Genomic DNA, 55,180 nt, shown 5'->3' on the forward strand with positions numbered 1-55,180 from the left:
TCGGGGCGGTCCCCTGGCCCGCGCCCCCCCGCCCCCGTGCGCCCCGGCCCCCGCGCCCCCCCCCCGCCCCCCCCCCCCCCCCCCCCCCCCCCCCCCCCCCCCCCCGCGCCAGGTTGAAGGGCTCCAGGATCAATAGATCTTGGAGAACTTTTCGATGTTCGACTTGTCGAACTGGAAGGGCGGAGCCATCGCAGCCGAGTTGGTGTCGTCGAGCGTGACCTTGCCAACACGGCCGATCGACAGCGTCGCGCCCGGCTTGGCTTCTTCCTTCTTCACCGCCAGATCATGGGCGAGGTAGACGGCGGAATAGCCGAGATCGATCGGGTTCCACAGCGCAACCGCCTGCGAAGCGCCATTGTCGATGAACTTCTTGAACTCCGACGGCAGCGCTAGGCCGGTGACGTTGACCTTGCCGATCAGGCCTTCGTCGGTCACCACCTGAGCGGCGGCAACGACGCCGACCGTGGTCGGTGCGATGATCGCCTTGAGGTTCGGATAGGACTTCAGCAGGCCCTTGGCCTCGTCCGTGCTCTTGGCCGAGTCGTCGTCGCCATAGACGGTGGCGACGAGCTTGATCTTGGGGAATTTCTCCGGCAGCACCTTCTTGGCCGCATCGATCCAGGCGTTCTGGTTGGTCGCGGTGGACGAAGCCGACAGGATGGCGACGTCGCCGCCTTCCGGCAGGTAGTCGGCGGCAAGCTTGATGATGGTCTCGCCGATCAGGTTGGTGTCGGAGGGGTTGAGGTGAAGCTGGCGGCCTTCCGGCGCGACGCCTGAATCCCACGAGATGACGGTGATGCCGCGTTCCATCGCCTTCTTCAGCGCCGGTACTAGCGCGTCGGCGTCATTGGCAGAAATGGCAATGGCATTGACCTTCTGGGCGATCAGCGAATTGACCACTTCGATCTGCGCTTCGGCGGTCGCCTTGGTCGGGCCGGTATAGATGATCTCGACATCGCCGAGTTCCTTGGCCGCCTCTTCGGCGCCCTTGTTGGCGGCGTCGAAGAAGCCGTTGCCGAGCGACTTCACCACCAGCGCAATCTTGACGTTTTCGGCATAGGCAGCATTCACGAACATGGCGGCGGAGAACGCCGCCGTAATCATCAATTTCTTCAGAAAGCTCATCGAATATCCTCCCTTGAGCGTTGCATTCCATCGCCGCTGCGGGCGTGAGTTTTTCTCAGGCCTGCAGCGAAGATTCTTCCTTGTTGCTTGCCGTTGTGCGGGCGACGATCAGCGTCACACCGGCGGTCTCCAGCATCTTGGCCTCGCGATCCTCGATGCCGTCGTCGGTGATCACCGTGGCGATGCGCGACAGGCCGCACAGGATCAGACTCGAGCGTTTGCGGAATTTCGAGGAATCGACCAGCACCACCAGCTCGTCTGCCTGGTCGATCAGCTTCTGCTCGGCCTGGATCAACAGTGGGTCGCCTTCCATCAGACCCAGCGGTCCCAGTCCCTGCGCGCCCATGAACATGCGGCGCGCGTAGAAATTGCGCGTCACGTCATTGTCGAAGGGCGACAGGATGATGTTCTGCTCGCGGTAGATGGTTCCGCCCGACAGCATCACCGTGTTCTTGGAATGCCTGAGCAGGTGCTCAGCAATCGGAAAGGAATTGGTGAAGATCGGCATGCGGCGGCCGGTCAGGAAATGCACCATCTGGAAGGTGGTGGTGCCGCCATTGATGATGATCGGCTCGCCATCCTTGCAGAGTTCCACGGCTTCCCGCGCGATTGCCCGCTTCTGCGAGGCGTTGATGGTCTCGTTGACGGAAAACGGCCGGCCGGCAAGGCCGATGAACTGCGGCGGCGACAGCGCCTCGGCACCGCCGCGCACCCGGCGCAGGCGCTTTTGCACATGCAATGCCGCGATGTCGCGCCGGATCGTCGCCTCGGACGATTCCGTCAGGTCGACCATCTCCTGCACCGTCACCACAGGTTTTTCCTGGACGGCGGACAGAATGATCCTGTGGCGCTCTTTCTCGTGCATGGTTCCTCCCTGCTTGAGCATCTAGGCACCCAAAGCGCGCAGTGTCAATCATTTCCGATCAGATAATTTCATTGTGCAATGCAATATGATTGATATTGATCGTTTGTGATTGACAAGACAGCCGCTTGCGTAGAAATTCGGGCAAAAGGGACCCGCGTCGTTTGCGTGTCCCAAAGGGAGGATACCTATGCTCGACAAGCGCTCCGGCACGCGCCTCGCCAATCTTTGGGATGAGGCGAAAGCCCAGGCAATGAGCGAGCCGGAACGTCTCGTCTATCGCTCGAACGTTCTTGGCTCCGACAAGCGCGTCACCAATTATGGCGGCGGCAACACCTCCTCCAAGATCTGGCAAAAGGATCCGCTCACCGGCGAGAGCGTGGAAGTGCTGTGGGTCAAGGGCTCGGGCGGCGACAGCGCCTCGATCAAGCTCGACGGTTTCGCCACGCTCTACATGGATAAATTGCGCGCGCTGAAGGGTCTCTATCGCGGCCTCGAGCATGAGGACGAGATGGTCGGCTATCTGCCGCATTGTACTTTCAATCTCAACCCACGCGCGGCCTCGATCGACACGCCGCTGCATGCCTTCGTGCCGAAGCCGCATGTCGATCATATGCACCCCGACGCCATCATCGCCATTGCCGCCGCCAAGGATTCGCAGGCGCTGACCAAGGAGATCTTCGGCGACACGATCGGCTGGCTGCCATGGAAACGTCCGGGATTCGAGCTCGGCCTATGGCTGGAGAAATTCTGCCTCGAGAACCCCGACGCCAAGGGTGTTGTGCTGGCAAGCCATGGCCTGTTCAGCTGGGGCGACACACCGAAGGAATGCTACGAGACGACGATTTCGGTGATCAACCAGGCGATTGACTGGTTCGAGCGCAAGAGCCAGGGCAAGCCGATCTTCGGCGGCGAAGTGGTCAAATCGCTCGACGCGCCGGCGCGTCGCGCGGTGGCCGCAAAACTGATGCCGAGTATCCGCGGCCTGATCTCGGAGAAAAGCCACAAGCTCGGCCATTTCGACGATTCGCCCGCCGTGCTCGAATTCGTCAATTCCAAGGATTTGCGGCCACTGGCCGCACTTGGCACGTCCTGCCCGGACCATTTCCTGCGCACCAAGATCCGGCCGCTGGTCATCGAGTTCGATCCCAAGGCGCCCGACGTCGATGCCGTCATTGCCCGTCTTGCCGATGATGTGGCGGAGTATCGCGTCGGCTATCAGGCCTATTATGACCGCTGCAAGCACGCGGATTCGCCATCGGTGCGCGATCCCAATGCCGTGGTCTATCTGATGCCAGGCGTCGGCATGTTCACCTTCGCCGGCGACAAGGCGACGGCGCGCATTTCGGGCGAATTCTACGTCAACGCTATCAATGTCATGCGCGGCGCCTCGACGGTGTCGACCTATGTCGGCCTGCCCGACCAGGAAGCTTTTGATATTGAATACTGGCTGCTCGAAGAGGCAAAGCTGCAGCGCCTGCCGAAACCAAAAGCCCTTGCCGGCCAGATCGCGCTGGTCACCGGCGGCGCCGGCGGCATCGGCCGGGCCACCGCCAACCGGCTGCTGCGCGAGGGCGCCTGCGTCGTGCTGGCCGATATCGACGAGGCAGCCCTTGCCAGCGCCAATGACGAGCTTGCCAAGGCCTATGGCAAGGATTTCGTGCGGCCCGTCGTCATCAACGTCACGTCTGAAGATCAGGTAATCTCCGGCTTTGCCGAGACGGCGGTCGAGTTCGGCGGCATCGACATCCTGGTCTCCAATGCTGGCCTGGCATCCGCTGCGCCGATCGAAGAAACCACGCTGGCGCTGTGGAACAAGAACATGGACATCTTGTCGACCGGCTATTTCCTCGTTTCGCGCGAGGCTTTCCGGCTGTTTCGCGCGCAAAAAATCGGCGGCAACGTGGTCTTCGTCGCCTCCAAGAACGGGCTTTCCGCATCGCCCAACGCCGCCGCCTATTGCACGGCCAAGGCCGCCGAGATCCATCTGGCGCGCTGCCTGGCGCTGGAAGGCGCGGAAGCACAGATCCGGGTCAATGTCGTCAATCCCGACGCCGTGCTGCGCGGCTCGAAGATCTGGACCGGCGAGTGGAAGGAACAGCGCGCCGCCGCATACAAGATGTCGACCGACGATCTCGAAGAGCATTACCGCTCGCGCTCGATGCTGAAGCGGTCGGTATTCCCCGAGGACATCGCCGAGGCGATCTACTTCTTCGCCTCCGACATGTCGGCCAAGTCGACCGGCAACATCGTCAATGTCGACGCTGGCAACGCCCAGAGCTTTACGCGGTAATAGTTTGAAGGCGGCGCTGCCCCTCACCCTTACCCTCTCCCCGTAACGACGGGGAGAGGGGGTCGCCAACGCCGGAGCGCTTCCCTTCTTCCCGTCTCTCTACGGGGAGAAGGTGCCGGCAGGCGGATGAGGGGCAGCGCCAACCGAACGCATTTGGGAGGAAACGCAGTGTCCGAAACCATTATCTCCGCCGATGTTGTCGAGAAAGACAACGCGGCACGCAAGGCCGACCTCGAACGCGATTATGACTCGCTCGGCGAGCGCCTCGACCGCCGCGGCATCGCCATCGACGCCATCCGCGACAGGGTCGAGAAATTTGCCGTGGCCATTCCGTCCTGGGGCGTCGGCACCGGCGGCACCCGCTTTGCCCGCTTTCCCGGCGCCGGCGAGCCGCGCGACATTTTCGACAAGATCGAGGATTGCGCCGTCATCCGGCAGTTGACGCAGGCAACGCCGACCGTCTCGCTGCATATTCCGTGGGACAAGGCCGATCCGAACCGGCTGAAGCAGGCCGCATCGCGCTTTGGACTCGGCTTCGACGCCATCAACTCCAACACCTTTTCCGACGCCAGCGACCAGAAACTTTCCTATAAGTTCGGCTCGCTGTCGCATGCCGATGCCGCGACGCGCCAGCAGGCGGTCGAGCACAATCTCGAATGCATCGAGATCGGCAGCACGCTGGGCTCGAAGGCGTTGACGGTGTGGATCGGCGACGGCTCCAACTTTCCCGGCCAGGTCAATTTCGCCAAGGCGTTCGAGCGTTATCTCGACGCGATGAGGGAGATCTATGCCGGACTGCCGAGCGACTGGAAGCTGTTCACCGAGCACAAGATGTACGAGCCGGCCTTCTATTCGACGGTCGTGCAGGACTGGGGCACCAACTACATCATCGCCAAAGAGCTCGGCGACAAGGCGTTTTGCCTGGTTGACCTCGGCCATCACGCGCCCAACGTCAACATCGAGATGATCGTCTCGCGGCTGATACAGTTCAAAAAACTCGGCGGCTTCCATTTCAACGATTCGAAATATGGCGACGACGACCTCGACGCCGGCTCCATCGATCCCTACCGGCTGTTCCTGGTCTTCAACGAGCTGGTCGATGCCGAACTCTCAGGTGCCGAAGGTTTCGATCCGGCCCACATGCTCGACCAGAGCCACAACGTCACCGATCCGATCGAAAGCCTGATGTTGTCGGCAGTTGAGGTGCAGCGCGCCTATGCGCAGGCGCTGCTGGTCGACCGCGAGGCGCTTCAAGGCTTCCAGGACGCCAATGACGCGCTGATGGCGACGCAGACGCTGAAAGCCGCCTACCGCACCGATGTCGAGCCGATCCTCGCCATGGCGCGGCTGAAGACCGGCGGCGCCATCGATCCGGTCGCCGCCTACCGCGCCGCCGGCTACCGGGCGAAGGTCGCAGCAGAACGGCCGGCGGTGGCGAGCGTCGGCGGCGGGATTGTTTGAAGCTGGGGTGAAAATGGAAAACCCGCCACGAAGGGCGGGTCGTTTGAGCCAATTGGCACCACAGCCAGATTAGTAGCATAGCTGCCGGCACAAAGCAAGAACAAATTGCTGAAACGGGAAAAAATTCTGAGAGCCGCAATGAAGCGTGGCCTTGCTGCCAACGCGGCGGCGCTCAGCGGCATCAGTCAAAGATCGCAACGGTGATTACGCAGCGAACCGGCACCAGCATACGACGCCTTTCTCGCATCATTGTCAGTAGACTCGACCTCCCCAAACGGCTTTCCTAGGCTCACCCCAAGCCTCGGAGAACGGCCATCCATTCCACCCGCCGCACCCTGATAGCCGTCAGCCTTTCCCTCACCCTGACTTTTGTCCCGTTCCTCGCCTTTGCCGCCTCGCCGCAGCCGGCGAAGGGCGAGCACGGCATGGTTGTGACCGCCCAGCATCTTGCGTCTGAGGTCGGCATCGAGGTGCTGAAGAAGGGCGGCAATGCCGTCGATGCCGCGGTCGCCGTCGGCTATGCGCTGGCCGTGGTCTATCCGACCGCCGGCAATATCGGCGGCGGCGGCTTCATGACCATCCGCTTCAAGGACGGCCGTTCGACCTTCCTCGATTTCCGCGAGCGCGCGCCGTTGGCCGCGACCAAAACCATGTATCTCGACAAGGACGGCAAGCCGGTGAAGGGCGCCAGTCTTGACGGCTATCTGGCGGTCGGCGTGCCGGGCTCGGTTGCCGGTTTCGAGATGGCACGGGACCAATACGGCACGCTGACGCGGCAGGATTTGCTGGCGCCGGCCATCCGCTTTGCCGAGGAAGGCTTCGTGCTGGAGCAGGGCGATGCGGCCTCGCTCCAGGGCGGCGCGGAGCGGTTGGCGAGGGATCCAGCGGCGGCGGCCATTTTCCTCAAGCCGGACGGCAAGCCTTATGCCATTGGCGAGCGCCTTGTTCAGCCCGATCTCGCGGCTTCGCTTGCCGCCGTTTCCGAACGCGGTGCGGATGCCTTCTACAAAGGCGCGATCGCCGACGCCATCGTCAAGGCGAGCGGCGCAAAGGGCGGCATCCTGGCCAAGGCGGATTTCGAAAACTATGCGGTGCGCGAGCTCAAGCCGGCGACCTGCAATTATCGCGGCTACGAGATCATTTCCTCGCCGCCGCCGAGCTCCGGCGGCGTCATCATCTGCGAGATACTCAACGTGCTTGAGTTCTATCCACTGTCCTATCTCGGCGCCGGCTCGGCCGAGACGGTTCACGTCATGGTCGAGGCGATGCGCCATGCCTATGTTGACCGCAATTCGGCGCTCGGCGATCCCGGCTTCGTCGACAACCCGGTCGCAAAACTGCTCGACAAGAATTACGCCAGGGAAATCCGCGAAAAGATCGATCCGTTCCGGGCCGGCGTGTCGCAGGAATTGATGCCGAAGGGCTTTGGCGAGAGCAGCGAGACAACGCATTATTCGATCATCGACAATGACGGCAACGCCGTCGCGGTAACCTACACGCTGAACGGCTCTTTCGGCGCCGGCGTCGTCGCCGGCGGCACCGGCATCTTGCTCAACAACGAGATGGACGACTTCACCCAGAAACCCGGCGTGCCCAATCTCTATGGCCTGGTCCAGGGCGAGGCGAACGCGATTGCGCCGAAAAAGACGCCGCTGTCGTCGATGAGCCCGACCATCCTCGCCAAAGACGGCAAGCCGTTCATGGTCATCGGCAGCCCTGGCGGTTCACGCATCATCACCATCACGCTGGAGGCGATCGTCAACGTCATCGACCACGGCATGAACATCCAGGAGGCGATCGATACGCCGCGCATCCATCACCAATGGTTGCCCGACACGGTCTATATCGAACCTTTCGGCCTGTCGCCCGACACCGAAAAGCTGCTTACCGGCATGGGCTACCACCTCGATCTTGCCGACACGACCTGGGGCCAGGCGGCCGGCATCCTGGTCGGCGGCAAGAGCCTGACGGAAATCGAGAAGGGTGGTGGCGCCCGCTACAACGGCGCCATCGACAGCCGCGCCGCATCCGGCGAGGCTATCGGGTATTAGACGATGATCCCAAACCGAAGGTCAGCGCAGCAAAAAGTGCAAACCGTTTTCAGGATCACGGTCAACAGGAAGATTTCGCCTTGAATCAGGTGACCAGCGCGATCGTGGACGCAATCAGCATCAGCGCCGCGACGCCGACGAACAGCGCGTAGATGCGCGGCCGGTCGAGCAGAAGCGCATTGCCGGAGATCCATGCGGCGGTGGCGCCGCCAAGCGCGAAAAAGAAGGTGCTGCGGCGCCCGAAGCTCAAGCCGGCGGCCATCAGGCCGCCGATGATCAGGGCGCCGAACACGATGATCACGGCGACTGCGTATTTTTCGAAATCGTTGCTGCCGGCGCTCGGGCCGATCGCGTTCAACCTCGACAGGTCGTCCGGATCGAACGGGCTGGTCGACCCATATTCGTCTTGACCGACAGGCTCATGCATCATTCGTTCTCCGCAAACTGGCAGCAAATCATCAAGCCTCGCCGAGCGCAACCGCTCGTCGAATGTGATCGGCACGGTGTTCAACACTTTCTGGCGGCGGCTTGCCAGAGTTTTTTGGGTTCGTGCTTGATCGCCCCGCTGCCAGGCCCGGTCAAGTGCTTTGCCGGAGCTGAATCTTCAGGCGGCAGTGGCCATGGGCTGCGTCGCCTGAACGGAAGCTCCAAGCACCGCCTGCGCGGTGTCGGCCTGCTTTTCATCGACATGCGCCAGCACCAGGATCACACCTTGTGCGGCATCCGGCTGGCCCGGCTGCTTGCTGATATCGGACAATGTCCCGAGAAGTCTGCCGATAACGCAGCCCAAGACTGCACCGACGAGGGCCGATGCAAGCCATCCCGCGCCGAGGGGATCGATGCCGGGGAGATCAAAGGCGCCGAGGCCGGCCAACAAACCGGCTGCCGCGCCAAGAGCGGCACCGGTGCCTGGATCGCGCAAGACGGCGCCGATTTCGTCATCGTAGGGTCCGATGACACTGATCTCCTGGCGGCCAATTCCAGCCGCCTGAAGCGCTGCGACGGCACGCGCCGCCTGGTCATTGGAATCAAAAAGTCTGCTGATGGTTCGCATTGAAACTGCCTGTTAGGCCCGGCCTTTCCAGAGTGGGGGCAGGGTTCTTGCTGGCTGACGTTGAAAACTGCCCAACACATACGTCGCCCACCGCTCATTTCTGAGCAGCGGGCGACGGCTGCCCGAGCATTCACGTCAATCGATGATCTTGACGATCTTGCGCGTGCCTGGGTCGACGACGACGGTGCGGTTGTCAACGACGACATATCGATATTTGACGGTGGGGACCTCATGAAGTTCGACAGTGTCGGGGAGCGTTGAGCCGATATTGAGCTCCACCCCAGGGATTTTCACCGAGGCCAGCGGCTGCTTTTTCACATACTCCTTGATGACCGTTTCCTGCTGCGGTTCGATGACAACGTCTTGCGCCGCAGCGGCGCCGACACGTGCCAGAAGCAAAAGTCCCGCTGCCGCGGTGGAAAGATGCATTCTCATGGTCGTCTCCTTTGCGAACTCGGGACGCTCTTCGCGCCAAGGCTCATTCGAACGGAAGGCAGCTGAAAACGTTCCGTCGACGGGGCTTCGGTCCCACCCGAGCGGGACCAATCGACGTGTTGTCGCAGGACCTAAGTCTGATCCTTGCGGGCAAAGGGCGGGGCCGTCGCGCAGCCCGGAACCGCCACGGCTCGTACCCGTTGCTGGTTGCACGTTTCGGGAGGATTCCGTGGAAAAATGTAGACGGCCGCCGGTCGCTCGCACCGATCTTCGCTGTTTCCACTCCGATCGAACCCGGCATCTGCGCAGCCCCGTCCCTTCCTGCGCCGATAGGGTTCGCGCGTCACTTTTATGGCGGCGAACCCGCAAATTGCAGCGTGCTTCCGACCAAAATTGACCCTGAGGCGAGGAGAAATGAAATGGCCGACGACAAGAGCAAGCGAGACTTCAGCGACCGCAACCGCGTTTCGGCGGATGAGTATTATGAGGTCGAATATTTCGCGCGGGAAAATGGTATTTCGCCCAGCCAGGTGAGCAAGCTGATCAAAAGGACCGGTGGCGACCGGATGATCCTCTCGCAGGCGGTGAAAGCATTGCGCGAGCGCAAGTGAGATGCCGGCGAAGCCGACGGCTGGAAAGGCACTGATCGCGATCGGCCGAGATCCCGGCCAGCCATCGACAACGTGCCCAGATGCCGACGCTTCGGCCAAGCGCAATGCCCGTTTACTTCTTCGATTCCGATGAAGACGGAATCGTCTATTCCGACGATCAGGGAACGTTATGTGACGATTTCTCGCTGGTCAGGAAAGAAGCCCTTCGCACATTGGCCGAGATGGCCAGGGATGGCCTTCCTCACCGTAGGATCACAGTCAAAGTCCGGGACGGCCATGACGGTCTGGTCCTTGAAGTGGCCTTGACCTTTGCCGTCGAAACGCGGCGTTTCGGCGAGCAGATTTTCCGAATCAACTTGCGCACGAGCTGACGGCTCGATCGTCATCGCGCCGACTATGCCACGTGCCGCGCCGAAATTTCTGGTGCAGACGGCATCTTCCTCAAGGCGGAACATTAGAAGTTTCTAATAGTTATCTCTGCGCAGCGGGAACCTCCCGGGTTTCTGCTGCAGATCGGGCCGCAACCCGATCGGCCCGCGCCCTCCGCCAGAGGCGCGGGCTTCGTTTGTTTAGCCGATGCGCCACGCCGCGCGGCGGCCGCATATTGGAAACCTGCGGGAGCATTAGTAGCATAAGTCGCTACCGCGGCGCCCTGGCGCCCAGGCAACGGAGCCCGTCGTCCGACAGGGCGGCGGGCTTTTTGACGCGGGTCGATCATCACGCAACCGGTGGAAATCTAGCTGGGAGAGCGGGCCGGCGCCACTTCGTGTGGCGTGGGGTAAGGTGCCTAATGCAGCGCCGGCCAAGCGGAAATCAGGTCCGCCGCAGCCAGATAGTAGCCGCGTTCGCACGGCAGGTAATTGCGTGATCGCGGAAGGTACTGCCCGGGAAGCCAGCCCATTGCAGAGCACTCGCCACGAGCCCGGCCTGTGCAGCGGCCGACCGAGGCATTCATTCATTCTGACGATGCACCCGACGCCCGGACGGCGGAAATTGAGCGCCGCGCTAGCTCTCGACTGCAGCGGCCGGCGGTGTTCCCTGCAGATTTCGGATGAAAGGCTATTCTACCCTGTTGCGCCTAGATTCTTATCAGACCGTGGCAAGGATTGCTTTTCCCGTCGCGTTTGCCGGCGTTCTGCTGTTCGCCCTTTTGCCGGAGCGGGTCTTGCAGGGTCTTGGCCTCGCTTTCACGTTTGATCACGACAAGCTCAATCACGCCGCCGCCTTCGTCGTCCTGGCGGCTCTCGGAAGTCTCGGCTGGCCGGAACACAAGGCAAAGCTGATCGGACTCCTCGTTCTTACGGGCGCAGTGATCGAGGGTCTTCAGGCTGCGCAACTGATAGGGCGCGACCCGGATCTGTTCGACTGGGTGGCCGACTGCGCCGGAATGGCGTGCGGGCTGATAATTGCAGGCTGCACAAGGCGGGTCGCCGGCGGATTGCCATAGCTCGAAAGCGCATAACGGCGCCGGCGTACCCGCGCTCCAATATTGTGAAAATGGCCGGCGTCACTTGGGGGGCGCGTTGGGGTAAGTTGCCTGATGGACGCCGGCCAGGCGGAAAAATCATGTCCGCCGCAAAGCAATGTAGCAGCAATGGCAAGGCGCGACAGTGGCGTGATCGCGGAAGGTCCGCGTTCGCTTTTCTCGCTTTCCCCCGTGTGATGACCCATTATGGGTCATCAAGCCTGGCACCTGAATTGCACCGTAGTCAATGCCGGGGAACACCCCGGCAATCGTCCCCGAATATGGGGCCTCGCCGCTTCGCGAATGGAGCGGCGGGCCTTTTTTGCCGGATGCACGGCCGCCGCGGCGCTTGAAAATTGGATGCCACCAACTTGGTCGCTCATGGTCAGGATCGGGGTGATGAAGACCTTCGTTTGCTCGGGACCAGGAATCCCCCTTTTAGTAACTCCAACGCGTCGAGTGCCTCTTCATCCTGCAAATTTGTCAGAGCCACCCCGTCTGCGAAGACAACCTTATCGTGGTCTATATCGTAGACCTCCCAAAGCCCGTCCTTAATCCTTCGGATGGCGTGCCGACTCTCCATAAGCAGAAGCTAATTGAGTCTCGGAAATGGTGGGTACAAAAAGTCGAGAAACGGCCGACATTAGTAGTGGAAAACTTAGGGAGCGCTCCCGCGGCAACCTGCGCCGCGAAATCGGCGACTTCGCCAAGGAAATCGCGCGGCCAAATGCGAATGCTGCTCAATCTTAAGTGGGATCCTGATACAATCCCCTATGGCCGTCCGAATAGTGGTTGTTCTGGCGCTTCTTTTCGCCTTCGCCTACGGATTCGCAAAACTCGTGGAACGCTATGGCAGCGTTGGCGATCGACCCTCTGCATGTGAGGAATGGCCGCAACCTGATTGCCCAGACCCGAACGCGCCGCCTGCAGAGTAGCGGGTCGTCCATCTGCTCCCAGTCTGCAACATGGCGCGACTTGAAGTGCCGACTTTACCGACCAGACACATGGGGCGATGCATTGGTTTTAATTGGAAAAGTGGTGCCCAGAGGCGGATTCGAACCACCGACACGCGGATTTTCAGTCCGCTGCTCTACCAACTGAGCTATCTGGGCCTGCCCGGCGGGCGGTCTGCACACCGGGTTCATGAAAGCGCCGTCGGCACCCCTTGAAAGCGCGTGGGTTATAGCACGGGAATTCGGCCTGTCCAGCGCTTAGAGCATGATCCCGAAAGTGAATCCGGTTTTCGGAAAAGATCATGCTCAAACAAAAAGCCGGAACCTATTCCATCCGATTCTATCCGGATGGAACAGGCTCTAGACATTGATTTTCAGGCAGAAACGAATGGGGATTTCAGGCAGAAACGAATGGGCCTGCGTCGGGGCCAATTCACCGGCCGCGGTCAGGCCGGGCAAGCCGACCCAAGCTTGCGGAAAACACAGGTGACGGCGCTATTTCTGGTCGTCGCTCTCGTCCTCGTCGTCGCGGCCCGGGATGACATAGACACCCTTCAGCCAGCGGTTGAGGTCGATATCCTTGCAGCGCTTCGAGCAGAACGGATAGGTATCGCGTGCCGAAGGCTTGCCGCATTCCGGGCAGGGCCGCTTGGGCCGCAACGGCGTGACCTTGTCGTCCGAGCTCATATCCGCGCACCCGACAGCCAGTTGGCGTGCACCTTGAAGCCTTCGCCGCTGAGCAGCGCCACCGTCTCGTAGAGCGGCAGGCCGACGACGTTGGTGTAGGAGCCGACAAGCTTGACGACAAAGGCGCCGGCAAGCCCCTGGACGGCATAGCCGCCGGCCTTGCCGCGCCATTCTCCGGACGCGATATAGGCGTCGATCTCCTCGCGCGGCAGCCGTTTGAAGCGCACCCTGGTCTCGACCAGCCGCAGGCGCAGCTTGCCGCCCGGCGTGATCAGGCAGATGCCGGAATAGACCCGGTGCGAACGGCCGGACAGAAGGCCAAGGCAGTTGGCGGCGTCGTCGAGCGTCTCGGCCTTGGGCAGGATGCGCCGCCCGACGGCGACCACCGTGTCGGCCGCCAGCACGAAGCTCGGCGCGTAGTCGGTCTCGCTCTTCAGCGAGGCCAGCGCCTTCTCGGCCTTCTGCGTCGCCAGGCGTTTGGCCAGCGAGCGCGGGTGCTCGGCGCGCAGCGGCATCTCGTCGACATCGGCGGGCAGCACACGATCCGGCTCGATGCCGGCCTGCTGCAACAGCTCGATCCGGCGCGGCGAACCCGAGGCAAGCACGAGCTTCTGCAAAATGCCCATCGCGATCCCGGCCGGGTCCTTGAACTTACTTGAAGCGGTAGGTGATGCGACCCTTGGTCAGGTCGTAGGGCGTCATCTCGACCAGGACCTTGTCGCCGGTCAAAACGCGGATGCGGTTCTTGCGCATGCGGCCGGCCGTATGGGCGATGATTTCATGTTCGTTTTCGAGCTTGACCCTGAACATCGCGTTGGGCAGCAATTCCGTGACGACACCCGGAAATTCGAGGACTTCTTCCTTCGGCATTCGATACCTTTGCTTGGATGGGTACTTCCAGCGCCCCGGCCGGAAAGTTGCGCGGAACCTATATGATAAACGTCCGCTTGTGAACATGCTTAATCCGCGGCGTTTTTAGCCCCGTTGCTGAGGAATCGGCGGCCGATCTGCGCCTTCAGCCGCTCGCGTACGTCGCGATAGGCGGCCATGATCTGTTCGCGCGTTCCGCTGACGCCGGTCGGATCGGGCATCGGCCAATATTCGACCTCGACGGCCAGCGAGCGGGTGAGCTCGAGCGCGGTGTGGTGGGCTTCCGGCGCCAGCGTCACGATCAGGTCGAAATAGTCGTCCTCGAGGTCGTCCATCGTTCTCGGGTGCCGTTCGCCGAGCGACAGTCCGTCCTCGGCCAGCACGGCGTCGACGAACGGATCGCGCTCACCGCCGCGCACCCCGGCCGAGGCGACGAAAGTCGTCGGCGGAAGCACCTTGCGCGCCAGCAGTTCGGCCATCGGCGAGCGCACGGCGTTCATGCCGCAGACAAACAGGATCGAGCGGGGCAGGATCGAGCGGGGCAGCGGGGCGGCCAGTGTCAGCCTCGCCAGTGCAGCACGCAGACCAGCGTGAACAGCCGGCGCGCCGTGTCGAAATCGATGTCGATCTTGCCGGCAAGCCGGTCCATCAGCGTCTGCGAGCCTTCATTGTGCAGGCCGCGCCGGCCCATGTCGATCGCCTCGATATGGCTGGGCGTCGCCGTGCGGATGGCGTCGTAATAGCTCTCGCAGATCATGTAGTAATCCTTGACGATGCGCCGAAGCGGCGTCAGCGACAGGATGTGGGTGACGACGGCCGCGCCGTCCTCGCGCGTCACCGCAAACACCAGGCGGGATTCGGCCAGCGACAGCTTCAGCCGGTAAGGGCCGGCGCCGTCGTCATTGACCGGCTGGAAGCGGTTTTCCTCGATCAGGTCGAAGATCGCCACCGCCCGCTCATGCTCGACATCGGGCGTCGAGCGGCCGATCGTCTCGTCGAGCTCGACATCGATCAGCCTGGCGTTTGTATGGTCGTAGTCCGACATCGCTACATGTTCAGCCGTATGGCGACGGAGCGTCCATGCGCATCGAGCCCTTCCGCCTTGGCCAGCGTGATCGCCGCCGGCGCCAGCGCCCGCAATTGCTCCGGCCCGAGCTTCAGGATCGAGGTGCGCTTGACGAAATCGAGCACCGAAAGCCCGGACGAGAAGCGCGCCGAGCGCGCCGTCGGCAGCACGTGGTTGGAGCCGCCGACATAGTCGCCGATGGCTTCCGGCGTATGGCGGCCGAGAAACACCGCACCGGCATTGCGCATCCGCGCCAGGAAAGCCTCGGAGTCGTCGATGGCAAGCTCGACATGTTCGGCGGCGATGCGGTCGACCAGCGGCAGTGCTGCCTCGATCGTCGGCACCAGGATCACGGCGCCGAAATCGCGCCAGCTCGCCGCCGCCGTCTCGGCGCGCGGCAGGCTCCGCAACTGGCGTGCGACCGCCTGTTCGACCGCTTCGCCAAAGGCAGGGTCGTCGGTGATCAGGATCGACTGGGACGACACGTCATGCTCGGCCTGGGCGAGCAGGTCGGCGGCGATCCAGTCCGGGTCGTTGCTGCCGTCGGCCACCACAAGCACTTCCGACGGCCCGGCGATCATGTCGATGCCGACCGTGCCGAACACCTGGCGTTTGGCCGCCGCGACATAGGCATTGCCAGGGCCGACGATCTTGGCGACCGGCTTTATCGTCTCGGTGCCGTAAGCAAGGGCGGCGATCGCCTGGGCGCCGCCGACGCGGTAGATTTCGGAGACGCCGGCAAGGTCGGCCGCCACCAGCACCAGCGGCGGCACGTCGCCGCCCGACGCTGGCACCACCATGGCGATGCGCTCGACGCCGGCGACCCTGGCTGGTATGGCGTTCATCAGCACCGAGCTCGGATAACTCGCGGTGCCGCCCGGCACATAGAGCCCGACGGCCTCGATCGCCGTCCAGCGCGAGCCGAGCTCGACGCCGGCGGCATCGATATAGCGGTCGTCCTGCGGCAGCTGGCGCTGGTGATGGGAGCGGATGCGCTCGCGCGCGAATTTCAGCGCCTCGATCGTCTGCGGATCGGCTGCATCGTAGGCCTTGGCGATGTCGTCCCTGGAGACGGCAATGCCGAGCTTGGCCAAGTCGCCGCCGCCGAATTTCTGCGTGTAGGCGACCAGCGCCGCGTCGCCTTCGGCGCGTACTTTGGCGATGATCTCGCGCACTACGGCGTCGACGTCGGCCGAGACTTCTCGCTTGGTCAACAGGAAGGCGGCAAAGCGCTGCTCGAAATCGGCGTCGGACTGGCAAAGCGTGATGGCCATCGGCTCAGACCCTATGGACGGGGCGCGACGTCGCTTCCCAGGCGCCGCCGACATCGGTAAGCCGCGCTTCGATGCATTCGACGTCGAGCATGATCGCGCCGCCTCCCGAAAAGATCAGCTCGACGATGCCGGCCGGCTTGTCGAGCGCGACGAAGCTGATCGCCAGCAGCGACAGCACCTCGTCGGGCTTGTCGCGGGCAATGCCGCTGGTCTTGGCGCCGAGCACCCGGTCGAAATGCAGCACGGCTTGCCGCCGCTCATTGTGCTGGCGCAGGAAGCCGGATTTCGCCTCCCAGACGAACCGGTTCATGGTCAGCACGAATCGCTTAACCGAAGGCAGGAATTCGAGATCGCTGACCTTCATCACGGCATCCTGGACATGCGCCGAGATGATGCTCAGATCCTGATCGTCGAACGCGACAAGCTTGAGGGCATTCATGCGGAATTCGCACCTGCGAAGGTTTACGATTGGCCTTCTGTTAGGCGGTCTTGGCGATCCGTGCAACCGCGCCGCAAGCCCTGCGGAAAGGCTCTAGCCCGAAATGCGCTCGATCTCCGCGCCGCAGCCGGACAGCTTTTCCTCCAGCCGCTCGAAGCCGCGGTCGAGATGGTAGACGCGGTTGACCGTGGTTTCGCCTTCGGCGGCAAGGCCGGCGATGACCAGCGACACCGAGGCGCGAAGGTCGGTCGCCATGACCGGCGCGCCCTTCAGCTTCGAAACGCCGTCGACGATCGCCGTCTGGCCGGACAGCGTGATGTGGGCGCCGAGCCGGGCGAGCTCCTGGACGTGCATGAAGCGGTTTTCGAAGATCGTCTCGGTGATGCGCGACTTGCCCTTGGCCATTGTCATCAGGCCCATGAACTGCGCCTGCAGATCGGTCGGGAATGCCGGGAACGGCGCCGTCGTGACGTCGACCGGCGAAATGCCGGCGCCGTTGCGCCTGACGCGGATGCCGGAATTGGTCTGCGTGATCTCGGCGCCGGTCTGCGAAATGATGTCCAGCGCGGTCTGCAACAGGTCGGGCCGTGCGCCTTCCAGCACGACGTCGCCGCCGGTCATCGCCACCGCCATCGCATAGGTGCCGGTCTCGATGCGGTCGGGGATCACCCTGACGCGGGCGCCCGACAGCGCTTCGACGCCGTCGATGGTGATGGTTGCGGTGCCGGCGCCGGAGATCTTCGCGCCCATCGCGTTGAGGCATTCGGCGAGGTTGACGATCTCGGGCTCGCGCGCGGCGTTTTCGAGCACCGTCTCGCCCTTGGCCAGCGAGGCCGCCATGACAAGCACATGGGTGGCGCCGACCGAGACTTTCGGGAACACATAACGGTTGCCGACAAGCCGGCCGTTTTTGGTCTTGGCGATGACATAGCCGGTGTCGACGTCGATATCGGCACCCAGCGCCTGCAGGCCTTCCAGGAACAGGTCGACCGGGCGCGTGCCGATAGCGCAGCCGCCGGGCAGTGACACCTTGGCCTCGCCCATGCGGGCCAGCAGCGGGCCGATCACCCAGAACGACGCCCGCATCTTCGAGACAAGCTCATAAGGCGCCGTGGTGTCGACGATGTTGCGGGCGGAGAAAGTGATGGTGCGCGAATAGCCCTCTTGCTGCTTTTCGCGGCGGCCATTGACCGAATAGTCGACGCCGTGGTTGCCGAGGATGCGGATGAGCTGCTCGACATCGGCCAGATGCGGCACGTTTTCCAGCGTCAGCGTATCGTCGGTCAACAGCGAGGCGATCATCAGCGGCAGCGCGGCGTTTTTCGCACCCGAGATCGGGATGCTTCCGGCAAGCTTGTTGCCGCCGACAATTCTGATGCGATCCATGAAGAGCGTCCCCTCGGCCGAAAGGCCGGTTTAAATCGGTTGAGTCTGTTGCGGCCCGTCTAGACCATTGGCCGGCTTGGTTCAAGAAACAGGCTATTCCCCTCTTTGGCCCACGATGCCTTTGGCCAAAATACCGGGGACAACATAGCCGATTCGCGTTAATCTTTTTGCATCGCCGCCTGCAGCCCGTCCGGCCGCTGGTCGGCCTCGCCAGCGCGCCGCTTGTCGGCGTCGCCGGTCCGCCGCGAGCGCGACTGCGCCTTGCGCTTCAGCAGATTGGCGCGCAACTGCTCGGCCAGCCGGTCCTTGCGGCCGGCCTTCTTCGGTGGACCATCCTTGTTCGGAGAATTTGTCTTGTCGTTCATCGTCCCGTCCCGGCCGGCGACCCGCCCAGCGCATCATTAAGGGATAGCCAACATTGTGGCGCGGCCATGTCCGGAACAATCGCCGGTGCGGCCTTTCAACCCGTCTTTGTCTTGGCCTTGCGCTTGCCGGTTCGATATGGCAGAAGCCCCGCCATCGGCGGCTGCGGTAGCTCAGTGGTAGAGCACTCCCTTGGTAAGGGAGAGGTCGAGAGTTCAATCCTCTCTCGCAGCACCAGATTGTTTTCGCTGGCGCATCTTCCAAGGCCTCCTTGACCTGCTCGATGATGATTGTGCGCGGTTGGCGAGGTTACCGAAAAATATGGCGCCCCGCGACCTGCCGAGTGCCACGCGCACAGGCTCGTCAAAAACTGTGGTCTTGCACGCTCACCTCCCGAGTCTCGAACGCGACTCAATCCTCTGTGATGTGATAGCTTACCGCCATGTCGGATCATATTTTGCCTAGCCAGAAGCAGCCCAAGCTGATCGTCGTCGTTGCGTTCGATCGTGGCGAGGACGGTGAACTGTTTCCCGCCTTTGGTCCGGCCGATCAGCAAAGCGAGGAACGCGCCATCCGCACCGCCAAGGCGCTCGCAGGGAAGCACGTTGGCGTAATCGCATGGAGCCGTGACGCGAACCCGGCGCTTGGCGACTACGGCCCGCCGACCGTGCTGTTCACCAGCGGTGACGTGCCGGACATGGAGTAAATTCAGCCGGAGGTTCCATGTCGCGGTGTTCGATGGAGCGTGCTTTTACACTCTTGTCGCGATGACGATCGACAGTCGATGAGACAGTGCAAAGGAGCGCGGAAAGGATGATCAGCGACCCGACGACTGCCCTGACCGCAAGATCGAAAGCAAGGAGGTAAGGGAGCTCGGCTTTCGGCGATGCCGATTGCATGATCGAGGTCGGCGGGACGCACGGAGAGATCATGCGCTCATTGAGGCGGCTGATCGCGGCCGACAACATGACGCAGAAGGAAAATGCCAAGGTCGAGGCGCAGCTCGCGCTCGCACGCGCCATGATGCGCGCGGGGAAAGCGTTCTAGTCTGCCCTGCTGCAGGCGGCTTAACAAGCTTGCAGCCGGGAACAACCACTCAACGACTCGCGTTTCTTGCGAAGACCCGCTTCTTTTGCACGGGCAGCGGGCCTCGAAGGCTCGCAAATGTCGCGCCGGCGTTTCAATCGCACCCGCCTCAGCCCTCACGATTTGGCTATTTGTGAACGCGTGTTTGAACAGGTTTGCGCAGATGAACACATTGACCCTTTAAGCCGGGATGCCGAAGCCTTAGCGGTGATTATTGTCGCAATCTTCCGAAACTTTACCAATGAGCGCGAACTGCTGGAGGAAGTCAGGTCTCTTCGTCGCTCAAAAGGCGCAGAGAAGGCGCACTAGCTAGGCGGCGTTCCGAGGCGAATTGTTCTAGTCCCGCATTGGCACAATCGGATTGGCATCTGAATTGCCCATTGAGACTCGCCAGAGTGTAGCCACCGAGCTTGCAAAGGGGATGGAAATGGGTTTGGCCGAAGACTTATCTGACGTCGCGCTCACATTCGAATGTCCGGATTGCTCGCATCCGGCGGTAAGAAAGGGCTCTGCACTAAGAACAATCGCGTACTTCAGATGCGACGGGTGCAACGCCAAGGTGCGGATCACCTATCCGCAGAAGCTCGCGATCTTCGAAAAGCACAAGCTATTGGCCGCAGGCAGCCGGCAAAGCCGCGTGGAGCGATTGTACGCTCCCTACAGCGGCTGATTGCCGCCGACAACACGACACAGAAGGAAAATGCCAAGGTCAGGGCACAGATGCGGCCGAAGTGGCTTCGCGACCTCTGCCGCGTGCAGCGACGCCTGCTTAAGCCTTCCTCATCCGCGCGTCTTCGCCCTTTGACGCATGTTGACCCTGACAATGCAGTGCATCGGAATAATTCGGGCGGGGGGCTCGTTAAGTCGTTAGACGATGCCAGTTAACGGCAAAGTGGATATGTCCGAATGTCACTTCATGAAGCCCGCCAGACAGGCTGCGGCTTGCTCTGGCCTAACCTCGAAAGATACCAGGGATGAAAACGGCTGTTTCGACCTCTCTCACAAGACGAAGCGTGGTCGCAGGGCTGGCGCTGGCCGCCGCATCGCCGGCCGTGTTGCCTGCCGACAACGCGCTAGCGCAGGCCAAGAAAACCACATCCGACAAGAGTTTATATGACCGGCTGGGCGGCGTGTTCGCCATCGCGGCGGTGGTGGATCATTTCAGCGACGCCGTTGTGAAGAACCCCATCGTCGGCCAAAAGTCCAAGAATCCGCAGCTGCGCAAATGGCACACCAAGAACCTGGAAAGGTTGCCTGGCCTGAAGTTCATGCGCACGCTGTGGGTCTGCGACGTTTCTGGCGGGCCCTTCAAGTTCGTCGCCACCAAGCCCGGCACGACGCCGCTCGGCCTCGAGGAGGCCCATCGGGACCTGCGGATCTCTCCCGCAGAATTCGATGAGGTCGCAGCGGAACTCGGGCGGACCTTGGATCATTTCAAAGTTCCGAAGCCCGAGAAAACCGAGGTCTTGGCAGCTTTCGCCGCCCACAAAGACGAGGTCACCGCCGGCTACGTCAAGCAGGGCTGAAGCGCCTGTATAGTGCCGGCGGACGCATTGGTTCTGAGTATGGCGCGCGCGTCGCCGTGAATATGCAGCGCGGCCCTGACCACGCGGTCTGCAGAGGGCCTCGGGACGTCGTCGACCCACGCTTCCTGATCTTCCAGCTCAAGGTGAGGACGCGGGATCTTCGATAAACGCATTCGATGAAGGTTCAGCCCGGACTTCTTCTGTGATGACTTCGAAGCGGGTAAGCCGCGAAGAACCGAAACTGGTTGAGATGGCGACGTCGGTCGCGTCGCGCCCCGTTGCCATCAATATGCGCCCGATCCGCGGGCAGTTGTGGCGAGGATCGAATGTGAACCAATTGCCGGCGAGATAGGCTTGGAACCAGGCGCTGAAATCCATCGGTTCCGGCGCCGGCGGTACCCCGATGTCGCCGAGATATCCGGTGCAGTACCGCGCTGGAATGTTCATGCAGCGGCATAGCGCAATCGCCAGATGCGTAAAATCACGACAAACGCCGGCCTGGTCGGTGAAGCCGCCATGGGCGGTCCGCAGCGAGTCGGCTTTCTGGTAGTCGAAGACGATATGATTGTGAACGAAATCGCAGATCGCCTGCACGCGCGCCCATCCAGGCGCGGTATTGCCGAATTTCGCCCAGGCGAAATCTCCAAGACGATCGGTATCGCAGTAGCGGCTGCCCAGAAGAAAAACGAGCACCTCGTCCGGCAGCTCCTTGATGTTGTGCTGCACAGCCTGCTCGGCGACCGCATCGGGCTCGCCGCTATCATAGATCTCGAAGGTGGTTGAGATCGTCGTCAGGCCCGAGGGCGCCTCGATCCTCGTGCAGGCGTTGCCGAAACCGTCGACGTAACCGCGTGCTTCGACGGAGCGATCAAAACCTATGATCTGTTCCGTCAGCAGATCGACACGGCGCGATGGGTGGATCTCGAGCGCCAACAGCATCGGTGTTGGCCGCGGACATTCATAGGTGAGGGTGAAACCCGCGCGGATCCGCATCGAGGCTCCGATTGGTGTCATTCAGCAACCGGGCAAACTCCGCGATGGCCAAACAGTTCCGGAAAACATAAGCGAGTGCTAATTTTATTGCGGACCGATGTCCTTGGCCACTTTTACCTCGACGGTCATTCCCAGAAAACTCGACGCGCTTCCCGAATAACTCCCGGAAAGAGGGATGGCTTGCTGGGGATGCCGAGCCACGGCCACCCTGATCAAATCCCGGTTGCCGACAATGCCATTGGTGGGGTCGAACTCGACCCAGCCGGCACCAGGCAGGTAGACCTGGCACCAGGCATGCGTCGAGCCGCCGCCAAGAACCGCCGCGCTGTCGCGGCTTGGCACATAGACGTAACCAGTCACAAAACGGGCGGCAAAGCCGAGCGAACGAACCGCTTCCATCATGAACAGCGCAAAGTCCCGGCATGTGCCGCGACGCAGGTGCAACGTCATCAGAGGCGGTTGCGTCCCTGGCTCGCTTCGACGGGAATACACAAAGCTCTCATGGATGGCGTAGCAAAGCGTCATCAACAAGTTGCCGGTCCCGGTGTGCCCTGCGGCATTGAGGAACTGTCGTGCCCACTTGCCAACCTCGTCACCGTCATCCTCGTATTGACGTTCCATCGTCTGGGAGAGATCGGCGGCTTCGTCCGGATCATAGGAAAACGGATAATGAAGCGCCGCCTCGTCAATACGGAAATCAGGCGCATGCTGCGGCGTGTGATCCAGCCGAATGTCTGTCGAAAAGCGCAGTTCGGTTGAGGGGCTCTCGAAGTCGATCACCGCCACGCAGTTTCCAAAAACGTCATGGATCCAGCGAACCTCTTTCGGTTCGGGGTCGACAAACAAGGCGTGGTCCAGAAGTCTTTGATCGAAACTATCGCGCGGCCTGAACATCAGCCGGTGCTCGCCGAACCTCACCGGTCGGCTATAGCGATAGAGCGTCGTGTGCTGGACTGAAAAGATCGGCATCAGCTTCCGACAAGTTTACCTGCGATGTTGGCGCAAGCATATACTCTTTTCCAGGGTCATCCGATGGTTCCTACTCGGAACTTGCCCGAACTGTTTCCGCTCTGAGCGACCCTGCCGGCAGCGGCCGCAAAAGTTCAGCCTCGGACCTCGTCAGGTGGATCCAGGCCGCCCAGTCCGATGGCCGCAGCACAACCACTTGCCGATTGTGATATGGCGCGACATCCGGGCCTGGATCGGTGGTCAGCATCGTGAAATTGGGCGGCTTGTTGCCGGCACCCTCGCGCCACAGCCCGGCAATCGCCATGAACGAATGGCCATTCAGCGTGAACCTGTGCTTGGCTTTTGGATACTTCGTTCCGGTGAATTCGAAGAATGCCGATGCGGGAACGAGACAGCGTTTGCTGTTGCCGAACTGTCGACCCTCCGAGCGAAAGTTGAATACAGGTCCGCCTTTTGGTCCGGCCGGCGGAAAGCCGAACGTCATCGACGCCAGTTCGATTGTGTCGCCGGCCGCGCGCATCACAGGCCCGGGGTCGTTGATGTGAATGTCATCCGCCTGCGGCAGATCCAGCTCGGTTTGGTGGCTGGGGATCTTGAGCGCCAGCGAAGCCATCATCCGGCAATACTCGGCCCAGGCGATATGCTGCTCGTAGTCATTGCACATGGAAGGCTCCGCACGCTCGATCGAGATCAGTTCAATGTAGCGTTTATCGGTTCGCGCCGATTGCTGGCGGACTTGCCGTCGCCCTATTTGGGCCGGCGTGCGGCAGCGATGGTCTGCAAGAGATTGATGCTGTTCATGTCGGGTTGACTGGATGCGGCAACAGCAAGTGCTGCAGCTTCGGCTATTTTCGCGACGTCGTCGCTGCTGATCGTTCCACGCTTTTCCAGCAGATTTACAAGTTCGACAACGAGAAGAAAGGCGTTCACGCCATATCGTTCGGCTTTGAGCTCGAACTCGCCCCGAGCCAACCTCTCCGCGTCTCCTTCAGCCCGTTTGTCCACGTGATCGCCCTCTACTTTTGCCGACAACCTATTAACGCTTAGCACGAATGGTTTAATCCTTCGAATTGGCCGCACCTTTCGCCAGTTGCCCGGGCTCGACACCGTGTCGCCGGTGGCAAGGGCACGGGTTCAGCTAAGGATGAGACCCGCCAATAGAACCGTAAGGATAAGGGACAGCACGACGGCAAGCAGCCCGCATGCCTCCAAGGTATTGGTTTGCCAAGGTTTCATCGGGCGCCTCCCGCCTGAATTCCTGTTTCGCGGAACAAACTTCATCTGGCACCAGATCGGACGCGGAGCCGGCTTGAATTTGTGTAAGCGCTCCCCTTCATCTGCCCGGAAGCGCAGATGAGCTGCGGCATCTCCACGGAACTCCGGAACACTGCCTGCGCGGCGCCGGCCTGCTTTTCATCGACGCGGGCCATCACCAGAACGACACCCTCTGCAATCTTCGGCTTGCCCGGCTTTTGGGCAAAATTGGCCAGCGTTCCGAGAAGCCCGCCGGCAAAGCCGCCCCACGCCGTACCGACCAGGGCCATGCCGGTCATCCCCGCAGGATCGATGCCCTGAGCTCCAAAAGCGCCAAAGCCGGCTAGCAGACCGGCCGCCGCGCCAAGGACGGCACCGACCCCCGGACCCCGCCAGAGAGCGCTCATCTCATCCTTGTAAGATCCGACAACGCTAATCGGTTCATTGTTGTCGTTGTAAGATCCGACGACACTGATCTGCCGGCGACGAATCCCGGCCGCCTGAAGCGCGGCGACGGCCCGTGCTGCCTGGGCATGGGAATCGAACAGTCTGCTGATCGTTTGCATTTACACCCAAGCCCGCCGTTCGTTCGGAGCGTCGGGCCCTCTCCTCCCTGGCATTGAGCTCTTCGCTGGCACGCATCTTCATCGCGCCAAGACTCACCACAACGTGAGCCAGCTGGAGACGTTCCTGTGCCGGGGCTTCGGTCCATTCCTGGAGCGTCTTGCTTAGGACCTAAGTCTGACCTGCTTGAGAGCAGCGGTCAGTGAGGCCACGCCGACCGGGGAGTGGCTGTCGGGTCGAAGAGAGGCTACCGCAGACCCAAAAAGCTCAAAATGGCGATTACGATCACGATGGCGCCGACCAGCCAGATAATGTTGTTCATGCTTACGCTCCTTCGCCTCCGGGCCGGGCACACCCCGGGGCGAAGCCCGCCACGCGAGTAGAACATTAGATGTGGCTAAAGGTTCTCTCGCGGGCCTCGCTGTCGAAAGGGCCCGCCGCACCAGTCGGCACGGCGGGCGACGCAGAGTTTCACCGGGTGGTGAGCAGCAGACGGCGTTGCCTCCAAGGCTCAGCGGACGCTTCGGGACCAGTCATCTACCTGGCGCTCTGCCTCTTCCTTGGCGATCCCATATCGCTCCTGGATCCGTCCTAAGAGCTGGTCTCGGTTGCCCTCGATCCGATCAAGATCATCGTCGGTGAGGTCCCCCCACTGCTCTTTCGCCTTGCCTTTGAACTGTGTCCATTTTCCCTTGATTTGATCCCAGTTCATATGTTCCTCCTTGCTTCCTGCGTGTTGTGGGCCCGCACTAAAGCGGAGCGCGGACCGATCGAGCATTTCGATCCAAACACCGAGAGGGATATCTGTCGGTGACGAATGAAGATTAGCAGCCGCTAAAAGTTCCGGGGCCGGCGCAAAAAGCCCGCCGTGCCTTCGGATGAGGGGACTTTGCCCAGATGAAGGTCGGCGCGACGCCATCCTATCCTGTTGAAGTCGCTGAGCTTCTCGCTGGGTGGCTTTGGCTGGCAAGCCTCGAAAGACTGCCCAGCAGCATTGTTCTGTCCTTGCCGATCATCAGCACGCCGCTGTCGGGTGCCAACAGTGCCGAGAACGGCAGCATCGCCGCGCCGATCGGTGAAGCCTCGGGGCCGAATTGTCCCGATACGATTTCCGGCGCCACGATGCCGATGGCGCTGATCCTGTTGAACTGGGTCTGCACCTTTGCCAGCAGCTCGAGATGGATCGGCCGCGGCAGGATGCTGTCGAGAACGATCGCCTCGATATCGATGACCGAGGTGATGGCGATGATCGCCTCGACCAGCGCATTGGCACAATCGTCGATCCATTCGGACAGCGGCTCGCGCGCCCCCGGCGGCAAGGGATCCAGTTCGCGCACACGATTGATCTCGATGCCGCGCGATTTGAGATGATTGACCAGCACATAGATCGAGGCGCGATGCAGCAGACTTTGGTAACGCGCCGGCTTGGCCGCGACCGAATCGAGGCTTGAGGGCGAAACCGGCAAAGGACCGAGCGCGGCGCTGTTGCCGTGCGGACCGGTATGGACCTTGCCGCCTTGCACCAATCCGCCGCCGACAAAGGTGTCGATCGAAATATGCATGAAGTCGCGGAACCGCGCGCCGGTCCCCTGGATGAGTTCGGCGAGTGCGGCCGATGACGCGTCGTTTTCCACGAAGACCGGGGTCTTCGGTTTTGTGGCGAAGAATGTCGTCAGATCGATTGCTTCCCAGCGGCTACCGAGGTCATCGGGAAAGCCGAGTTCCTCGCTCCAGCCGCCGAGGAAATATGGCGAGGCGATGCCGACACCGACGATGCTGGCATCGCCAAGCCCCTCGACCAGCTTATCGAAATTGGCCAGCGACATGTTGCCGGCCTTGAGCACCATGTCGGGATCCGGAAAGCGATATTCGTGCGACTCGCGCGAGCGGACCTCGCCGGCGAAGTCGACGAGGACGGCTTCCAGCGCGCGCCGGCCGATCTTGATGCCGGCGCTGTAGATGCGCTCCGGTGTAAGCCGGTAGAGAGTGGACGGCGATCCACGTTGCCCGAACCTTTTTCCCACTTGCTTTACGAATCCGGACGACTCCAGCCCGTCGACAATGGTGGCGACCGCGGCCGGCGTCAGATTTGCGGCGCGCGCCAGGTCGGACTTGGATGCCTCCTTCAGGCGGCGGATGGCATCAAGCACGAAGCGCTCGTTGTAATGCCGAACCTTGACCGAATTGCTGCCTTTTCCGGACAAAACCGGCGCCTCCCCATTCATTCTCGCGGAGCCACTCTGGCCGCCTGCAGCTTTGAAGCTGCTGCGGTCGAGCACTTCAGCTGCACCCGTGCGCGACGCGACAGTGCCCTTCGGGGCCATGGAAGTCAATTTTCCAGTTGCGGCGTTAAGCCATTTAATATAGCAAATTTAAAAACAGGACCAGGGAGGAAGGGTGCTGCACTTGGGCGCATTAGGCGAAGCCGATGCCATAGTGAAGAGCGACGTGGCTGTCCCCGTCGCCCTGGTTCAGGCGACAAAGGCCTTCGGCGGCACGATTGCCCTCAAGGACGCGTCCTTCGAATTGCGCTCAGGCGAGGTGCTGGCTCTGCTTGGCGAAAACGGCGCCGGCAAGAGCACCTGCGTGAAGCTGCTGGCCGGCGTGTATCTTCCTACCGGCGGCCATATCGAAGTCGATGGCAAGCCTGCGGTCTTCCATTCGCCGCACGACGCCCAGGCTGCCGGTATCTCGGTCATGCACCAGCATCCCGGTCTTTTTCCGGATCTTTCGGTGGCGGAAAACATCTATCTCGGCCATATGCCGCGCGACCGCTTCGGCGGCATCGACAACGCCGCCATGTTTGCCGGCGCCCGCAAGGTGCTGGCGACGGTCGGCCTCGACGTGCCGGCCGAAACACGGCTCGGAACGTTGCGCACCTCCGAACAGCAACTGGTCGAGATCGCCCGCGCCTTGTCGCTCGACGCGCGGGTGCTGATCATGGACGAGCCGACGGCCGCCCTGTCGCAGCGCGAGGTCGAGCGGCTGTTCACCGTCGTCGCCGATCTGCGGCTGCATGGCGTGGCGATGATGTTCGTCGGCCACCGCATGGACGAGATCTTCCGCATCGCCGACCGCATCGCGGTGCTGCGCGACGGGCGCCTCATTGGCGTCAAGCCGAAGGCCGAGCTTGGCCGCGCCGCCGCCATCGGCATGATGGTCGGCCGCGAGGTGACCGACCTCTATCCGGAAAGAAACCACGCCACCGGCGCGCTGGTGCTGGAGGCGAGGGGGCTTTCGCACGCCGGCGGCTTTTCCAACATCGACCTCAAGCTCCACGCCGGAGAGGTGCTCGGGCTCGGCGGCCTGGTCGGCAGCGGGCGGACCGAGATCGCGCGCGTGCTGTTCGGCATCGAGCAGCCGGATGCCGGCGAAATCCTGATCGACGGCGAAGCTGTGCGCTTCGCATCGGCACGCGACGCGATGGATGCGCGCATCGCCTATGTCTCGGAAGATCGCATGGGCCAGAGCCTGGTGATGGATTTTTCTATCCTCGACAACGCGGTGCTGCCCGTCCTCGACAAGGCAGCTCGCTCCGGCTTCTACGGCACGGACCGCGCGATCGATCTGGTTTCGGACTGGCTGAAGCGGATGAAGCTTCGCTTCTCCGGCTACGGGCAGCCGGTAAAGGAACTGTCCGGCGGCAACCAGCAGAAGGTGGTGTTGGCCAAATGGCTGCGCACCGAGCCGCGCGTCCTCATCCTCGACGAGCCGACGCAAGGCATCGATGTCGGCACCAAGGCGGAAGTGCATGCGATGATCGCCGATCTTGCCGCACAGGGCATGGCTATCATTCTGATCTCCTCGGAAATGCCCGAGCTCATCGGCATGTGCGACCGCATCATCGTCCTGCGCGAAGGCCATCGGACGGCCGAATTTGCCAGGGGCGAAGCCACCCAGGAAAAGGTGCTGGAAGCAGCTACGAAGGCCGGTGAAAGCGCCGGCCCGGCAGCGCAGGGCGCCAGCGAGGAGAACAGAAAAGGACCGCTCGACATACTGAAGCGGCGGGAGTTCGGCCTGCTCGCCGCGATGCTGGCGGTCGCCATCCCGGTTACCATTATCAACCCGCGCATGGTGAGCGCGGCAAACCTGACCGCCGTGTCGATGGATGCCGCCCTGTTGGTAGTCGCAGCACTCGCTCAGATGCTGGTGCTGATCACCCGCAACATCGACCTTTCGATCGCCGCGGTGATTGGCCTGTCGGCTTACATGGCGGCCAGCATGGTCCAGGCCTATCCAGGGCTCGACATCGGCATCGGCCTCGTAACCGCATGCGCGGTCGGTGGTGTCGCTGGCCTGATCAACGGCCTCGTCGTCACCAGGGGAAAGATCCCGGCCATCGTCGTCACGCTGGCCTCGATGTCGATCTTCCGCGGCTTCAACTCGATCTGGGCAGCCGGCGACCAGATCAGCGCCGACGAAGTAACGCAAGCCTGGCTCGACATGACCGGCCTGAAGATCGCCGGCGTGCCGCTGATCGTCGTCATCGCGATCGTTATCCTGTGCTTGGGTTACGTGCTGCTCTATCGCACGGCCATCGGGCGCGAATTGTTCGCCGCCGGCTCCAATCCGGACGGCGCGCGTCTTATCGGCATCCCCGTCGACCGGCGCATTCTGCTGGCCTTTGGCATGGCCGGCCTGCTCGGCGGCTTGTGCGGCGCGCTGTGGGCATCCCGCTATGCGACCATCGATGCCCGCGTTGCGCTCGGGTTCGAACTCACCGTGATCGCGTCGGCGGTGGTCGGCGGCGTCGCCATCCGCGGTGGTTCGGGCACGCTGCTCGGCATCATCCTCGGAGCGCTCACGCTGCTGGTCATCAAGAACGGGCTGACGCTGGTGCGCGTCGACCCGCTGTGGCTGCAGGGCGTCTACGGCCTGGTGATCCTGGTCGCCATCGGCATCGACGCCTTCATCGTGCGGCGCGCGGAGCAGGCAAGACAGGCGAGGGCGAGATGAAAAAGTTCCTTCGTTCGATCGACTTCTGGGATCTGCTGCTGGCGACCTCTTGCGCGGCCATCTTCCTCTATGCGGCGATCTTCGTGCCGAATTTCGCTTCCGGCTTCAATCTCTCGCAACTGGCCGCCAGCGCCTCGGAAAAGGCATTGCTGATCCTGCCGATGACGCTGCTCATCATCACCCGCGAAATCGACCTGTCGATCGCCTCGGTGCTGGCGCTGACGTCCGTCGTCTTTGGTTTGCTGGTCCAGGCCGGCGTGCCGACGCTTGCCGCAATCCCGCTGACGCTCGTCGCCGGCGGCCTGCTTGGCGCTTTCAACGGCTATCTGGTCTCGCGCCTTGGACTGCAGTCGCTGGTTGTGACGCTCGGCACCATGGCGCTCTATCGAGGCATTGGCTACATCCTGCTCGGCACCGGTTCGGTCAACATCCTGCCGCCTGCGGTCGTGGATTTCGGCATCAACAACCTGCCGGGCACCGAGATACCGTGGACCATCGTGCCCTTCCTGGTGCTGGCGCCGATGTTTGCGATCGTGCTGCAGAAGACGCCGACCGGCAAGCGCATCTACGCGCTCGGCGGCAGCCCCGAAGTGGCGCGCTATTCCGGCATAAACACGCGCCGGATGGTCCTGAACCTGTTCGTCGTCTCGGGCGTCGTCGCCGCCATCGCCGGCATCGTCTATACTGCGCGCCTCTCCAACGCCCGCGCCAACAATGCGCTCGGCATGGAGCTCGACGTCATCACCATCGTGCTGCTCGGCGGCGTCAGCGTCTTTGGCGGCAAGGGCCGCCTGACCGGCGTCATGCTGGCGTTGGTCCTGATCGCCATCATCCGCAATGTGCTAGCGCTCAACCAGATCGGTGGCGACGCACAGGGCATGATCATCGGCCTGCTTCTGATCGGCTCGCTGCTGGTCGGCAATTACTGGCGCTCCACACAGGAGATGCTCAGCAGATCCCGCGCAATGCGCGAGACCAAGGGGTGATCTCGGGCCCCTTCCTTCAAGCCCGAATTTTAAACGGAGGAGTCACAATGAAAGCGTTTAGATTAGCCCTGCTCGCATCCGCGGTTCTGCTCGCGCCAACCTCGCTGGCGTTCAGCCAGGAATGCGCCAAGGAACCCGTAACGGTCGGTTTCCTGCCCAAGCTCGACACCGACCCCTACTTCAAAGTGGCCTTTGGAGGCGCACAAGAGGCAGCCAAGGAAATTGGCGGCACCGCTACGCAGGTCGCCCCATCGCAGGCGACTGCCGAGGCGCAGATCGAATTCATCAACAGCCTCGTGTCGCAGAAGGTTGGGGTCATCGCAATTGCCGGCAACGACGCCAATGCCGTCGCGCCTGCGCTGAAGCGCGCCGTTCAGCAGGGCGTCAGGGTGATTTCGTATGACTCCGATGTGGCCGCCGATGCCCGCGCGGTGTTTGTCAATCAGGTGAAGGGCGACAGTCTCGCCGAGATGATGCTGGAAAGTGCATTCGCCCTCAGCGGCGGTGAAGGCGAATTCGCGATCCTGTCGTCGACGCCGACGGCGACCAACCAGAACGCCTGGATCGACTTCATGAAAGCAAAGATGGCTGCCGAGCCGAAGTTCTCCAAGATGAAGCTGGTGCAGGTGGCCTATGGCGAAGAAAGCGAACAGATCAACCAGCAACAGGCGTTGGCGCTGGTCCAGGCGTTTCCCGATCTCAAGGTGATCATCGTCCCGGCAGGAATTGGCCTTCCGGCGGCCGCGCGTGCACTCGAGGAGGCGGGCATGATCGGCAAGGTCAAGCTGACCGGCCTCGCGCCGGCCACTCTGATCTCGAAATACATCAAGGACGGAGCGGCTCAGGATATCTGGTGGAACGTCACCGATCTTGGCTATCTTACCTATCAGACAGCCCAGGCGTTTGCGCAGTGCAAGATCACCGGCAAGGAGGGTGAGAAGTTCACAGCCGGCCGGCTCGGCGAATACACGATTGGCGCCGGCGGCGAACTGATCCTTGGTCCGGCCAAGATCGTGACCCCCGACAATCTGGCCGAGTTCAAGTTCTGATCCTGTAGCGCTCAAGCTCCGGCGGGGCGCCGGGTCCATCCGGCGCCCTTCCCTAAAACCTCTCGAATGAAAACAGTGCGGGGGCGGCAATGAACATATTGCTTGCAGGCGAGACCTTTGCGGCGACGACGTCGGTCGCCATCGGCAGTGATGTGCTTACAAGTGCGACCTCGACAAATGGCGCGACGGCCTTCAATGCCGCGCTGGCCGCCGAAGGCATCGCCGTCACGCAGATCGGCGGCGAGCGCTGCGCCGCGGAATTTCCCTATGACCTCGATGCGCTCGCCCAATACCAGGCGGTGGTGATCTCCGATGTCGGCGCGCTGACATTGCTGGTCACGCCGGATGCCCGCGCTGGGCGTGTCGGCGTCAACCGCCTCGATGTGCTCAAGGCCTATGTCGAAGCTGGCGGCGGGCTGATGCTGGCCGGCGGCTACATGGGCTTTCAGGGCATGTTCGGGACGGCGCGGTTCCACGACACCCCGGTCGAGGACGTGCTGCCGGTCCGCTGCCTGCCCTTTTGCGACGGCATGGAGGTGCCGCAAGGCCTGCAGGCCTCCATCCTGCAGTCGTCGCACCCGATTTTTTCCGGGGTCGAGGGGCCGTTGCCGCCGATCCTCGGCATGAACAAGCTTGAATTCAGGCGCGACGGTTCGTGCCAGCTTCTGGCGACCTGCCATTATCGCGGCACCGACTGGCCGCTCCTTGCCGTTGGCAGCCATGGCCGCGGCCGAACGATTGCCTGGGCAACCGATATCGGCCCGCATTGGCTCTCGCAGGATTTCCTCGGATGGCCGTTCTACGGAAAACTGATGGCGAACATGGTCCGTTGGCTCGCCGGCAATGAATGAGAAAGCCGGATACCGGGTTTGACCAGTGCGGTTGCCCAATCCTCAACGAAAGGCGAGGCCATTAACCATGCGTTTCAGGACGGAAGTGGCTCATAGACTGAAACCCCGACATATCGATCGTATGAGCCACGATCTTTCTCAGGAAGCTTGTCTCGGGTTACGCGCAATGTGAATCCCCCATGCAAGTGCCCCTCGTCGAGAACCATCCAATCGAAAATATCGTCGCCTTCAAATGCAAGTCGCTGGCCGACCTGATGCCATTTCTGAAGCTCGGGTGGCACCTCGAAAAATGTACCCGAAAATAGCCGCTCCTCGGCATGATAGTGCACGGCGGTAAGCCAAAGGAAAAGAAAGCAGTCCTCCCCAAGACGTTCTTCGTCGGGATCGCGAAAGCGAAGCTTCGCAGAACACAGGGCATCTGCATTCCTCTCTATATGTTCGATAAATGTCGGCACACTCGCAAGCGCTCGGTCGTAAGCAGCCAGGAAGGGGGGGTCTGTTTGCGAGTTAGCCACGAAGAGTGGCTCATCCCGCGGTTCGTCGAATTTATCGTTCGATTGAGATTTTTCGCTCATAAAAGACCTCTTGGAGTAATTTTGAAAGCTCGACGACCTGCGAGATCAATCGCTCTTCCCACATCTGCGTTCGCTGCTCATCGGAAAGCACTCGCGAGGCGGTGTCGCAGCATCAGCCGAAGAGCCCTCTCACGCCACCGACCAACCGCCGTCCACCAATATATTCGCCCCCGTAATCAGCGACGCTGCCGGCGAGGCGAGGAACACGACGGTGCCCGCGACGTCGATCGGGTCGCCGATGCGGCCGAGCGGGATGTGGCCGAGCACATGCGCATGGAACTTCGGATCGTCGAGCGAAGGCCGCGTTCCGTCGGTCCAGATGAAGGTCGGCGCGACGCTGTTGACGGTGATCTTGTGCTGCGCCCATTCGGCGGCCAGGCAGCGCGTCAAATGGTTGATCGCCGCCTTGGTCATGCAGTAGATCGCCTCGCCCTTCAGCGTCACCGTGCCGGCCTGCGAGCTGATGTTGATGATGCGCCCGGATTGTTGCACGATCATCAGCCGTGCGACCGCCTGCGTGGTGAAGAACGTGCCCTTGAGGTTGACGTTGACGGTGAGGTCGAAATCCTCTTCCATCACGTTCTCGGCCAGGTTTTCTGGCCCGAGCCCGACATTGTTGACGAGAACATCGATGCGGCCGAAGGCGGCGTGGGCATCGGCGACGGCCTTTCGCACCGTTGCCAGGTCGGTCAGATCCATTTGCAAGGCAAGCGCGCGCCGGCCCATGCGTTCGATCTCGGCGGTGAGATCCGCGCCGTCGGCAGTGTTGCGCACGCCGACGATCATGTCGGCGCCCGAGCCGGCGCAGGCGAGTGCGCAGGCGCGGCCGATGCCGCGCGAGGCGCCGGTAACCAGCACCACCTTGCCGGCCAGATCGAATTTCGGCGTGAACTCATTTGTCATGCAGTTCCACCTTCTTCTTCAAATCGGACCGGCTGCCGTGTCGAACCGAATAGGCTCGCGTGAATTCGGCGCCCAGCAAAAATACCTCGGCCGAATAATAGACCCATAACAGCACGACGAGCAGGGCACCGGCTGCGCCGTATGACGAAGCGATGGCGCTGGTTCCGATATACCAGCCAATCAGCGACTTGCCGATGGTGAACAGAAACCCGGTTACGACCGCGCCGATGCCGACATCGCGCCATTGCAGGCTGCGGTCGGGCAGCACCTTGTAGATTGCGGCAAACAGCAGCGTGATCAGGGCAAACGAGACAATCCCGTTGATGGCGCTCAGGATGATGGTGCCAAACGGCAGATAGGCATTGATGACCTCTCCGAGCGCCGAAATTGCAGCGCTTACGACCAGCGACACCAGAAGCAGGAAGCCGAGCGCCGCGACCAGGCCCAGGCTTGCAATGCGTGCCCGCACCAGCCGTGAAATCGATGCTCCGCTCGATTGCACCTTCCAGATTTCATTCAGCGCAAGCTGCATTTCGCCGAACACGCCGGATGCGGCAACGAACAGCGTGACCAGCCCCAGAATGCTGGCAACGATTCCCGTTTTTTTCTGCGAGGCGTTTTCGATCGTCGCTTGCAGGAGCTCGGCACTTTGCGGCCCCATCAGGCCGGCGATCTGGGCCGAAAGCGCGAGTTGCGCCGCCTCGTGCCCGAAGGCCATGCCGGCGATTGCGACAACGATAAGCAGGATCGGCGCAAGCGAAGTCGTGGCATAAAACGCTATCGCCGCCCCACGGCTCAGCGCATTGTCGTTGACGAAGCCGAGGATGCTCTGCCTGAGGAGTACCCAGCCCTCCGTCGCCAAGTTCCACATGTGGGCCTCGCATGCTTGTCATTAAACAAGTAGCGGCGAGATAGAGGTGGGCGAGGGGTAGTAGGGCCGGAAACGGGCGCAAGCAGGACGGCTGCTGCGGTGCGGAACTTTGATGTCGGCGGGACAGAGGCGGCGCGAAGGATCGCTACTGAGCGGCATTGCAGAGCCCATGACAACAACACGTCTTGCCCAAACAGTTGCCACGCGTCGGCCATCATGCTGCCCGCAAGCAGAAGGCGATGGCCGAAGAAGCTATTGCCGCCTGCCAGCATGCGCTCGTCATCTTTCGGGATGGCAAGATGGGCGACCTTGCCGCCGGCTCTGAAAAAAACCTTGCCGAGGCGCAGGCGTTGCTGGCCGAATTGCGGTAGCCCGCGAGAAAACCGACGCAGCCCCTTTCGTGGATCCGCTCACCCCTTATTGTGTAAGGCTATTGGACGCGCTCACGATCCAACCAATGGAACTGTGACAGTCGTCCCATAATTTATCGGATACCGATCGAAGTACGGGAACTCGATAACGAAAGCATACCTGGCCGTGAGATGGGCCATGCGAAAGCCGCCGCTTGGCGCGTCGATTGCTATTGTTACATCGACGTCGCTCAATCCCAAACTCAGCAGTTTCGCTGTGGCTAGGGCTTCTATTTCGGCTTCAGTCAGCGAGTTCTTCATTTGCAGCGCACGTGAGGACGTTTCCAGCGTATACCGAACACTCGACATGGCATTCAGAGCCCAGCCGAATGCGAAAACGCCGATCAAAAGCATTATCAGAAAAGGCGCGATTAGCGCGAACTCCAATGCAGCTCCGCCTGATGCATCACGCGTGAAAGCTCTCCTTTTAGCGGACACGAATCACCTGTTGATGATTGAGCCCGCGCGTGAACTCGCCAAAACTGAAGGGCGCTGACCAGGTGGCTGTCGCCTGTATTACAACGAATACCGAGGGAACTTTCAAAGTGTCGCACAGGATAGACGGATCGGCCACGATGTTCCCGCACATGTATTTCCGGCTCAGTGTCACCTGCGCGTCATCAGGACGGTTTTCCCAGCTCGAAAGAGCGACGGCCTGGGTAGCTGCATCGTTGACTGCTCCTTGCATCACGAGGTTCGCCGCCGTTTTCACGCCTGCACGCATCGACAACGCGCTTGATACAAAAGACCAGCCGTCAATGATGGCAAGAAGTACCAGGCAAAGGATCGGCACAACCAGCGCAAACTCTACCGCAGCAATACCCGAATCGCTCCGGAAGATCCGGACTGATAGCCATTCCACGAACATTACTCGACAAGCTGAACGGTTTGCGTGGCCGGAATGTCTCGCATTCCAAGGCTGGTGCAATCCTGATTGACGTTCGCGTTGCCGGACCACTGCACGGTACTGGCGACGACCTGAGTGCAACCACCTTTGCCCGAGAAATTGCCGAGGTAATTGACATCCTGTGTTGGAAAATACAAAGCGCCGGTCAAAAGCGAATCTGCCGTGCCATTAAACGTGTTCGATCCAGTCAGGTTAGCTTTGTCGCCGTAAAACAGCACCCCCGAATAGGTGCCTGACGTCGGTGCGCTGAGCTTGACGGTGGCCGTGCCGTTCATGCTGACGCCGGAGCTGCCGGCCAGATAGATGATGACTCCCTCGCCTGAAATATTTGCATTCGAGTTCGCTTTGAAATCTCCTCCCTGAATGACGTATACCCCGGGCGAGAGCGTTACATTGCCGCTCAAGCTGAGCCCCCTGCAGTATGTTCCAGGTTGCAACGTCGACTGATTGCTGTTTTGACAGGGGTTCGTGGCCGGTGGCGCCGGCAAGTCGGCAAAAGGATCGGCAGCGGGCAACGCCTGGGTTATCGGGCTGGCGCACACGGTCGTCACGGGGTTGCTCAACGAAACACCGCCTGCCGATATCAGGCAATCGACCTGAAGGCTTGCCGATCCCTGAAGCTTGATGGCGTCCGCGGCTATCGAATTCGACATCACGACGCAGCCGGTCAGTTTGAGGTTCGAACTGCCTGAAAAGAGCGCCGCTTTCGGAGCGGAAGGATTGAGCACCGTAAGGCAGGCCTTTGAAGCATCCGTGATAAGAGCCACCGCCCTTGCCTGTGCGCCAACCGCGTTTTGAGTGAATATCGACGTAAAAAACCGATCGAGGTTCTGGTGAACGATCACCTCAACCGCTTTTTTCCCGACATTTGGACCGGCTGACGGGGGCGTGAAGATCTCGATTGTACCTGCTGACGGTTTCCAGCCGTTCGTGGTCGCTGACGTTGTCGCGGCGGAGACAATCGTTGGCTTGTCGGATCCTGAAACCTTTTCCAAAGCGCCAGCATAGGCTGCCGCATCCGCCACCGCTTGTAGCTTCAGGCCGCTGTAATACCAGTAGGAAGTCTCAACGCCGAGACCCGCGCCGCCGACGACAATCGGCAGAGACAGGGCAAAAATAGTAGCAACGTTGCCACTCCTGCCGGTTCGTCGCATGCGGAAAAAACGCCTGAAGATACGGGCACGCCAGTCCATTCCTCATTTAAGTCGGGATGCATAAAAGAATGACTAAGAATTTCCGTCCATTTCTTGGCTGTGATCCATTCAAACGGCGCTTAGCGGTTCTGCTCCACTCGTTTCGCCGGTTGAATCGGTGCCCTGAGAGGCTTTTCTAAGATCTGAGAACGCGGACGTTGGCCCAACAGGACCGTCGGTAACACTTTGGCTGGGTGCATTGTCTTCACAGGAACCAATCCGATTTTGGGGCCAAGCGCAAGAAAACGCCGCCGGCGGCCGGTTTCGTTGGCAAACCGTTACCGTTCCCTGCTATTCCCGCGTCCTGATGCATGTTGCCCAAGTGCGCAGTCGTTTTGGGATAACGACATGCATAAAAACAAAGACTTAAAGCAGTGGACGCTCCAGCATGACTAATGTCGCCTTGACCGGGCTTGCCGGCGATCTTGCCAAGCGCGCCGCGGAAGGCCGCCCGGTGCGTATCGGCGTCATTGGTTCGGGCGAGATGGGCACCGACCTGGTGACGCAAGGCATGCTGATGCCGGGCATTTCGGTCTGCGCGATCTCGACCCGCCGTCCACATACGGCGCGTGACGCCATCCGCATCGCCTATGGTGACGAGGCGATGGCACGGGAGGCCGATACGCCTTCGAAGGTCAGCCAGGCGATCGAAAGCGGAAAGATCGCCATCACCTCGAACGAAATACTGGTCACCAATCCACTTATCGATGTCGTCATCGATGCCACCGGCAAGCCCGGCGTCGCCGCCGATTTCGACCTGATGGCGATGCAGCACGGCAAGCATCTGGTGATGATGAATGTCGAGGCCGACGTCACCATCGGGTGCTATCTGAAGCAGCAGGCCGACCGGCTCGGCGTCGTCTATTCGGTCGGTGCCGGCGACGAGCCGTCGAGCTGCATGGAGCTGATCGAGTTCGCCTCGGCGCTCGGCTACACCATCGTTTCGGCCGGCAAGGGCAAGAACAACCCTCTCAACCACGACGCCGTTCCCGACGACTACCGCGAGGAAGCGCTGCGCCGCAACATGAACCCGCGCATGCTGGTCGAGTTCGTCGACGGCTCGAAGACCATGGTTGAGATGTGCGCCATCGCCAACGCCACCGGGCTGGTACCCGACATTCCTGGCATGCACGGCCCCAAGGCCGACCGCGACGAGCTGGTCAAGGTGCTGATCCCGCGCGAGCATGGCGGCATCCTGTCGAAGAAGGGCGTCGTCGACTACACCGTCGGCAAGGGTGTGGCGCCCGGCGTCTTCGTCATCGTCGAGGCGACGCATCCGCGCATCATCGAGCGCATGGACGATCTGCATATCGGCCACGGCCCCTATTACAGCTTCTTCAGGCCCTACCATCTGACCTCGCTGGAAGTGCCGCTGACGGCGGCCCGTATCGCGCTTTACGGCAAGCCCGACATGGTGCCGCTGCCACGGCCGGTGGCCGAGGTCTGCGCCGTGGCCAAGCGCGATCTGGCGGCAGGCGAGACGTTCGATGCGATCGGCGAGACCTGCTACCGCTCCTGGACCATGACCGTCGAACAGGCCCGCGCCCATCGCGCCGTGCCGGTCGGCCTGCTCGAAGGCGGCAAGGTGCTGAAACAGGTGCGGAAAGGCGAATTGCTCACCGCCGACAATGCCGCGCCCGACCCCACGACCAGGTTATTCGCCTTGCGCCGGCTGCAGGACGAGATGCTGTATGGGGCGTGAGGCTCTCGACCGGTGAGCCGTCGCAATGGCCTCCGGCCGAGCGCACTGGCGTTGTCATGACGAATTCTCTATATTGTAGTGACGATGAAGGCGGAGGCGATTACATGAATCTTCAGATGATTACATGAATCTTCAGATCAGGGACCCGCGCGCACGCGAACTGGCGCGAGAGCTTGCTGCCAAACGCAAGATTTCGATGACAGAGGCGGTCATCGAGGCGCTTGAATCCGAATTGAGGCGGGAAAGCGGACGCATTCCCCTGGCGGAGCGGCTCGCTGCCATTGCCAAGGACTTCAAGGCCAAGGCAGGCCAGGGCGGTCGGGCTGTCAACAAGGATGAGATCGACGAAATGTGGGGGCATTCCTGATGTTCGTCGACACCTCCGTGGTTGTCGCGATTCTTTCAGGAGAAGAGGATGCCGGCGAGTGGAGCAACCGCATCGAGGCAGCGCCAGCAAGGATAACTTCGGCTCTAGTCGTGCTTGAAGCGGCGATGCGGCTTTCGACGATGCTTGCCGTGCCACCGGTTGTCGCCGGAGATGCGATAGAGGCGTTTCTTCGCGAGGCTGAAATCGAAATTGTGCCGATCGACGCCAGCGATGCCAAGCTCGCGTTCCAGGCATTTTCAGACTACGGAAAGTGGCGCGGACATCCCGCCCAGCTCAACTTAGCCGACTGCCTTTCTTATGCCTGCGCAAAAAGTCATGGCTCCGCATTGCTCTACAAGGGCAACGACTTTTCGCGTACCGATCTCGCGTAATCCGCAATCGGCTATTACTTCCCCAGCTCTATCGACCGCAGCCGCGCCGCTTCCACCGCCTCGGTGAGCAGGCGCGTCAGCCGGTCCTCGCCCATCAAAACGGCAAGCGCGGCAGCCGTCGTGCCGTTGGGGCTGGTCACCTGCTGCCTGAGCACGCCCGGCTCCTCGCCGCTTTCGGCGGCCAGCGATGCGGCGCCGTAGACCGTCTGCATGGCCAAGAGTTTGGCAGTCCCGGTCGGCAGGCCAGCCTTCTCGGCGGCCACGGTCAGCGCTTCGATGAAATGGAAAATATAGGCCGGCCCCGACCCGGAGACTGCCGTCACCGCATCCATCAGGCCCTCGTCGTCGATATCGGCCACTTGCCCGCTTGCCGAAAGCAGGTCGGCGACAAGGCGTTTGGTGTCGTCGGAAACCAGCCTGTTGGAAAACACCACCATCATGCCCTTGCCGATCGCCGCCGGCGTGTTGGGCATGCAGCGCACGATCGGCGCGCGGTCGCCGAGAATACCTTCGAACGTAGCGACCGGTGTCCCGGCGGCGATGCTGAGGAAGGTGGTTCGGCCATCGTTGAAGCGGATGTAGCCAGCCGTCACGTCGCGGATCACCTGAGGCTTCACCGCAATGACGACGAGGGTCGGCACGGCGTCCGCCGGGATCGTGCCAGCATCCGCGGCAGCAGCGCAGCCCAGTGCTTCGGCACGCTTGCGCAACTCGGCATTGGGCTCGACCACGAACACCGCAGCCGGAGCGAGCTTGCCGGCTTTCAGCCAGCCCGAGAGCATGGCGTAGCCCATATTGCCGCAACCGGCGAGAACAAGCCTGATCGTCATCGAAAGCCTCCCATAGAGATGGCTTCCCATAGACGTTCGCGGCAGGGCGGGGAAGCCCCTGTTGGGACTGTGATCAGGCGGAATCCCGGACTGCGATCGGTCGCAACGATACTTGCTCAGGCCAGCAACACCACCATCATCAATGAAGAAATCGCCGAGACAGATGTTCTCCTTGCGGTTGGGATGCGCATGTAGTCGCGCAGCGGCGGGGGCGGCCAATTAACCTTTTATTTCCTATGCCTGTTTAGCATCGGTTAACCAATGGGCGGTCGCTACATCCCAGCCCGAGGGGAAAGCTCCAGGAACCATGGCTTACAGGGATAATCGTGAACACTGCAGGAACGAGCGGTCCTTGCTGTCGCTCGTCGAAGCGGTGCGCGCCGAGGACGAAGCATCGCTGGTTTCGCTAGAGGACCGCGCAGGCCGGTCATGGCGCGAGGCCGCCACACGCCATCGTCTCGCCCGCTCGCGCCGCGAGGCGCGCTCCAGCCCCATCCTCTCGGCGGCCGCCGGCTCAAGCCAGCCCCATCCTGATGAGCCAGAGGGCGGCACCATACTGACGGAAGAGGCTGCAGCTGCCGATGTATTTTTCGACCCCGCTGGCTCCCTTGGCGGCCTCGATGCCGGTTCCGCTGATCGCGCCGCGTACCGGGCAGCACCGCCTCCCGCTCCGTCGGTCGAGGTCGCGCGCACCAAACGTCCAGGCGCGATCGGTGCCGTGTTGTCGGCGCTGCGCAGACTCGTGCCCGGCAGAGCGCCGGAGGAGATGACGTCCGGCGAGAATTCCGCCCCCACAAATTCCAGCGCAGCCATGCCGCCCGCCTTCTATCCACAGCCGCATTATGCCGGACAGGCACCTTATCCGCAGCAACCCGCGCCGCCGCATTCGGCCTATACTGAGGCCTGGTCGACGGAGGCAAATCAGGCTTCGGAAGCCGCCGATCAGCAAAGCCAGATCGAGGAAATCCGCGCCAGCCTGCTCGAATTCCGCGAGGCGGTTCGCGAGCTCACCGAAAACCGCACGCGTCGCCGCTATTTCTGAGCGTCGAATAAAACATGCCGGTTTCGAGTTAACGGCATGAGACGGCGCATTGGCGGGATTGCCCGGCCGGATTTTCGTGAAAATGCCGCGCTGCATGTCCGTCCGGCTGCGCATGGTTCTGGGCAACGACACGCATAAAAGATATCTGGAGCACGCCGCATGGATGCTTTAACGCGGCAGGCTTAGGCGATAGACGTCGAGGGTGGTTCATGGCTGAGTTGATTGACGGAAAAAGTGTCGCCGAAGACGTGGTGCGGCGGGTCAAGGCCCTGACCGCCGAACTGACGGAAACGGGCGGACGGCAGCCCGGTCTCGCAGTGGTCCCCGGTCTTGCAGTGGTCATCGTCGGCAAGGATCCGGCAAGCCAGGTCTATGTCGCCTCCAAATCCCGCACCGCCAAGGAATGCGGCTTCCATTCGGTTCAGCACACGCTGCCGGCCGAAACCTCCGAGCAGGACCTGTTGAAGATCATCGGCCAGCTCAACGCCGATCCGGCCATCAACGGCATCCTGGTGCAGCTTCCGCTTCCCGGCCATATCGATGCCGGCAAGATCATCCAGACCATCGCGCCGGAGAAGGATGTCGACGGCTTCCACTTCATCAATGTCGGCAAGCTCGGCACTGGCGAGCTCGAGACCGCCTTCGTGCCTTGCACGCCGGCCGGCTCGATGCTGCTGATCGAACGTGTGCGCGGCAAGGACCTGTCCGGCCTCAATGCGGTTGTCGTCGGGCGCTCGAACATCGTCGGCAAGCCGATGGCCAATCTTCTGCTCGCCGCCAACTGCACCGTCACCATCGCACACAGCCGCACCAAGGACCTGCCGGCGCTTGCCCGCACCGCCGACATTCTCGTTGCCGCCGTTGGCCGGCCCGAAATGGTCCGGGGCGACTGGGTCAAGCCTGGCGCCACCGTCATCGACGTCGGCATCAACCGCATCGCCGCACCTGAGAAGGGTGAAGGCAAGACCCGCCTCGTCGGCGATGTCGCCTTTGCCGAAGCGGCGAAGGCGGCCGGCGCCATCACGCCGGTGCCTGGCGGCGTCGGACCGATGACCATTGCCATGCTGATGGCCAACACGCTAGCTTCCGCCTATCTCGCAGCCGGGTTGAAACGGCCTTCCTTCTGACCAGAAAGCAGCGTCCTTGCCGAACCTCACTGTTCCCTTAGAACGGCCGGTCACTAATGATCCCGTTCAGGGCGGCCGGCAGTTCGGGTTTCTGCTGGTCGACAAGTTCTCCATGTTCTCGCTGGCCGCGGCAATCGACACGTTCAGGTCGGCGAACCGGCTGGTCGGCCGCGATTTTTACGGCTGGACGACGGTGTCGGCCGACGGCGATGCCGTCATGGCGTCCAACGGCCTGCCGCTCAAGATCGACTACGCCGTTGCCGATTTGCCGCCGGTCGATATCCTTTTCGTCTCGGTCGGGCTGACGACGGAGTTTCCCGGCAAGAGCAAGGTGCTGGCGGCACTGCGCAGTTGGGGCCGGCGCGGCAATGCGCTCGGCGCACTTTCGGTCGGCTCCTACCTGCTTGCCGAGGCAGGCCAGCTCGACGGCTACCGCTGCACCATCCATTGGGAAAACCGCGCCGGTTTCCTCGAACGCTTTCCGGACATCAACTGCACCGGCAACGTCTTCGAGATCGACCGCAAGCGCTACACCTGCGCCGGCGGCACCACCTCGATCGACCTGATGCTGGAGATCGTGCGCGGCGATTTCGGCTCGAGCCTCGCCAACGGTGTCGCCAACCAGTTCCAGCATGAGCGCATCCGCTCGGCCGGAGACCGCCAGCGCGTCGGCCCGGAGCGCGACTTGACCGGTAAGTCGGAAAAGCTGCGCCGCATCGTCGAGCTGATGGCCGACCATCTCGACGAGCCGCTGTCGGCGGTGCAGCTCGCCAAGTCGGCGGGCCTGTCGGTGCGCCAGGTCGAGCGCCTGTTCCTGCGCCATCTGAGCGTGACCCCCGGCCGCTATTACATGCGGCTCAGGCTCGAGCGAGCGCGCGAATTGCTGCGCCAGACCAACATGCCGATCCTGGACGTGGCAATCGCCACCGGCTTCACCTCGCATTCCTATTTTGCCCAGAGCTACCGGCTGCAATTCGGCCGGCCGCCTTCCGAGGAGCGCCGCACGACCTATTGAGGGTTTGGCGCAGTTGGCGATGCAGCTTCGTGCTCCATCCGGGCTTGTGTCGCGACGCGGCGTCAAATAGCTTTCCCGCGCCGGGCGGCGGCGACCGAGGGGGAGATCTTTATGGCGGCATTTGCACGGAGCGTCGCTGCGGCGGCCCTGCTGCTGTGGATGACGGGGCTCGGCTTTGCCGCCGACCGCGTCATCGTCATTCTCGATGCCTCCGGCTCGATGTGGGCGCAGATCGACGGCAAGCCCAAGCTCGAAATCGCCCGTGAATCGCTGCGAGCCGTGCTGCAGTCGGTCCCGGCAGACGAGGAAATCGGCTTCATGGCCTATGGCCATCGCGAGAAGGCCAGTTGCGACGACATCGAACTCATTGTGGCGCCGCAGGCAGGCTCGGCAAGCGCGATTTCAGCCGCGGCCGACAGCTTGAAATTTCAAGGTAAGACGCCGCTGACCGCCGCCGTCAAGCAAGCGGCGGAATCGTTGAAATACAGGGAAGACAAGGCGACGGTCGTTCTCATCACCGATGGCATCGAGACGTGCAACGGCGATCCCTGTGCGCTCGGCAAGGAACTGGAGGCTGCCGGCGTCGACTTCACCGTCGACGTCGTCGGCTTCGGCTTGACGGCTGCCGAAGGCAAGCAGGTCGCTTGCCTCGCCGACAACACCGGCGGCAAATACATCCAGGTGTCCGACGAGAAGGCGTTGCAGGATGCCCTCGTCGAGACCGTTGCGCCGCCGCCACCGGCTCCTGAACCGGCTCCCGCCCCGCAGCCTGCTCCCCAGCCGGCGCCCGCTCAGCCGGCGGAATTCAATTTCGTGCCGACCGTCGTGCTTGCCCAAGGTGGCGACCCCGTCACCGACGGCAATGCCTGGGAAATCTACAAGGCAAATTCCGACGGCACGCGCGGCGATCCCGTCACCACCGAATACGGCCGCTACAAGGGCAATCTGGAGCCGGGCGACTATATCGTCGTCGCGCGCGCCGGCGAGGCCAAGGCCGAACAGAAGATCAGGATCGAGCCGGGCCAGGTCGCCAAACCGCTCTTCACCTTGAATGCCGGCACGCTGGTCATCCACCCCAGGCCAAGCGAAGGGGCGGACGTCGACGACGGCGCGGCTGTCGTGATCGCCTATCCGGGCGTCGACACGCCGCCGACCTATTATGGCGACACGAAAGTCGTGCTGCCGGCCGGCGACGAGAAGGTGACCGTCACGATCGGCCAGGGCGTGGTCACCGAGACGATCCCGCTTGCTGCCGGCAGGGTCATCGACAAGCACATCATCGTCGGCGTCGGGCGTGTGGTCGCCAACGCCTATTATGCTGCCGGTGGCGACAAGGCCGAGGGTTCGGGCGTCGGCTTCAAGGTGCTCCAGGCGAAAAAGCAGGTCGACGGAACCAGGCAGGAGGTGACTTATGCCTACGGTCCCGACAGCAAGTTCGATCTGCCGCCCGACAATTATATAATGATCGCGACGGTTGATCTCGCGGTGGCCGAGCAGCCGTTCAGTGTCAAGATTGGCGAACATCAGGACCTGAAGGTTGCCATGAACGCCGGCGTGCTGGCGATCACCGCGCCAGGCGCCTCGAAGATCGAGGTTTTCGAGGCCAAGAAGGACATCGACGGAACCCGCAAGTCGGTCGGCTACGCCTATGACCAGAAGTATCAGGCCACCCTTTCGGCTGGCGACTACGCGGTGGTTTCGGAGAAATCGGACAACAGCTCGAAGGAAGGCACGGTAACGGTCAGGGCCGGCGCGCGAGCCGAGCTGACGGTTCAATAGAGCATTTTGCAGCCAAGTGGAATCAGTTGGCGTCGTAGAAATGCGGCTAAAACAATAGATAGGGCGGCCACCAGCCGCTCTTTCTCATGCCGAAAACGGTCACGCCGTTCCGAAGGCGCTCGCGCCGTGGTCGGCGCGCCCAACCATCTGCCGGAACCCGGCGAAAAGCTCGCGGCCGAAGCCGAATTCATTGCCTATGAGGTCGCTGTCCGCTGCTCGCCGCAGTGCGAAATCGCCGGCCGGCACCAGCACCTCCAGCGTTCCGGCCTCGGCGTCGAGCTTGATGATATCGCCGTTATGGATCCTGGCGATCGGCCCGTCCTCCGCCGCTTCCGGCGTCACGTGGATCGCCGCCGGCACCTTGCCGGAAGCGCCTGACATGCGCCCGTCGGTGACCAGCGCCACATGCTGGCCGCGGTCCTGTAGGATGCCGAGCACTGTGGTCAGCCTGTGCAATTCCGGCATGCCGTTGGCCTTTGGGCCCTGGAACCGGATGACGGCGATGAAGTCGCCGGTCAGCGACCCCGCCTTGAACGCCTCGTTCAGCCCTTGCTGGCTATCGAAAACCTTGGCCGGCGCTTCGATGATGCGCCGCTCCGGCTTGACCGCCGAGGTCTTGATGACGGCATGGCCGAGATTGCCTGAAAGTACCTTCAGCCCGCCGCTCGGCTGGAACGCCTTCTTGAACGGCGCCAGCACCTTCTCGTCGCCGCTCTCGCGCGGCGAGGCCTCGCGCACGACGCCGCCGTCGGCGCCGAGCTTGGCCTCAACCGCGTAGGGGCGCAGCCCTTCGCCCCACACCGTCTGCACATCCTCGTGCAGGATGCCTGCGTCGAGGAGTTCGCGGATCAGGAAGCCGAGCCCGCCCGCGGCGTGGAAGTGGTTTACGTCGGCAAGGCCGTTCGGATAGACCCTCGCCAGCAGCGGCACTGCTTCCGAGATGTCGGAAATGTCCTGCCAGGTAATGGCGATGCCGGCCGCTGCCGCCATGGCGATCAGGTGGATGGTGTGGTTGGTCGAACCGCCGGTGGCGTGCAGGCCGACGATGCCGTTGACGATCGAGCGCTCGTCGATCATCCGCCCGACCGGCGTGTAGGCGTTGCCGAGCGCGGTGATCGCCAGCGCCCGCTTGGTCGCTTCCCTGGTCAGCGCGTCGCGCAGCGGCGTGCCCGGATTGACGAACGAGGCGCCAGGGGTGTGCAGGCCCATGATCTCCATCAGCATCTGGTTGGAATTGGCGGTGCCGTAGAAAGTGCAGGTTCCCGGCCCGTGATAGGATTTGGATTCTGCTTCGAGCAGTTCGGCGCGCCCCGCTTTGCCTTCTGCATAAAGCTGGCGGATCTTGGCTTTTTCATCGTTGGGCAGGCCGGTCGTCATCGGTCCCGCCGGGATGAACACGGCAGGCAGATGGCCGAAGGTCAGCGCCGCGATCACCAGCCCCGGCACGATCTTATCGCAGACGCCGAGATAGACGGCGGCGTCGAACATGTTGTGCGACAGGCCGATTGCCGCGGCCATGGCGATCACGTCGCGCGAGAACAGTGACAGCTCCATTCCGGGCTGGCCCTGGGTTACGCCGTCGCACATCGCCGGCACGCCGCCGGCCACCTGGGCAATGCCGCCGGCCTCGCGTGCCGCGTCCTTGATCAGCGCCGGAAACGTCTCGAAAGGCTGATGCGCCGACAGCATGTCGTTATAGGAGGTGATGATGCCGAGGTTCGGCACCCGGTCGCCGCCAAGCGCCACCTTTTCGGATGGACTGCAGACGGCAAAGCCATGGGCCAGGTTGCCGCAGGACAGCACGGCCCGGTTGGCGGTGCGGTTCGAGGCTTCGGCGATGCGGCCGAGATAGGCCTCGCGACCGGGCTTGGAGCGCTCGCGGATGCGCTGGGTGATGGCTTCGATGTCGCGTCTTGCGGTCATGGCGATCAGTCCTTTCAGGCGAGGTCCCGCAAACACTTCCGGTTGGATGCCGGGACCTGCAGCCAAGTTCGAAATCAGGGTGCCCAGAAAACCTCTACGGGCCTCTCGGCTGCATCGAGCACAGCACGAATGGGCTTTCGTGTTCCCGATGCCATCGCGCTCTCGAATGCCTCGCGCTTGTCTTCGCTTTCGATGTGCAGTGCGAGAAGATTGGCTTCGACGATCCGTGCCAGCGACAGCGTCAGCCGCGGCTCGCCGGCGCTTGCCGCGTGAACCGGCAGCACGATCCTTTGGGAAGACGGGTCGAGCAATTTTGCTAGTTCGTCGGCATCCGGAAAGAACGAGGCGGTGTGGCCGTCGGTTCCCATGCCGAGCACGACGACGTCGAGCGGCCAAGGCAGCGATTGCAGCGCCTTGCTGTCGGAGACCGCCGCATCCTCGACGCTTGTCGCCTCATGGTAGAGGGGAACGAAATTTGCGGCGGCGGCCGCGTTCTGCAGCAAGTTGGCGGCCACCAGGCCGGCATTGGATCGCGGCGACGACGCCGGCACGAAACGCTCGTCGACCAGTGTCACCTTGACCTTGTCCCAGGCGATCGGAATGTTGGAAAGCGCCGTGAAGAATTTCGCCGGCGTGGTGCCCCCGGAGACGGCGAGAAATGCCGTGCCGCGCGCCGCGATTGCCTTTGACAGGCGGCCGGCGACGTGGCCGGCAAGTGCTGCCGCCAGCTGCTGGCGTTCGGCAAATTCGTGCCACGTATAGGCGGCGGCGTCGCTCAATTGCTCTCGTGCCATGTCCGCCCGTCGCGTTCGATCAGCGCAATGGAGGCCGATGGCCCCCATGTGCCGGCGGTGTAGCTTTGCGCTTCCTGCCTAGCGTTCTCCCAGGCGTTCTGGATCGGGTCGATCCATTTCCACGCCGCCTCGACCTCGTCGCGGCGCATGAACAGCGTCTGGTTGCCACGGATGACATCCATGATCAGCCGCTCATAGGCATCGGGCGCGCGCGCGCCGAAGGATAGCGCGAAGCTCATGTCGAGCGGAATCTGGCGCAGCCGCATGCCGCCCGGCCCGGGATCTTTGATCATGATGAACTGCTTGACGCCTTCGTCGGGCTGCAGCCTGATCACCAGCTGATTGGCGAAGATCGGTCCGGCGCTGTCGCCGAAGATCGAATGCGGGATTGGCCTGAATTCGATGACGATCTCCGAAACGCGGGTCGCCAGCCGCTTGCCGGTCCGGAGGTAGAACGGCACGCCCGCCCAGCGCCAGTTGCCGATCTCGGCCTTGAGCGCAACGAAGGTCTCGGTGTTGCTATTCTTGCCGAGCTCCTCGACATAGCCTTTCACCGGCCCGCCGGCCGAGGCGCCGGCACGGTATTGCCCGCGCACCGTGTGCTTGGGCGCTTCGTTGCCGTTGATGCGCTTCAGCGCCCGCAACACTTTCAGCTTTTCGTCACGGACGGCATCGGCGTCCATCGACGACGGCGCTTCCATGGCGACGAGGCAGAGCAGCTGCAGCATGTGGTTCTGCACCATGTCGCGCAATGCGCCGGCCTTGTCGTAATAAGTGACGCGGTCTTCCAGGCCGACCGTCTCGGCCACGGTGATCTGCACATGATCGACATTGGCGGAGTTCCACAGCGGCTCGTAAAGCGCATTGGCAAAGCGCAGTGCCATCAGGTTCTGCACGGTCTCCTTGCCGAGATAGTGGTCGATGCGGAAAATCTGGCTTTCATGGAAGTCGTCGCCGACCAAATCGTTGAGCGCGCGCGCCGAGGCGAGATCGCGGCCGATCGGCTTTTCCAGCACGATGCGCGAATTCGGCGTGATCAGCCCGTGTTCCTTCAGCTTGTGCGAGATGTCACCGAACAGCGCCGGCGCCACCGCCAGATAGAAAGCGCGGATATGTTCGCTGTTGCCGATTGCCTTCTTCAGCCTGTCGAAGCCAGCACCTGTGGTCGCGTCGGCCGGGACATAAGAGAGCCGTGCGAGGAACGTCTTCAGTTCGGTAGCGTCGATATCGGCAGGCTTCACATGGTCGGCAATCGCTTGCCTGGCGAAAGACTGGAATTCCTCGTCGGTCATCTTCGAGCGCGACGTGCCGATGATGCGCGTCGGTTCGGAAAACTGGTGGTCGCGCTGGCGATAGTACAGCGACGGCAGAAGCTTGCGTTCCGACAGATCGCCGGTGCCGCCGAAAATGATGAAGTCGAAAGGGTCGACGGGGATGATCTGGCTGGTCATGGTCTGTCCGCTCTGACGCCGGGCGCGATAACGCGGCTGATATAATCTAATCGATTTAAGTGTTCCAGTGCCATTCCGTCACATCCGCGTGTGCTCTTGACACCGGCGCCACCCGGAGGCTTGTCGGCAAGCGATGCTTCTGGGAGCCTTCGCAGGTGCAGCATAGAGCGGGATCGAGGCGAAAGCCAAAGGAGAAATCGGCAATGGACCCACATCTTTCGATGGCCATGGCCAAACCTGCCGTCGGTCGTCGTCAATGATAAGTGAGAAAAGCATGCGTCTGGAAAACAAGGTCGCCATCATCACCGGCGCTGCCTCGGGCTTTGGCGAGGGCATGGCCAGGCGCTTTGCCGAGGAGGGCGCGCGAGTAGTCGTCGCCGATCTGAACGCCAAGGGCGCGGAGCGCGTCGCCGGCGAGATCGGCGAAAAGGCGATCTGGACTCAGACCGACGTCTCGCTGCGTTCCGAATTCGATGAGATGGTCCGTGCGGCGATGAGCGCTTTCGGCCGCATCGACATCATGGTCAACAATGCCGGCTACACTCATCGCAATGGTGACATGCTGGAAGTCGACGAGGCGACCTTCGACCTGATCATTTCCGTCAACATGAAGGCGATCTACCACGCCGCGCTGGCCGTGGTGCCAATCATGGAGCGGCAAGGCGGCGGCGTCATCCTGACGACGGCCTCCACGGCCGGTATCAGGCCGCGGCCTGGTCTTACCTGGTACAACGCATCGAAAGGCTGGGCGATCACCGCGGCCAAATCGATGGCGGTCGAGCTCGCGCCGAAGAACATCCGAGTCAACTGTCTCTGCCCGGTTGCCGGCGAGACCGGCATGCTCGAGAAATTCATGGGCGCCGACACACCCGAAATCCGCGAGAAGTTCCGCGCATCGATCCCGCTCGGCCGGCTTTCGACGCCGCTTGACGTGGCCAATGCTGCGCTGTGGCTCGCATCGGACGAGGCGGTTTTCATCACCGGCGTGGCGCTGGAAGTCGACGGCGGGCGCTGCATTTGAACAGTCCGGTCATCCGGCGAAAGCCGGACTGACGGGGAGCGATCCGAGCCGCGATCGCTCTGCCGGCCTTACGCCCCGGTTTTGATGTAGCTCTTGTAGACCCAGCCGCGCTTGCCGTTGTAGACGATCTGGCACCATTGTTTGCAACTCATCACTTGCACCGAGGTCTTGGCAGGCACCGTGAGAATGGCGGCCGCATTCTTCTTCGGGCCGATCCGCATTGTGACTGATCTCAGGATGCGTCCGGTACCGGCAGCGTTCGCCTTCCCGGATTTTGTCTTGGTGCTGCTGTTGTCGTCTTCGCTCGCGGACTGCGCTGCCGGCGGCTTGGGCGTGGGGATGGCGGCGGTCTGCGCGCCGTCGGGCCCGGCGTTTTTCGTCGAGCTGCCGGGAGCCGCCACCTTGGCAAACAATGCTGCAGCGTCGGGTTTCGCTGCCGGGTCGGCGAATGCCGCCCCCGCAGACGATTTGTCGGCCGCCTGCTCGGTCTGGCTTGCCAACTGGTCGGATGCTGCCGTGGCGGCCGCTGATGTGGTCTTTGGCCCCGTCCAGCGTGGATCGTTAGGAGCCAGCGCCGGTATCTCGGCTTCCGCGGCGGCCACCGCCGAGGAAACCGCGTCGGCTTTGCCCGTCGCCCGCGGCGCCGCAGCAACCTTGGCAGGCGCGATCTTCGTCGTCTTGACCGGAATGGTCGGAACGGTCTGCTCCGGGCTCGCGGCCGCCTGTCGCTCATTTGCCGGCAATGCCAGCCACAGCGCCACCGCGGCAACGCCGAGCAGAGCTGCCGTGCCAAGCGCAGCTATCACCAGATGCGCGTTCGACCGGACCCCCTGCCAGAACGTCGGCCGCATATCATAACCGAATTGCATCGCAAGGCGCCGTCGTTCCGGCGCGCCGAAACTGAAGGGCTCTCTCACTCTTGCCACCTCCATTTGCGGGCCGATGTTCTTACGACCCATGCCGGAGAGCCGGCAATCGATCGGCATCGGTCCCAAACCAAAAGCGGGCAGACCCGCAAAAATTCCCCGTTCAGCTGCCCACGAGCATCTTCTTTCGCCCGCGATTGTGGCATCACTGCGCCCTTGGCGCGAATTCTGCGCTCTGGTTAAGGATTCTGCAACGTCTGGTTAAATCCTGTCCCGCAACGCGTACCAGTTGAGCGCGAGAAAGAGCAGTGGCGCGCGGAAACGCCGACCGCCGGGGAAGGGTGGGATCTTCAAATCCTCCATCAGCTTCAGCCGGTCGCGGTTGCCGGCGACCGTCTCGGCATAAAGCTTGCCGAAAAAGTTCGACAGCATGACGCCGTGGCCGGAATAGCCGCCGATCGAGATCACATTGGGCATCACTTCGCGCACGAACGGTTTTCTCGGCATTGTGATGCCGACATAGCCGCCCCAGCCATGGGTGATCTCGACGTCCTTCAGTGCCGGATAGATCTCGGCGATCTGCCGGCGGATGTGGATGTGGATGTCCTTGGGATCGTTGACCGCGTAGATCTCGCGCCCGCCAAACAGCAGCCGCCCATCCTTCGATTTGCGGAAATAGCGCACGACGAAGCGCGAATCGTCGACCGCCTCGCCACCCGGCAACACTTTGGAATCGGCTCCCAGCGGTACCGTCGCCCCGATGAAGGAACCGATCGGCATGATATGCGCGGCACTCACCGGTTCGAGCGTGCCGCCATAGGCATTGACCCCGATCAGGCATTTGCCGGCGGTGATCGTACCCTTCGGCGTCGTCACCCTCACCTTGCCGCCGTCGGAGGTGACGCCGGTCGACGGCGTCTGCTCGAACAGCTTTGCGCCGGCCTCTGCCGCGACTTTTGCGGTGCCGATCACCAGCTTCAGCGGATGGATGTGGCCAGTGCCTGTGTCGCGGGTGCCGCCGAAATAATGCGTCGAGCCCAGCCGCTCGGCGGTCTCCGCGGCGTCCATGAATGAGATGTGCGGATAGCCGAACCGGTTCGCCATGATCTCGGCATGCGTCTTATAGTCGTCGACATAGCGCTTCTTGTGCGCCACCGACATTTGGCCGGGCATATAGTCGATCTCGATCTGGTTGACGGCAGCGAAGTCGAGGAGATGCGCCTTGGCCTCTTCGGCCAGGTCGAACAGCGCCTTGGCGCGGGAAAAGCCGTATTCCGCCTCAAGTTCCTCTGCCCAGGCCCGTTGTCCGGTGCCAAGCTGGCCGCCATTACGGCCCGATGCGCCGTCACCGAAACGATGCGTTTCGATCAGAACGACATCCGCGCCTGTCTTGGCGAGATGGACCGCAGCCGACAGGCCGGTAAAGCCGCCGCCGACGATCACGACATCGCACGTCCGGTCGCCGTCGAGCGCCGGATATTCTCGTCTTGGCCCGGCCGTGTCCTCGTACCAGGAGCGGCCGGGGGAGATTGGGGATTGGTAGGACATGGGAACGCCAGTGAATGGTGAATAGTGAATGGTGAACGGCTTTGCGAAAGCGCACTGTCTGCGTTCATCCGTCCAATATGAAACTATTCACCATTCACTATTCACCATTCACGCGACAAAGTCGCCACTCACACATTCAGCAGCAAATACTCCCGCTCCCATGGGCTGATCACTTCCATAAAGGTCTCGAATTCCGCTCGCTTGATCGCCGCATAGGTGGCGGCAAACGACTTGCCGAGCAGGGCGCAGAGTTCCTCGTCGGCCTCGAACAGGTCGACGGCTTCGAGCAGGCCGCGCGGCAGGTCGATCTCATCCTCATTGGCGGTCGTCAGTACCGGCGGCTCGGCCTTGATCTTGTTGGTCATGCCGATCAGCCCGCAGGCGAGCGATGCGGCCAGCGCCAGATAGGGATTGGCGTCGGAGGAAGGGATGCGGTTTTCGACGCGCCGCGCTGCCGGGTCGGAGCGCGGCACGCGGAAGGCGGTGGTGCGGTTGTCGTAGCCCCATTTGTTGTTGACCGGCGCCGAGGCCGCCTGCGTCAGCCGCCGGTAGGAATTGACATAGGGCGCGAACATCACCAGCGCGTTCGGCACATGTTTCTGCATGCCGCCGATGAAGTGGAAGAAGGCGTCGGTCTCCGAGCCGTCCTCCGCCGAAAAGATGTTCTTGCCGGTCTTCTTGTCGATGATCGATTGATGGATATGCATGGCAGAACCGGGCTGCCCCTGGATCGGCTTGGCCATGAAGGTGGCGTAGATTTCGTGCTTCAGCGCCGCCTCGCGAATTGTGCGCTTGAACATGAACACCTGGTCGGCGAGCTCGATCGGATCGCCATGGCGCAGATTGATTTCGAGCTGGCCGGCGCCTTCCTCGTGGATCAGCGTGTCTATCTCCAGGCCCTGGCTTTCGGAGAAATGGTAGATGTCGTCGATCAGTTCGTCGAATTCGTTGACGCCGGCGATCGAATAGCCGGCGCCGCCGCCGATCGGCCGCCCGGAGCGTCCGACAGGCGGGGTCAGCGGGTAGTCCGGATCGGGATTCTTGCGCACCAGGTAAAACTCGATCTCGGGCGCCACCACCGGTCTCAGTCCGCGTCTGTCATAGGCGGCAAGCACACGCTTCAGCACGTTGCGCGGTGTGAATTCGACCGAGCGGCCGTCCTGGTGGACGAGGTCGCAGATGACCGCCGCCGTCGGGTCCTCCTCCCACGGCACCACCGTCAGCGTCGAGAGATCAGGCATCAGCTTGAGGTCGCCGTCGTCCTCCGGATAGTGAAAGCCGTTGCCGTCCTCCGGGTAGCCGCCGGAAATCGTTGTCATGAACACCGCCGAAGGCAGCGCCAGCGAGGTGTTGGAGGTGAATTTCTTCGACGGCATCATCTTGCCGCGCGCAACCCCGGCCTGGTCGGGTGTGATGCATTCGATGTCTTCGATGCCGCGCCATTCCAGCCAGGCGCTGACTTCCTTCCAGTTCTTGACGCCGCGTTGGTTTTTCACGAAGGCAGGCGTGCGGGCGCGTCCTCCGCGGCTCGACGGACGGACTTCTTTTTTTGCAGGCGGCATCAATCACCAGATTTGTTGCAGATTGTGGAGTATAGCCGTTGCCGGCCACGAAAGGGAAGGGCAGCCGGCTGGCGTCCCGCCTCGATACCCGGGGAACAGAACGGCTTCCGGATAAAAACATCCTGGTCTAGGGTCGGCCTCCCGCAACGCCGCAATTGAACACACCGAATGCAACACAACCGCAAACTGACGACGATCGGCTTCGATGCCGATGACACGCTGTGGCAGAACGAACAGTTCTTCCGCATGACCGAGAAGCGCTTTGCCGTGCTG

59 protein-coding genes and 2 tRNA genes (1 of these 61 cut by a window edge) are annotated in these 55,180 nt (G+C 62.1%); 27 read left to right on the forward strand and 34 right to left on the reverse strand.

Translation table 11 applies throughout. The annotated features are described in order from the left end of the window. Positions 1-129 precede the first annotated feature (129 nt). Together rhaS and NKJ94_RS15670 are read right to left on the reverse strand one after the other, a co-directional pair. Positions 130-1,125, reverse strand: a complete 996-nt coding sequence (gene rhaS, locus NKJ94_RS15665) for a rhamnose ABC transporter substrate-binding protein (protein WP_352526233.1) — start codon at positions 1,123-1,125, stop codon at positions 130-132. A 55-nt stretch (positions 1,126-1,180) separates the two neighbouring features. Next, the gene (locus NKJ94_RS15670) at positions 1,181-1,990 is read right to left on the reverse strand and encodes a DeoR/GlpR family DNA-binding transcription regulator (protein WP_352526234.1); all 810 of its coding nucleotides are present in this window, start codon (positions 1,988-1,990) and stop codon (positions 1,181-1,183) included. A gap of 187 nt (positions 1,991-2,177) precedes the next feature. Here NKJ94_RS15670 and NKJ94_RS15675 point away from each other — a divergent pair, with 187 nt between their 5' ends. The 3 genes from NKJ94_RS15675 (at position 2,178) to ggt (ending at position 7,792) form a co-directional block, all read left to right on the forward strand. Continuing rightward, positions 2,178-4,280 carry a bifunctional rhamnulose-1-phosphate aldolase/short-chain dehydrogenase gene (locus NKJ94_RS15675; RefSeq protein ID WP_352526235.1) on the forward strand — a complete coding sequence of 701 codons (2,103 nt, stop codon included), beginning with the start codon at positions 2,178-2,180 and terminating at the stop codon, positions 4,278-4,280. Positions 4,281-4,448: 168 nt separating this feature from the next. Further along, positions 4,449-5,741 (forward strand): L-rhamnose catabolism isomerase, encoded by a 1,293-nt coding sequence (rhaI, locus tag NKJ94_RS15680; RefSeq protein ID WP_352526236.1) that lies wholly within the window; start codon positions 4,449-4,451, stop codon positions 5,739-5,741. Between the two features lie 314 nt (positions 5,742-6,055). Further along, positions 6,056-7,792, forward strand: a complete 1,737-nt coding sequence (ggt, locus tag NKJ94_RS15685) for a gamma-glutamyltransferase (protein ID WP_352777863.1) — start codon at positions 6,056-6,058, stop codon at positions 7,790-7,792. An 85-nt stretch (positions 7,793-7,877) separates the two neighbouring features. Here the strand turns inward: ggt and NKJ94_RS15690 are convergent, their stop codons facing one another. Further along, positions 7,878-8,222: a hypothetical protein gene (locus tag NKJ94_RS15690; protein WP_198030499.1), complete on the reverse strand. Its 345-nt coding sequence runs from the start codon at positions 8,220-8,222 to the stop codon at positions 7,878-7,880. On the opposite strand from NKJ94_RS15690, the gene NKJ94_RS15695 reads away from it, so the two are divergent. Further along, positions 8,214-8,849, forward strand: coding sequence for a hypothetical protein (locus NKJ94_RS15695; RefSeq protein WP_352526238.1), 636 nt, complete (start codon positions 8,214-8,216; stop codon positions 8,847-8,849). The genes NKJ94_RS15690 and NKJ94_RS15695 overlap by 9 nt on opposite strands. Before the next feature lie 132 nt (positions 8,850-8,981). On the opposite strand, the gene NKJ94_RS15700 is transcribed toward NKJ94_RS15695, so the two are convergent. Continuing rightward, the gene (locus NKJ94_RS15700; protein WP_352526240.1) at positions 8,982-9,281 is read right to left on the reverse strand and encodes a DUF1236 domain-containing protein; all 300 of its coding nucleotides are present in this window, start codon (positions 9,279-9,281) and stop codon (positions 8,982-8,984) included. A 419-nt stretch (positions 9,282-9,700) separates the two neighbouring features. On the opposite strand from NKJ94_RS15700, the gene NKJ94_RS15705 reads away from it, so the two are divergent. The 3 genes from NKJ94_RS15705 to NKJ94_RS15715 all read left to right on the forward strand — a co-directional run bounded on the left by NKJ94_RS15705 (position 9,701) and on the right by NKJ94_RS15715 (position 11,339). Beyond that, on the forward strand, positions 9,701-9,892 hold the full coding sequence (locus NKJ94_RS15705) for a DUF3606 domain-containing protein (RefSeq protein WP_352526242.1): 192 nt from the start codon (positions 9,701-9,703) through the stop codon (positions 9,890-9,892). A 104-nt stretch (positions 9,893-9,996) separates the two neighbouring features. Beyond that, complete coding sequence (locus NKJ94_RS37575) at positions 9,997-10,263, forward strand: DUF6894 family protein (RefSeq protein ID WP_502904206.1); 267 nt, start codon at positions 9,997-9,999, stop codon at positions 10,261-10,263. Positions 10,264-10,943: 680 nt separating this feature from the next. Beyond that, on the forward strand, positions 10,944-11,339 hold the full coding sequence (locus NKJ94_RS15715; protein ID WP_352526245.1) for a VanZ family protein: 396 nt from the start codon (positions 10,944-10,946) through the stop codon (positions 11,337-11,339). 1,054 nt (positions 11,340-12,393) lie between these two features. Here NKJ94_RS15715 and NKJ94_RS15720 read toward each other — a convergent pair. The 10 genes from NKJ94_RS15720 to NKJ94_RS15765 form a co-directional block, all read right to left on the reverse strand. Then, positions 12,394-12,469: transfer RNA gene (locus tag NKJ94_RS15720), tRNA-Phe, on the reverse strand. 336 nt (positions 12,470-12,805) lie between these two features. Beyond that, a complete protein-coding gene (gene yacG, locus NKJ94_RS15725; RefSeq protein ID WP_352526247.1) occupies positions 12,806-12,997 on the reverse strand; it encodes a DNA gyrase inhibitor YacG in 192 nt (63 codons plus the stop codon). Next, the gene (locus tag NKJ94_RS15730; protein WP_352526248.1) at positions 12,994-13,623 is read right to left on the reverse strand and encodes a Maf-like protein; all 630 of its coding nucleotides are present in this window, start codon (positions 13,621-13,623) and stop codon (positions 12,994-12,996) included. The genes yacG and NKJ94_RS15730 overlap by 4 nt, the downstream gene beginning before the upstream one ends. Before the next feature lie 25 nt (positions 13,624-13,648). Next, a complete protein-coding gene (gene infA / locus NKJ94_RS15735; protein ID WP_006200926.1) occupies positions 13,649-13,867 on the reverse strand; it encodes a translation initiation factor IF-1 in 219 nt (72 codons plus the stop codon). An 89-nt stretch (positions 13,868-13,956) separates the two neighbouring features. Further along, entirely contained in the window at positions 13,957-14,424 is a 468-nt protein-coding gene (locus NKJ94_RS15740; RefSeq protein ID WP_352526414.1) for an arsenate-mycothiol transferase ArsC, read from the reverse strand. A 2-nt stretch (positions 14,425-14,426) separates the two neighbouring features. Then, the gene (locus NKJ94_RS15745; RefSeq protein ID WP_352526250.1) at positions 14,427-14,912 is read right to left on the reverse strand and encodes a UPF0262 family protein; all 486 of its coding nucleotides are present in this window, start codon (positions 14,910-14,912) and stop codon (positions 14,427-14,429) included. Between the two features lie 2 nt (positions 14,913-14,914). After that, positions 14,915-16,207 (reverse strand): histidinol dehydrogenase, encoded by a 1,293-nt coding sequence (hisD, locus tag NKJ94_RS15750; RefSeq protein ID WP_352526251.1) that lies wholly within the window; start codon positions 16,205-16,207, stop codon positions 14,915-14,917. Positions 16,208-16,211: 4 nt separating this feature from the next. Next, positions 16,212-16,646, reverse strand: coding sequence for a DUF2948 family protein (locus NKJ94_RS15755; protein WP_352526252.1), 435 nt, complete (start codon positions 16,644-16,646; stop codon positions 16,212-16,214). A gap of 93 nt (positions 16,647-16,739) precedes the next feature. Further along, positions 16,740-18,032, reverse strand: a complete 1,293-nt coding sequence (gene murA, locus NKJ94_RS15760; RefSeq protein ID WP_352526254.1) for a UDP-N-acetylglucosamine 1-carboxyvinyltransferase — start codon at positions 18,030-18,032, stop codon at positions 16,740-16,742. Between the two features lie 158 nt (positions 18,033-18,190). After that, a complete protein-coding gene (locus NKJ94_RS15765; RefSeq protein ID WP_352526256.1) occupies positions 18,191-18,397 on the reverse strand; it encodes a hypothetical protein in 207 nt (68 codons plus the stop codon). 160 nt (positions 18,398-18,557) lie between these two features. Between NKJ94_RS15765 and NKJ94_RS15770 the strand changes: the two genes are divergently transcribed. From NKJ94_RS15770 to NKJ94_RS15795, 6 genes are all read left to right on the forward strand, one after another. Continuing rightward, a tRNA-Thr gene (locus tag NKJ94_RS15770) sits at positions 18,558-18,632 on the forward strand. 205 nt (positions 18,633-18,837) lie between these two features. Then, entirely contained in the window at positions 18,838-19,101 is a 264-nt protein-coding gene (locus NKJ94_RS15775; RefSeq protein WP_352526258.1) for a hypothetical protein, read from the forward strand. A 191-nt stretch (positions 19,102-19,292) separates the two neighbouring features. After that, positions 19,293-19,442, forward strand: a complete 150-nt coding sequence (locus NKJ94_RS15780; protein WP_352526260.1) for a hypothetical protein — start codon at positions 19,293-19,295, stop codon at positions 19,440-19,442. A gap of 117 nt (positions 19,443-19,559) precedes the next feature. Then, positions 19,560-19,790: a hypothetical protein gene (locus tag NKJ94_RS15785; protein ID WP_352526262.1), complete on the forward strand. Its 231-nt coding sequence runs from the start codon at positions 19,560-19,562 to the stop codon at positions 19,788-19,790. Positions 19,791-19,908: 118 nt separating this feature from the next. Next, on the forward strand, positions 19,909-20,151 hold the full coding sequence (locus NKJ94_RS15790; RefSeq protein WP_352526263.1) for a hypothetical protein: 243 nt from the start codon (positions 19,909-19,911) through the stop codon (positions 20,149-20,151). Positions 20,152-20,455: 304 nt separating this feature from the next. Then, on the forward strand, positions 20,456-21,007 hold the full coding sequence (locus NKJ94_RS15795; protein WP_352526265.1) for a group I truncated hemoglobin: 552 nt from the start codon (positions 20,456-20,458) through the stop codon (positions 21,005-21,007). Between the two features lie 138 nt (positions 21,008-21,145). Here NKJ94_RS15795 and NKJ94_RS15800 read toward each other — a convergent pair whose 3' ends face one another. The 7 genes from NKJ94_RS15800 to NKJ94_RS15830 form a co-directional block, all read right to left on the reverse strand. Further along, a complete protein-coding gene (locus tag NKJ94_RS15800; RefSeq protein ID WP_352526267.1) occupies positions 21,146-22,000 on the reverse strand; it encodes a transglutaminase-like domain-containing protein in 855 nt (284 codons plus the stop codon). Positions 22,001-22,084: 84 nt separating this feature from the next. Then, entirely contained in the window at positions 22,085-22,969 is an 885-nt protein-coding gene (locus tag NKJ94_RS15805) for a transglutaminase family protein (RefSeq protein ID WP_352526269.1), read from the reverse strand. Positions 22,970-23,039: 70 nt separating this feature from the next. Continuing rightward, positions 23,040-23,633 carry an SOS response-associated peptidase gene (locus NKJ94_RS15810; protein ID WP_352526271.1) on the reverse strand — a complete coding sequence of 198 codons (594 nt, stop codon included), beginning with the start codon at positions 23,631-23,633 and terminating at the stop codon, positions 23,040-23,042. Between the two features lie 83 nt (positions 23,634-23,716). Continuing rightward, on the reverse strand, positions 23,717-23,974 hold the full coding sequence (locus NKJ94_RS15815) for a hypothetical protein (RefSeq protein WP_352526273.1): 258 nt from the start codon (positions 23,972-23,974) through the stop codon (positions 23,717-23,719). A gap of 272 nt (positions 23,975-24,246) precedes the next feature. Further along, complete coding sequence (locus NKJ94_RS15820) at positions 24,247-24,789, reverse strand: hypothetical protein (RefSeq protein WP_352526274.1); 543 nt, start codon at positions 24,787-24,789, stop codon at positions 24,247-24,249. 509 nt (positions 24,790-25,298) lie between these two features. Next, positions 25,299-25,499, reverse strand: a complete 201-nt coding sequence (locus tag NKJ94_RS15825) for a CsbD family protein (RefSeq protein WP_352526276.1) — start codon at positions 25,497-25,499, stop codon at positions 25,299-25,301. Positions 25,500-25,707: 208 nt separating this feature from the next. Continuing rightward, positions 25,708-27,111 (reverse strand): ROK family transcriptional regulator, encoded by a 1,404-nt coding sequence (locus NKJ94_RS15830; protein WP_352526278.1) that lies wholly within the window; start codon positions 27,109-27,111, stop codon positions 25,708-25,710. A gap of 82 nt (positions 27,112-27,193) precedes the next feature. On the opposite strand from NKJ94_RS15830, the gene NKJ94_RS15835 reads away from it, so the two are divergent. The 4 genes from NKJ94_RS15835 (at position 27,194) to NKJ94_RS15850 (ending at position 32,629) form a co-directional block, all read left to right on the forward strand. After that, positions 27,194-29,743, forward strand: a complete 2,550-nt coding sequence (locus NKJ94_RS15835; RefSeq protein WP_352526280.1) for an ATP-binding cassette domain-containing protein — start codon at positions 27,194-27,196, stop codon at positions 29,741-29,743. Further along, complete coding sequence (locus NKJ94_RS15840) at positions 29,740-30,729, forward strand: ABC transporter permease (RefSeq protein WP_352526282.1); 990 nt, start codon at positions 29,740-29,742, stop codon at positions 30,727-30,729. The genes NKJ94_RS15835 and NKJ94_RS15840 overlap by 4 nt, the downstream gene beginning before the upstream one ends. Positions 30,730-30,776: 47 nt before the next feature. Further along, on the forward strand, positions 30,777-31,778 hold the full coding sequence (locus NKJ94_RS15845; protein WP_352526284.1) for a rhamnose ABC transporter substrate-binding protein: 1,002 nt from the start codon (positions 30,777-30,779) through the stop codon (positions 31,776-31,778). A gap of 89 nt (positions 31,779-31,867) precedes the next feature. Then, complete coding sequence (locus tag NKJ94_RS15850) at positions 31,868-32,629, forward strand: glutamine amidotransferase (RefSeq protein ID WP_352526286.1); 762 nt, start codon at positions 31,868-31,870, stop codon at positions 32,627-32,629. Between the two features lie 74 nt (positions 32,630-32,703). On the opposite strand, the gene NKJ94_RS15855 is transcribed toward NKJ94_RS15850, so the two are convergent. The 3 genes from NKJ94_RS15855 to NKJ94_RS15865 all read right to left on the reverse strand — a co-directional run bounded on the left by NKJ94_RS15855 (position 32,704) and on the right by NKJ94_RS15865 (position 34,978). After that, positions 32,704-33,204, reverse strand: coding sequence for a DUF2314 domain-containing protein (locus NKJ94_RS15855; protein WP_352526288.1), 501 nt, complete (start codon positions 33,202-33,204; stop codon positions 32,704-32,706). 129 nt (positions 33,205-33,333) lie between these two features. Beyond that, on the reverse strand, positions 33,334-34,107 hold the full coding sequence (locus tag NKJ94_RS15860) for an SDR family NAD(P)-dependent oxidoreductase (protein ID WP_352526290.1): 774 nt from the start codon (positions 34,105-34,107) through the stop codon (positions 33,334-33,336). Beyond that, positions 34,097-34,978 carry a YihY/virulence factor BrkB family protein gene (locus tag NKJ94_RS15865; protein ID WP_352526292.1) on the reverse strand — a complete coding sequence of 294 codons (882 nt, stop codon included), beginning with the start codon at positions 34,976-34,978 and terminating at the stop codon, positions 34,097-34,099. The genes NKJ94_RS15860 and NKJ94_RS15865 overlap by 11 nt, the downstream gene beginning before the upstream one ends. Before the next feature lie 185 nt (positions 34,979-35,163). Here NKJ94_RS15865 and NKJ94_RS15870 point away from each other — a divergent pair, with 185 nt between their 5' ends. Continuing rightward, entirely contained in the window at positions 35,164-35,349 is a 186-nt protein-coding gene (locus NKJ94_RS15870) for a hypothetical protein (protein WP_352526294.1), read from the forward strand. A 72-nt stretch (positions 35,350-35,421) separates the two neighbouring features. Here NKJ94_RS15870 and NKJ94_RS15875 read toward each other — a convergent pair whose 3' ends face one another. Genes NKJ94_RS15875 through NKJ94_RS15885 form a run of 3 tightly spaced genes read right to left on the reverse strand, consistent with a single transcriptional unit; the run spans position 35,422 to position 37,488 of the window. Beyond that, positions 35,422-35,775, reverse strand: a complete 354-nt coding sequence (locus NKJ94_RS15875) for a TadE/TadG family type IV pilus assembly protein (RefSeq protein ID WP_352526296.1) — start codon at positions 35,773-35,775, stop codon at positions 35,422-35,424. 40 nt (positions 35,776-35,815) lie between these two features. Continuing rightward, positions 35,816-36,250, reverse strand: a complete 435-nt coding sequence (locus NKJ94_RS15880) for a TadE/TadG family type IV pilus assembly protein (protein WP_352526298.1) — start codon at positions 36,248-36,250, stop codon at positions 35,816-35,818. Between the two features lie 5 nt (positions 36,251-36,255). Further along, a complete protein-coding gene (locus NKJ94_RS15885) occupies positions 36,256-37,488 on the reverse strand; it encodes a pilus assembly protein TadG-related protein (RefSeq protein ID WP_352526300.1) in 1,233 nt (410 codons plus the stop codon). 388 nt (positions 37,489-37,876) lie between these two features. Between NKJ94_RS15885 and NKJ94_RS15890 the strand changes: the two genes are divergently transcribed. The 3 genes from NKJ94_RS15890 to NKJ94_RS15900 all read left to right on the forward strand — a co-directional run bounded on the left by NKJ94_RS15890 (position 37,877) and on the right by NKJ94_RS15900 (position 39,949). After that, positions 37,877-39,190, forward strand: a complete 1,314-nt coding sequence (locus NKJ94_RS15890) for an NAD(P)H-dependent oxidoreductase (RefSeq protein WP_352526302.1) — start codon at positions 37,877-37,879, stop codon at positions 39,188-39,190. 124 nt (positions 39,191-39,314) lie between these two features. Continuing rightward, complete coding sequence (locus NKJ94_RS15895) at positions 39,315-39,557, forward strand: type II toxin-antitoxin system VapB family antitoxin (protein ID WP_352526304.1); 243 nt, start codon at positions 39,315-39,317, stop codon at positions 39,555-39,557. Beyond that, positions 39,557-39,949, forward strand: coding sequence for a type II toxin-antitoxin system VapC family toxin (locus tag NKJ94_RS15900; RefSeq protein WP_352526305.1), 393 nt, complete (start codon positions 39,557-39,559; stop codon positions 39,947-39,949). The genes NKJ94_RS15895 and NKJ94_RS15900 overlap by 1 nt, the downstream gene beginning before the upstream one ends. A gap of 14 nt (positions 39,950-39,963) precedes the next feature. Here the strand turns inward: NKJ94_RS15900 and proC are convergent, their stop codons facing one another. Then, a complete protein-coding gene (proC, locus tag NKJ94_RS15905) occupies positions 39,964-40,779 on the reverse strand; it encodes a pyrroline-5-carboxylate reductase (protein WP_352526307.1) in 816 nt (271 codons plus the stop codon). 352 nt (positions 40,780-41,131) lie between these two features. On the opposite strand from proC, the gene NKJ94_RS15910 reads away from it, so the two are divergent. The 4 genes from NKJ94_RS15910 to NKJ94_RS15925 all read left to right on the forward strand — a co-directional run bounded on the left by NKJ94_RS15910 (position 41,132) and on the right by NKJ94_RS15925 (position 45,742). Beyond that, entirely contained in the window at positions 41,132-41,821 is a 690-nt protein-coding gene (locus NKJ94_RS15910) for a hypothetical protein (protein WP_352526308.1), read from the forward strand. A gap of 209 nt (positions 41,822-42,030) precedes the next feature. Further along, positions 42,031-42,948: a bifunctional methylenetetrahydrofolate dehydrogenase/methenyltetrahydrofolate cyclohydrolase gene (locus NKJ94_RS15915; RefSeq protein ID WP_352526309.1), complete on the forward strand. Its 918-nt coding sequence runs from the start codon at positions 42,031-42,033 to the stop codon at positions 42,946-42,948. Between the two features lie 16 nt (positions 42,949-42,964). Beyond that, positions 42,965-43,963, forward strand: a complete 999-nt coding sequence (locus tag NKJ94_RS15920) for a GlxA family transcriptional regulator (RefSeq protein ID WP_352526310.1) — start codon at positions 42,965-42,967, stop codon at positions 43,961-43,963. A gap of 111 nt (positions 43,964-44,074) precedes the next feature. After that, complete coding sequence (locus NKJ94_RS15925) at positions 44,075-45,742, forward strand: vWA domain-containing protein (RefSeq protein ID WP_352526312.1); 1,668 nt, start codon at positions 44,075-44,077, stop codon at positions 45,740-45,742. Between the two features lie 99 nt (positions 45,743-45,841). Here the strand turns inward: NKJ94_RS15925 and edd are convergent, their stop codons facing one another. From edd to zwf, 3 genes are all read right to left on the reverse strand, one after another. Beyond that, positions 45,842-47,665, reverse strand: coding sequence for a phosphogluconate dehydratase (edd, locus tag NKJ94_RS15930; RefSeq protein WP_352526313.1), 1,824 nt, complete (start codon positions 47,663-47,665; stop codon positions 45,842-45,844). A 74-nt stretch (positions 47,666-47,739) separates the two neighbouring features. Beyond that, on the reverse strand, positions 47,740-48,459 hold the full coding sequence (gene pgl, locus NKJ94_RS15935) for a 6-phosphogluconolactonase (RefSeq protein ID WP_352526314.1): 720 nt from the start codon (positions 48,457-48,459) through the stop codon (positions 47,740-47,742). After that, a complete protein-coding gene (gene zwf, locus NKJ94_RS15940) occupies positions 48,441-49,910 on the reverse strand; it encodes a glucose-6-phosphate dehydrogenase (protein ID WP_352526315.1) in 1,470 nt (489 codons plus the stop codon). Before zwf ends, pgl begins: the two co-directional genes overlap by 19 nt. Before the next feature lie 274 nt (positions 49,911-50,184). Between zwf and NKJ94_RS15945 the strand changes: the two genes are divergently transcribed. Continuing rightward, positions 50,185-50,931 (forward strand): SDR family oxidoreductase, encoded by a 747-nt coding sequence (locus NKJ94_RS15945; RefSeq protein ID WP_352526316.1) that lies wholly within the window; start codon positions 50,185-50,187, stop codon positions 50,929-50,931. 68 nt (positions 50,932-50,999) lie between these two features. On the opposite strand, the gene NKJ94_RS15950 is transcribed toward NKJ94_RS15945, so the two are convergent. The 3 genes from NKJ94_RS15950 to NKJ94_RS15960 form a co-directional block, all read right to left on the reverse strand. Continuing rightward, entirely contained in the window at positions 51,000-51,692 is a 693-nt protein-coding gene (locus tag NKJ94_RS15950) for an SH3 domain-containing protein (protein ID WP_352526318.1), read from the reverse strand. Positions 51,693-52,058: 366 nt separating this feature from the next. Beyond that, positions 52,059-53,345 carry an NAD(P)/FAD-dependent oxidoreductase gene (locus tag NKJ94_RS15955; RefSeq protein ID WP_352526319.1) on the reverse strand — a complete coding sequence of 429 codons (1,287 nt, stop codon included), beginning with the start codon at positions 53,343-53,345 and terminating at the stop codon, positions 52,059-52,061. 128 nt (positions 53,346-53,473) lie between these two features. Then, a complete protein-coding gene (locus NKJ94_RS15960; RefSeq protein WP_352526320.1) occupies positions 53,474-54,907 on the reverse strand; it encodes a glutamine synthetase family protein in 1,434 nt (477 codons plus the stop codon). A gap of 168 nt (positions 54,908-55,075) precedes the next feature. Here NKJ94_RS15960 and NKJ94_RS15965 point away from each other — a divergent pair, with 168 nt between their 5' ends. After that, positions 55,076-55,180 carry the 5' portion of an HAD family hydrolase gene (locus NKJ94_RS15965; protein ID WP_352526322.1) on the forward strand. It continues 612 nt past the right edge of the window, so only the first 105 of its 717 coding nucleotides appear in the window; the start codon lies at positions 55,076-55,078; its stop codon lies off the right edge, out of view.

Origin of the sequence: Mesorhizobium sp. M0060, from assembly GCF_040323155.1 — a bacterium.
Taxonomy (GTDB): domain Bacteria; phylum Pseudomonadota; class Alphaproteobacteria; order Rhizobiales; family Rhizobiaceae; genus Mesorhizobium.

Bases quoted from the DNA above. Each gene is read 5' to 3' on its own strand.
- NKJ94_RS15675 (WP_352526235.1), top strand. From the start codon at position 2,178: ATGCTCGACAAGCGCTCCGGCACGCGCCTCGCCAATCTTTGGGATGAG.
- yacG (WP_352526247.1), bottom strand. From the start codon at position 12,997: ATGAGCTCGGACGACAAGGTCACGCCGTTGCGGCCCAAGCGGCCCTGC.
- NKJ94_RS15860 (WP_352526290.1), bottom strand. From the start codon at position 34,107: ATGACAAATGAGTTCACGCCGAAATTCGATCTGGCCGGCAAGGTGGTG.
- NKJ94_RS15895 (WP_352526304.1), top strand. From the start codon at position 39,315: ATGAATCTTCAGATCAGGGACCCGCGCGCACGCGAACTGGCGCGAGAG.
- NKJ94_RS15845 (WP_352526284.1), top strand. From the start codon at position 30,777: ATGAAAGCGTTTAGATTAGCCCTGCTCGCATCCGCGGTTCTGCTCGCG.
- NKJ94_RS15840 (WP_352526282.1), top strand. From the start codon at position 29,740: ATGAAAAAGTTCCTTCGTTCGATCGACTTCTGGGATCTGCTGCTGGCG.
- NKJ94_RS15805 (WP_352526269.1), bottom strand. From the start codon at position 22,969: ATGCCGATCTTTTCAGTCCAGCACACGACGCTCTATCGCTATAGCCGA.
- pgl (WP_352526314.1), bottom strand. From the start codon at position 48,459: ATGGCACGAGAGCAATTGAGCGACGCCGCCGCCTATACGTGGCACGAA.
- NKJ94_RS15755 (WP_352526252.1), bottom strand. From the start codon at position 16,646: ATGAATGCCCTCAAGCTTGTCGCGTTCGACGATCAGGATCTGAGCATC.
- NKJ94_RS15955 (WP_352526319.1), bottom strand. From the start codon at position 53,345: ATGTCCTACCAATCCCCAATCTCCCCCGGCCGCTCCTGGTACGAGGAC.
- NKJ94_RS15765 (WP_352526256.1), bottom strand. From the start codon at position 18,397: ATGAACGACAAGACAAATTCTCCGAACAAGGATGGTCCACCGAAGAAG.
- NKJ94_RS15695 (WP_352526238.1), top strand. From the start codon at position 8,214: ATGCATCATTCGTTCTCCGCAAACTGGCAGCAAATCATCAAGCCTCGC.
- hisD (WP_352526251.1), bottom strand. From the start codon at position 16,207: ATGGCCATCACGCTTTGCCAGTCCGACGCCGATTTCGAGCAGCGCTTT.
- NKJ94_RS15900 (WP_352526305.1), top strand. From the start codon at position 39,557: ATGTTCGTCGACACCTCCGTGGTTGTCGCGATTCTTTCAGGAGAAGAG.
- NKJ94_RS15925 (WP_352526312.1), top strand. From the start codon at position 44,075: ATGGCGGCATTTGCACGGAGCGTCGCTGCGGCGGCCCTGCTGCTGTGG.
- NKJ94_RS15785 (WP_352526262.1), top strand. From the start codon at position 19,560: ATGTCGCGCCGGCGTTTCAATCGCACCCGCCTCAGCCCTCACGATTTG.
- NKJ94_RS15780 (WP_352526260.1), top strand. From the start codon at position 19,293: ATGATCGAGGTCGGCGGGACGCACGGAGAGATCATGCGCTCATTGAGG.
- murA (WP_352526254.1), bottom strand. From the start codon at position 18,032: ATGGATCGCATCAGAATTGTCGGCGGCAACAAGCTTGCCGGAAGCATC.
- NKJ94_RS15715 (WP_352526245.1), top strand. From the start codon at position 10,944: ATGAAAGGCTATTCTACCCTGTTGCGCCTAGATTCTTATCAGACCGTG.
- NKJ94_RS15775 (WP_352526258.1), top strand. From the start codon at position 18,838: ATGTCGGATCATATTTTGCCTAGCCAGAAGCAGCCCAAGCTGATCGTC.
- NKJ94_RS15670 (WP_352526234.1), bottom strand. From the start codon at position 1,990: ATGCACGAGAAAGAGCGCCACAGGATCATTCTGTCCGCCGTCCAGGAA.
- NKJ94_RS15690 (WP_198030499.1), bottom strand. From the start codon at position 8,222: ATGATGCATGAGCCTGTCGGTCAAGACGAATATGGGTCGACCAGCCCG.
- NKJ94_RS15855 (WP_352526288.1), bottom strand. From the start codon at position 33,204: ATGAGCGAAAAATCTCAATCGAACGATAAATTCGACGAACCGCGGGAT.
- NKJ94_RS15820 (WP_352526274.1), bottom strand. From the start codon at position 24,789: ATGCAAACGATCAGCAGACTGTTCGATTCCCATGCCCAGGCAGCACGG.
- zwf (WP_352526315.1), bottom strand. From the start codon at position 49,910: ATGACCAGCCAGATCATCCCCGTCGACCCTTTCGACTTCATCATTTTC.
- NKJ94_RS15790 (WP_352526263.1), top strand. From the start codon at position 19,909: ATGGGTTTGGCCGAAGACTTATCTGACGTCGCGCTCACATTCGAATGT.
- NKJ94_RS15850 (WP_352526286.1), top strand. From the start codon at position 31,868: ATGAACATATTGCTTGCAGGCGAGACCTTTGCGGCGACGACGTCGGTC.
- infA (WP_006200926.1), bottom strand. From the start codon at position 13,867: ATGCCGAAGGAAGAAGTCCTCGAATTTCCGGGTGTCGTCACGGAATTG.
- NKJ94_RS15730 (WP_352526248.1), bottom strand. From the start codon at position 13,623: ATGGGCATTTTGCAGAAGCTCGTGCTTGCCTCGGGTTCGCCGCGCCGG.
- NKJ94_RS15960 (WP_352526320.1), bottom strand. From the start codon at position 54,907: ATGCCGCCTGCAAAAAAAGAAGTCCGTCCGTCGAGCCGCGGAGGACGC.
- NKJ94_RS15890 (WP_352526302.1), top strand. From the start codon at position 37,877: ATGACTAATGTCGCCTTGACCGGGCTTGCCGGCGATCTTGCCAAGCGC.
- edd (WP_352526313.1), bottom strand. From the start codon at position 47,665: ATGACCGCAAGACGCGACATCGAAGCCATCACCCAGCGCATCCGCGAG.
- NKJ94_RS15915 (WP_352526309.1), top strand. From the start codon at position 42,031: ATGGCTGAGTTGATTGACGGAAAAAGTGTCGCCGAAGACGTGGTGCGG.
- NKJ94_RS15745 (WP_352526250.1), bottom strand. From the start codon at position 14,912: ATGTCGGACTACGACCATACAAACGCCAGGCTGATCGATGTCGAGCTC.
- NKJ94_RS15810 (WP_352526271.1), bottom strand. From the start codon at position 23,633: ATGTGCAATGACTACGAGCAGCATATCGCCTGGGCCGAGTATTGCCGG.
- NKJ94_RS15700 (WP_352526240.1), bottom strand. From the start codon at position 9,281: ATGAGAATGCATCTTTCCACCGCGGCAGCGGGACTTTTGCTTCTGGCA.
- NKJ94_RS15825 (WP_352526276.1), bottom strand. From the start codon at position 25,499: ATGAACTGGGATCAAATCAAGGGAAAATGGACACAGTTCAAAGGCAAG.
- NKJ94_RS15945 (WP_352526316.1), top strand. From the start codon at position 50,185: ATGCGTCTGGAAAACAAGGTCGCCATCATCACCGGCGCTGCCTCGGGC.
- NKJ94_RS15800 (WP_352526267.1), bottom strand. From the start codon at position 22,000: ATGCGGATCCGCGCGGGTTTCACCCTCACCTATGAATGTCCGCGGCCA.
- NKJ94_RS15795 (WP_352526265.1), top strand. From the start codon at position 20,456: ATGAAAACGGCTGTTTCGACCTCTCTCACAAGACGAAGCGTGGTCGCA.
- NKJ94_RS15885 (WP_352526300.1), bottom strand. From the start codon at position 37,488: ATGGACTGGCGTGCCCGTATCTTCAGGCGTTTTTTCCGCATGCGACGA.
- NKJ94_RS15865 (WP_352526292.1), bottom strand. From the start codon at position 34,978: ATGTGGAACTTGGCGACGGAGGGCTGGGTACTCCTCAGGCAGAGCATC.
- NKJ94_RS15830 (WP_352526278.1), bottom strand. From the start codon at position 27,111: ATGGCCCCGAAGGGCACTGTCGCGTCGCGCACGGGTGCAGCTGAAGTG.
- NKJ94_RS15705 (WP_352526242.1), top strand. From the start codon at position 9,701: ATGGCCGACGACAAGAGCAAGCGAGACTTCAGCGACCGCAACCGCGTT.
- proC (WP_352526307.1), bottom strand. From the start codon at position 40,779: ATGACGATCAGGCTTGTTCTCGCCGGTTGCGGCAATATGGGCTACGCC.
- NKJ94_RS37575 (WP_502904206.1), top strand. From the start codon at position 9,997: ATGCCCGTTTACTTCTTCGATTCCGATGAAGACGGAATCGTCTATTCC.
- rhaS (WP_352526233.1), bottom strand. From the start codon at position 1,125: ATGAGCTTTCTGAAGAAATTGATGATTACGGCGGCGTTCTCCGCCGCC.